At 69.6% G+C, this 49,225-nt stretch carries 41 protein-coding genes and 1 pseudogene; 23 read left to right on the top strand and 19 right to left on the bottom strand.

Annotated elements, in window-relative coordinates:
- Window positions 1-123 precede the first annotated feature (123 nt).
- The 5 genes and pseudogenes from G3N62_RS15875 to fahA all read left to right on the top strand — a co-directional run.
- Window positions 124-369, top strand: a pseudogene (locus G3N62_RS15875) (FAD-dependent oxidoreductase); the annotation flags it as partial.
- A gap of 27 nt (window positions 370-396) precedes the next feature.
- Window positions 397-627 carry a DUF2783 domain-containing protein gene (locus G3N62_RS15870; RefSeq protein ID WP_124669261.1) on the top strand — a complete coding sequence of 77 codons (231 nt, stop codon included), beginning with the start codon at window positions 397-399 and terminating at the stop codon, window positions 625-627.
- Window positions 624-1,985 (top strand): MFS transporter, encoded by a 1,362-nt coding sequence (locus G3N62_RS15865; protein WP_124607844.1) that lies wholly within the window; start codon window positions 624-626, stop codon window positions 1,983-1,985. Before G3N62_RS15870 ends, G3N62_RS15865 begins: the two co-directional genes overlap by 4 nt.
- A 15-nt stretch (window positions 1,986-2,000) precedes the next feature.
- Window positions 2,001-3,335: a homogentisate 1,2-dioxygenase gene (hmgA, locus tag G3N62_RS15860; protein WP_059557283.1), complete on the top strand. Its 1,335-nt coding sequence runs from the start codon at window positions 2,001-2,003 to the stop codon at window positions 3,333-3,335.
- Window positions 3,332-4,636, top strand: a complete 1,305-nt coding sequence (gene fahA, locus G3N62_RS15855) for a fumarylacetoacetase (protein WP_034187226.1) — start codon at window positions 3,332-3,334, stop codon at window positions 4,634-4,636. Before hmgA ends, fahA begins: the two co-directional genes overlap by 4 nt.
- Window positions 4,637-4,700: 64 nt before the next feature.
- Here the strand turns inward: fahA and G3N62_RS15850 are convergent, their stop codons facing one another.
- From G3N62_RS15850 to G3N62_RS15830, 5 genes are all read right to left on the bottom strand, one after another.
- A complete protein-coding gene (locus G3N62_RS15850; protein ID WP_049033121.1) occupies window positions 4,701-5,861 on the bottom strand; it encodes an MFS transporter in 1,161 nt (386 codons plus the stop codon).
- Between the two features lie 93 nt (window positions 5,862-5,954).
- Entirely contained in the window at window positions 5,955-7,124 is a 1,170-nt protein-coding gene (locus G3N62_RS15845) for an MFS transporter (RefSeq protein ID WP_124669260.1), read from the bottom strand.
- 243 nt (window positions 7,125-7,367) lie between these two features.
- A complete protein-coding gene (bluB, locus tag G3N62_RS15840) occupies window positions 7,368-8,117 on the bottom strand; it encodes a 5,6-dimethylbenzimidazole synthase (protein WP_059557278.1) in 750 nt (249 codons plus the stop codon).
- A gap of 111 nt (window positions 8,118-8,228) precedes the next feature.
- Window positions 8,229-9,227, bottom strand: a complete 999-nt coding sequence (locus G3N62_RS15835) for a 2-hydroxyacid dehydrogenase (protein ID WP_069706548.1) — start codon at window positions 9,225-9,227, stop codon at window positions 8,229-8,231.
- Between the two features lie 30 nt (window positions 9,228-9,257).
- Window positions 9,258-10,241, bottom strand: coding sequence for a LysR family transcriptional regulator (locus G3N62_RS15830; RefSeq protein WP_034187231.1), 984 nt, complete (start codon window positions 10,239-10,241; stop codon window positions 9,258-9,260).
- A gap of 753 nt (window positions 10,242-10,994) precedes the next feature.
- Between G3N62_RS15830 and G3N62_RS15825 the strand changes: the two genes are divergently transcribed.
- Window positions 10,995-12,206, top strand: coding sequence for an alanine--glyoxylate aminotransferase family protein (locus tag G3N62_RS15825; RefSeq protein WP_034187452.1), 1,212 nt, complete (start codon window positions 10,995-10,997; stop codon window positions 12,204-12,206).
- A gap of 27 nt (window positions 12,207-12,233) precedes the next feature.
- Here G3N62_RS15825 and G3N62_RS15820 read toward each other — a convergent pair whose 3' ends face one another.
- Complete coding sequence (locus G3N62_RS15820) at window positions 12,234-13,169, bottom strand: AraC family transcriptional regulator (protein WP_034187232.1); 936 nt, start codon at window positions 13,167-13,169, stop codon at window positions 12,234-12,236.
- A gap of 134 nt (window positions 13,170-13,303) precedes the next feature.
- Here G3N62_RS15820 and G3N62_RS15815 point away from each other — a divergent pair, with 134 nt between their 5' ends.
- Window positions 13,304-14,194, top strand: a complete 891-nt coding sequence (locus tag G3N62_RS15815; RefSeq protein WP_034187233.1) for an EamA family transporter — start codon at window positions 13,304-13,306, stop codon at window positions 14,192-14,194.
- Between the two features lie 108 nt (window positions 14,195-14,302).
- Here G3N62_RS15815 and G3N62_RS15810 read toward each other — a convergent pair whose 3' ends face one another.
- The gene (locus G3N62_RS15810) at window positions 14,303-15,517 is read right to left on the bottom strand and encodes an MFS transporter (RefSeq protein WP_034187234.1); all 1,215 of its coding nucleotides are present in this window, start codon (window positions 15,515-15,517) and stop codon (window positions 14,303-14,305) included.
- A gap of 338 nt (window positions 15,518-15,855) precedes the next feature.
- Between G3N62_RS15810 and xdhA the strand changes: the two genes are divergently transcribed.
- The 4 genes from xdhA to G3N62_RS15790 all read left to right on the top strand — a co-directional run bounded on the left by xdhA (window position 15,856) and on the right by G3N62_RS15790 (window position 20,896).
- Window positions 15,856-17,400, top strand: coding sequence for a xanthine dehydrogenase small subunit (gene xdhA / locus G3N62_RS15805; protein ID WP_124669259.1), 1,545 nt, complete (start codon window positions 15,856-15,858; stop codon window positions 17,398-17,400).
- 18 nt (window positions 17,401-17,418) lie between these two features.
- Window positions 17,419-19,782, top strand: coding sequence for a xanthine dehydrogenase molybdopterin binding subunit (xdhB, locus tag G3N62_RS15800; protein ID WP_034187236.1), 2,364 nt, complete (start codon window positions 17,419-17,421; stop codon window positions 19,780-19,782).
- A 1-nt stretch (window position 19,783) separates the two neighbouring features.
- The gene (gene xdhC / locus G3N62_RS15795) at window positions 19,784-20,401 is read left to right on the top strand and encodes a xanthine dehydrogenase accessory protein XdhC (protein WP_034187237.1); all 618 of its coding nucleotides are present in this window, start codon (window positions 19,784-19,786) and stop codon (window positions 20,399-20,401) included.
- A 93-nt stretch (window positions 20,402-20,494) separates the two neighbouring features.
- Window positions 20,495-20,896, top strand: coding sequence for a nuclear transport factor 2 family protein (locus G3N62_RS15790; protein WP_034187238.1), 402 nt, complete (start codon window positions 20,495-20,497; stop codon window positions 20,894-20,896).
- Window positions 20,897-20,907: 11 nt separating this feature from the next.
- On the opposite strand, the gene G3N62_RS15785 is transcribed toward G3N62_RS15790, so the two are convergent.
- The 3 genes from G3N62_RS15785 to G3N62_RS15775 all read right to left on the bottom strand — a co-directional run bounded on the left by G3N62_RS15785 (window position 20,908) and on the right by G3N62_RS15775 (window position 24,070).
- Entirely contained in the window at window positions 20,908-21,855 is a 948-nt protein-coding gene (locus G3N62_RS15785; RefSeq protein WP_124669258.1) for a LysR family transcriptional regulator, read from the bottom strand.
- Between the two features lie 69 nt (window positions 21,856-21,924).
- Window positions 21,925-22,563: a DsbA family protein gene (locus G3N62_RS15780; protein WP_034187240.1), complete on the bottom strand. Its 639-nt coding sequence runs from the start codon at window positions 22,561-22,563 to the stop codon at window positions 21,925-21,927.
- Between the two features lie 94 nt (window positions 22,564-22,657).
- Complete coding sequence (locus G3N62_RS15775; RefSeq protein WP_124669257.1) at window positions 22,658-24,070, bottom strand: TAXI family TRAP transporter solute-binding subunit; 1,413 nt, start codon at window positions 24,068-24,070, stop codon at window positions 22,658-22,660.
- A 438-nt stretch (window positions 24,071-24,508) separates the two neighbouring features.
- On the opposite strand from G3N62_RS15775, the gene G3N62_RS15770 reads away from it, so the two are divergent.
- From G3N62_RS15770 to G3N62_RS15760, 3 genes are all read left to right on the top strand, one after another.
- A complete protein-coding gene (locus tag G3N62_RS15770; RefSeq protein WP_034187242.1) occupies window positions 24,509-24,874 on the top strand; it encodes a BON domain-containing protein in 366 nt (121 codons plus the stop codon).
- Window positions 24,875-25,012: 138 nt separating this feature from the next.
- Window positions 25,013-27,103, top strand: coding sequence for a D-(-)-3-hydroxybutyrate oligomer hydrolase (locus tag G3N62_RS15765; protein ID WP_206141254.1), 2,091 nt, complete (start codon window positions 25,013-25,015; stop codon window positions 27,101-27,103).
- A gap of 612 nt (window positions 27,104-27,715) precedes the next feature.
- The gene (locus tag G3N62_RS15760; protein ID WP_049029236.1) at window positions 27,716-29,551 is read left to right on the top strand and encodes a peptidase S1; all 1,836 of its coding nucleotides are present in this window, start codon (window positions 27,716-27,718) and stop codon (window positions 29,549-29,551) included.
- 158 nt (window positions 29,552-29,709) lie between these two features.
- Here the strand turns inward: G3N62_RS15760 and G3N62_RS15755 are convergent, their stop codons facing one another.
- From G3N62_RS15755 to G3N62_RS15735, 5 genes are all read right to left on the bottom strand, one after another.
- Entirely contained in the window at window positions 29,710-30,498 is a 789-nt protein-coding gene (locus tag G3N62_RS15755; RefSeq protein WP_034187453.1) for a sulfite exporter TauE/SafE family protein, read from the bottom strand.
- A 292-nt stretch (window positions 30,499-30,790) separates the two neighbouring features.
- Window positions 30,791-32,230, bottom strand: coding sequence for a DHA2 family efflux MFS transporter permease subunit (locus G3N62_RS15750; RefSeq protein ID WP_124669255.1), 1,440 nt, complete (start codon window positions 32,228-32,230; stop codon window positions 30,791-30,793).
- A 138-nt stretch (window positions 32,231-32,368) separates the two neighbouring features.
- Window positions 32,369-33,100: a DsbA family oxidoreductase gene (locus G3N62_RS15745; RefSeq protein WP_069706555.1), complete on the bottom strand. Its 732-nt coding sequence runs from the start codon at window positions 33,098-33,100 to the stop codon at window positions 32,369-32,371.
- A 182-nt stretch (window positions 33,101-33,282) separates the two neighbouring features.
- The gene (locus tag G3N62_RS15740; protein WP_124607835.1) at window positions 33,283-34,077 is read right to left on the bottom strand and encodes a PAS domain-containing protein; all 795 of its coding nucleotides are present in this window, start codon (window positions 34,075-34,077) and stop codon (window positions 33,283-33,285) included.
- Complete coding sequence (locus G3N62_RS15735) at window positions 34,074-35,036, bottom strand: ornithine cyclodeaminase family protein (protein ID WP_124669254.1); 963 nt, start codon at window positions 35,034-35,036, stop codon at window positions 34,074-34,076. Before G3N62_RS15735 ends, G3N62_RS15740 begins: the two co-directional genes overlap by 4 nt.
- A 380-nt stretch (window positions 35,037-35,416) precedes the next feature.
- On the opposite strand from G3N62_RS15735, the gene G3N62_RS15730 reads away from it, so the two are divergent.
- The 9 genes from G3N62_RS15730 (at window position 35,417) to G3N62_RS15690 (ending at window position 44,082) form a co-directional block, all read left to right on the top strand.
- A complete protein-coding gene (locus G3N62_RS15730; RefSeq protein ID WP_034187454.1) occupies window positions 35,417-36,196 on the top strand; it encodes an ABC transporter substrate-binding protein in 780 nt (259 codons plus the stop codon).
- 67 nt (window positions 36,197-36,263) lie between these two features.
- Complete coding sequence (locus G3N62_RS15725) at window positions 36,264-37,508, top strand: FAD-binding oxidoreductase (RefSeq protein WP_124669253.1); 1,245 nt, start codon at window positions 36,264-36,266, stop codon at window positions 37,506-37,508.
- 534 nt (window positions 37,509-38,042) lie between these two features.
- Window positions 38,043-40,472 carry a hypothetical protein gene (locus G3N62_RS15720; protein ID WP_124669252.1) on the top strand — a complete coding sequence of 810 codons (2,430 nt, stop codon included), beginning with the start codon at window positions 38,043-38,045 and terminating at the stop codon, window positions 40,470-40,472.
- A gap of 284 nt (window positions 40,473-40,756) precedes the next feature.
- A complete protein-coding gene (locus G3N62_RS15715) occupies window positions 40,757-41,116 on the top strand; it encodes a hypothetical protein (RefSeq protein WP_034187251.1) in 360 nt (119 codons plus the stop codon).
- Window positions 41,117-41,149: 33 nt separating this feature from the next.
- Window positions 41,150-41,665 carry a sigma-70 family RNA polymerase sigma factor gene (locus tag G3N62_RS15710; protein ID WP_049032111.1) on the top strand — a complete coding sequence of 172 codons (516 nt, stop codon included), beginning with the start codon at window positions 41,150-41,152 and terminating at the stop codon, window positions 41,663-41,665.
- On the top strand, window positions 41,662-42,444 hold the full coding sequence (locus G3N62_RS15705; RefSeq protein ID WP_059557249.1) for an anti-sigma factor: 783 nt from the start codon (window positions 41,662-41,664) through the stop codon (window positions 42,442-42,444). Before G3N62_RS15710 ends, G3N62_RS15705 begins: the two co-directional genes overlap by 4 nt.
- A gap of 26 nt (window positions 42,445-42,470) precedes the next feature.
- Window positions 42,471-42,893 (top strand): quinol oxidase, encoded by a 423-nt coding sequence (locus tag G3N62_RS15700; protein WP_034187455.1) that lies wholly within the window; start codon window positions 42,471-42,473, stop codon window positions 42,891-42,893.
- Window positions 42,890-43,522: a membrane protein gene (locus tag G3N62_RS15695; protein ID WP_034187254.1), complete on the top strand. Its 633-nt coding sequence runs from the start codon at window positions 42,890-42,892 to the stop codon at window positions 43,520-43,522. Before G3N62_RS15700 ends, G3N62_RS15695 begins: the two co-directional genes overlap by 4 nt.
- 44 nt (window positions 43,523-43,566) lie before the next feature.
- Complete coding sequence (locus G3N62_RS15690) at window positions 43,567-44,082, top strand: SRPBCC family protein (RefSeq protein WP_124669251.1); 516 nt, start codon at window positions 43,567-43,569, stop codon at window positions 44,080-44,082.
- 28 nt (window positions 44,083-44,110) lie between these two features.
- Here the strand turns inward: G3N62_RS15690 and G3N62_RS15685 are convergent, their stop codons facing one another.
- From G3N62_RS15685 to efeB, 4 genes are all read right to left on the bottom strand, one after another.
- Complete coding sequence (locus tag G3N62_RS15685) at window positions 44,111-45,160, bottom strand: ABC transporter ATP-binding protein (RefSeq protein WP_124669250.1); 1,050 nt, start codon at window positions 45,158-45,160, stop codon at window positions 44,111-44,113.
- A 27-nt stretch (window positions 45,161-45,187) separates the two neighbouring features.
- The gene (locus G3N62_RS15680) at window positions 45,188-46,774 is read right to left on the bottom strand and encodes an iron ABC transporter permease (protein WP_260449311.1); all 1,587 of its coding nucleotides are present in this window, start codon (window positions 46,772-46,774) and stop codon (window positions 45,188-45,190) included.
- Window positions 46,775-46,788: 14 nt separating this feature from the next.
- Entirely contained in the window at window positions 46,789-47,823 is a 1,035-nt protein-coding gene (locus G3N62_RS15675) for an iron ABC transporter substrate-binding protein (RefSeq protein ID WP_124669248.1), read from the bottom strand.
- Between the two features lie 61 nt (window positions 47,824-47,884).
- Window positions 47,885-49,096, bottom strand: coding sequence for an iron uptake transporter deferrochelatase/peroxidase subunit (gene efeB / locus G3N62_RS15670; protein WP_241013117.1), 1,212 nt, complete (start codon window positions 49,094-49,096; stop codon window positions 47,885-47,887).
- Window positions 49,097-49,225 lie beyond the last annotated feature (129 nt).

The raw sequence follows: 49,225 nt of genomic DNA, 5'->3' as shown, positions 1-49,225 counted from the left end.
GGCGGGCCTCGCGGGCCGATGCGGCGGAGATTTTCGCGCGCGGCGGCGAGCCGTGCGCAGCGCATGCGACGTTGACGTGCGTCAGGTCCGGCAAAGCATCATCGGGCGACAATCGGCCGCGCCGCGAAGGCCGTCGACGGCCTCGCGCTGCCGGTGCGGCCCGTGCTCGTCGTGCCGGCCGGTCATGCGCGGCCGGCGGCCGGCGTCGACGTCGTGGAGGACGTCGACGGGCTCGCCGCGCAACGCTACGACGCGCAGCCGGGCACCTTCTACCTGCTGCGTCCCGATCAGCACGTCTGCGCGCGCACGCGCACGCTCGACCGTCAGGCGATCGCCGACGCGCTGGCGCGCGCGACCTGCGCACGCTGAATACGATAAAGACACCGGAGACCCGTCATGCCTTCATTCGACACCCGCCCGCGCCTGACCGACCCCGACGCGTTCTATGAAGCGCTGATCGACATGCATCGCGACTTGTCCGACAGCGACAGCCAGCTCGTCAACGCGAAGCTGATCCTGCTGCTCGCGAACCAGATCGGCGATGCCGACGTGTTGCGCGAAGCGATGGCGCTCGCGCGCCAGGGCGTGACGCCGCCCGTGCACCCGGCCGCCGAGGTGGCGCAATGAGCGCGGCGCCGGCCGACGCGCGCGTGCTCGAAGTCGAGCGCGTGATCGACGAGACCCATCGCCCGGGCTTTCACTGGATGCTGCTCGCGTTGTGCGGGCTGTGCCTCGTGATCGACGGTTTCGATGCGCAGGCGATGGGCTACGTGGCGCCGAGCGTGATCGCCGAATGGGGCGTGCCGAAGCAGGCGCTCGGCCCGGTGTTCAGCGCGAGCCTGTTCGGGATGCTGCTCGGCGCGCTCGGGCTGTCGGTGCTGGCCGACCGGATCGGGCGCCGCCCGGTGCTGATCGGCTCGACGCTGTTCTTCGCGGTGACGATGCTCGCGACGCCGTTTGCGGGTTCGATCCCGGTGCTGATGGCGCTGCGCTTCGTGACCGGGCTCGGCCTCGGCTGCATCATGCCGAACGCAATGGCGCTGGTCGGCGAGTTCAGCCCGGCCGCGCATCGCGTGAAGCGGATGATGATCGTGTCGTGCGGCTTCACGCTCGGTGCGGCGCTCGGCGGCTTCATCAGCGCCGCGCTGATTCCGGCGTTCGGCTGGCGTTCGGTGTTCTTCGTCGGCGGCGCGGTGCCGCTCGTGCTGACGATCGCGATGCTCGCGCGGCTGCCCGAGTCGCTGCAGTTCCTGGTGCTGAAAGGGCGCGTCGCGCAGGCGCGCGGCTGGCTCGCCCGATTCGCGCCGCAGGCCGGCATCGACGCGAACACGCGGCTCATCGTGCGCGAGCGCGCGGCGAGCGGCGCACCGGTCGCCGAACTGTTCAGCCACGGCCGCCTGCCGGTCACGCTGCTGCTGTGGGCGATCAGCTTCATGAACCTGATCGATCTGTATTTCCTGTCGAACTGGCTGCCGACCGTGATGCGCGACGCCGGTTATTCGCCGGGCACCGCGGTGATCGTCGGCACGGTGCTGCAGACAGGCGGCGTGATCGGCACGCTGTCGCTCGGCTGGTTCATCGAACGTCACGGCTTCGTGCGCGTGCTGTTCGTGTGCTTCGCCTGCGCGGCCGTGTCGGTGGGGCTGATCGGCTCGGTCGCGCACGCGCTGCCGTGGCTGCTGGTCGTCGTGTTCGCGGGCGGGTTCTGCGTGGTCGGCGGGCAGCCGGCCGTGAACGCGCTCGCGGGCCAGTATTACCCGACGTCGCTGCGCTCGACGGGCATCGGCTGGAGCCTCGGCATCGGCCGGATCGGCTCGGTGCTCGGGCCGCTCGTCGGCGGACAACTGATTGCGCTCAACTGGTCGAACGGCGCGCTGTTCCACGCGGCCGCGGTGCCCGTGCTGTGCTCGGCGCTGTTCGTCCTCGGGCTCGCGGGCGTAACGCGGCGCAACGGCGTGCAGGCGCCGACCGCCGCCACGAATTGAGGGAGAAAGGAAACGATGACGCTTGACCTGTCGAAACCGGCGAACGCCGGCTACCTGAGCGGTTTCGGGAACGAATTCGCCACCGAGGCACTGCCCGGCGCGTTGCCGCACGGCCGCAACTCGCCGCAGCGCGCGCCGTACGGGCTGTATGCGGAGCAACTGTCGGGCACCGCGTTTACCGCGCCGCGCGGCCACAACCGCCGTTCGTGGCTGTACCGCATCCGCCCGGCGGCCGTGCACCGGCCGTTCGAGCCGTACGCGGGCCCGCAGCGGCTCGTGGCGGAATTCGGCGATTCGGCCGACGTGCCGCCGACGCCGCCGAACCAGTTGCGCTGGGATCCGCTGCCGATGCCGGTCGAGCCGACCGATTTCGTCGACGGGCTCGTGACGATGGCCGGCAACGGCTCGGCCGCCGCGATGAACGGTTGCGCGATCCACCTGTACGCGGCGAACCGCTCGATGCGGGACCGCTTCTTCTACAGCGCGGACGGCGAGCTGCTGATCGTGCCGCAGCAGGGGCGGCTGCATATCGCGACCGAATTCGGCCGGGTCGACGTCGAGCCGTTCGAGATCGCGGTGATCCCGCGCGGCGTGCGTTTTTCCGTCGCGCTGCCGGACGGCGACGCGCGCGGCTATATCTGCGAGAACTTCGGCGCGCAACTGCGCCTGCCGGATCTCGGCCCGATCGGCTCGAACGGGCTCGCGAACCCGCGCGACTTCCTGACGCCGCAAGCCGCGTACGAAGACCGCGAAGGGGCGTTCGAACTGATCGCGAAGCTGAACGGCCGCCTGTGGCGCGCGGACATCGGCCATTCGCCGCTCGACGTCGTCGCGTGGCACGGCAACTACGCGCCGTACAAGTACGATCTGCGCCTGTTCAACACGATCGGCTCGATCAGCTTCGACCATCCCGATCCGTCGATCTTCCTCGTGCTGCAGGCGCAAAGCGACACGCCGGGCGTCGACACGATCGACTTCGTGATCTTCCCGCCGCGCTGGCTCGCGGCCGAGGATACGTTCCGCCCGCCCTGGTTCCACCGCAACGTCGCGAGCGAGTTCATGGGACTCGTGCACGGCGCGTACGACGCGAAGGCCGAAGGCTTCGTGCCGGGCGGCGCGAGCCTGCACAACTGCATGTCGGGCCACGGGCCCGACGCGGACACGTTCGAGAAGGCGTCCGCGAGCGACACGACGAAACCGCACAAGGTCGACGCGACGATGGCGTTCATGTTCGAAACCCGCACGCTGATCCGGCCGACGCGTTACGCGCTCGACACCGCGCAACTGCAGGCCGACTACTTCGAATGCTGGCAAGGCATCAAGAAACACTTCAATCCGGAGCAACGATGAGCGACACCCAAGACTGGCGCGCGACGCTCGACCCGGCTCGCAAGAGCTGGCTCGACACCGCGAACGATCCCGCCTGCGATTTCCCGATCCAGAACCTGCCGTTCGGGATCTTCAGCGATGCGCAGCAGCCGGCGCGTCGCGCGGGCGTGGCGCTCGGCGACCAGATCGTCGATCTCGCGGCGCTCGCGCGCGCGGGCCTCGTGACGCTGCCGGCCGGCGCCGACGCGTTCGCCGCGCCGACGCTCAATGCGTTCATCGCGCTCGGCCGCGACGCCTGGCGCGGCGTGCGCGTGCAGCTGTCGGGCCTGTTCTCGCGCGACAACGCGACGCTGCGAGACGACGCGGCGCTGCGCGCGCAGGTGCTCGTCGCGCAGCGCGACGCGACGCTGCATCTGCCGGTCGAGATTCCCGGCTACACCGATTTCTATTCGTCGAAGGAGCATGCGACCAACGTCGGCTCGATGTTCCGCGATCCGAAGAATGCATTGCTGCCGAACTGGTCGGAGATGCCGATCGGCTACAACGGCCGTGCGTCGTCGGTGGTCGTGAGCGGCACGCCGGTGCGGCGGCCGAACGGGCAACTGAAGCTGCCCGACCAGGAACGCCCGGTGTTCGGTGCCTGCCGCAAGCTCGACATCGAGCTGGAGACGGGCTTCATCGTCGGCCAGGGCAACGCGCTCGGCGAGCCGATCGCGTGCGAGGATGCGGAAGCGCATATCTTCGGGATGGTGCTGCTGAACGACTGGAGCGCGCGCGACATCCAGCAGTGGGAATACGTGCCGCTCGGTCCGTTCAACTCGAAGGGGTTCGCGACGACGATCTCGCCGTGGATCGTCACGCTCGACGCGCTCGAACCGTTCCGCACCGCGCAGCCCGAACAGTCGCCGCAGCCGCTCGCGTATCTGCGGCACGCGGGCCGGCATGCGTTCGACATCGCGCTCGAAGTGACGCTGCGTGCCGAAGGCGCGGCCGACGCGACGTCGATCTGCCGCACCAACTTCAAGCACATGTACTGGACGATGGCGCAGCAGCTCGCGCATCACACGGTCGCGGGCTGCAACACGCGCGTGGGCGACCTGATGGGCTCGGGCACGATCAGCGGGCCGACCAAGGATTCGTTCGGCAGCCTGCTCGAACTGACGTGGAACGGCAAGGAGCCGGTCGCGCTGAACGGCGGCGGCAGCCGGACGTACCTCGAGGACGGCGACGAGCTCACGCTCGCCGGGTGGTGCCAGGGCGACGGTTATCGCGTCGGCTTCGGCACGTGCGCCGGGAAGATCCTGCCGGCGCGCCACGCATAACGCGTCGCACGGCAAGACCGAACGGCCCGCATCGTGCGGGCCGTTGTCGTTTCGTCGATGCGGATCAGACCGCGCGTTGCAACGCGGCGCGGCGTTCCCACAGCGCGGCCGCGACGAACGCCGCGACGCAGGCGAGCAGCACGCCGACCAGCGCGTGGCTGCCCAGTTGCTCCATCAGCGCGCCGGCCACCAGCGGGCCGCCGAAGCTCGCGGCGCTCCACGATGCCGACACGAGCGAGCTCGCGGTGACGAGCGCCGCGCCGCGGAAGCGTTCGCCGCACGCGACGAGCGACAGCGTATAGATGCTGCCGGCCGCCGCGCCGAGCACGAACAGCAGCGGCCAGCACAGCCACGGATTCGCGATGACGAACGGCAGCAACGGCAGGCCGGCCAGCACGATCCAGCCGGCGCCGAGGTGTACGCGTTCGCGGCCGAGCCTGTCCGCGAGCCAGCCGATCGGAAACTGCATCGCGGTATCGCCGAACAGCATGATCGACGCGAGCAGCACGGCGGTCGCGCTCGCGACGCCGTGATCCATCGCATAGAGCGGCAGCAGCGACAGCGCGAGCGTGTCGAACAGCGCGAAGAAGCCGGTGCCGATGATCAGTGCGGGCATGCGCGGCAGCACGTCGAGCCAGCGGCCGTGCGCTGCGTGATGCGCGTCGTCGCCGGCGAGCGGGGCGCGCCGGATCGTCGCGAGCGTGGGCAGCGCGAGCAGGAACAGCGCGCCGCACAGCGCGAAGCGGATGCGCGTCGCGCCGGCGATCTGGCTCACGAGCACGGGGCCCGCCATCTGGAACAGCGTGAAATTGGTGGCGTAGATCGCGACGACGCGGCCGCGCGTCGCATCGTCGGCGAGCTGGTTGACCCACGCTTCGCCGATCGTGAACAGCAGCATCAGCGCGGCGCCGCACAGCACGCGCAGCGCGCCCCACACGATCAGGTTCGACGTGAACTGCATCAGCGCGGTGGCGGCCGCGAGCAGCACGACCGACACGACGATCGCGCGCCGCGAGCCGATATGCCGCGCGAGCGCGGTGACGAACGGGACGATCGCGAGGCCGCCGAGCGCCTGCGCGGCCGTCAGCATGCCGACGACGTTGGTGCCGTGCCCGGCTTCGGTCAGTGCGAGTGCGGTGAGCGGCAGCGTGGCGCCGGTGCCGAGGCCGACGACCGCGACGCTCAGGATCAGCGCGAGGAAATCGCGATTGAGAATGGCTTTCATCGGCCGGGATGCTACACCGCGGCCCTTGAAAGGTCCATGAAGGCCATCAGGATCGAATGGGGTTGTGTCCGCAACGATTGCGGCAGGGTTGCGTTATACGTAGTGGGTCGGCACCGCCACGGGGCGGCGTTCGAGCGATGCCGACCACAGCGTGAGCGCGAGCGCCGCGACGGCCATCGCGACCCCGACCCACGGCAGGTTCACGAGCGAGACGCCGGAGCCGATCGCCATCCCGCCGAGCCATGCGCCGGTCGCGTTGCCGAGGTTGAACGCCCCCTGGTTCAACGTCGACGCGAGATTCGGCGCGTCGCTCGCGCGATCGACGATCATGATCTGCAGCGGCGGCACGATCGCGAACGCGAGGATGCCCCACACGAAGATCGTCGCGAGCGCGGCGAACGGCACGTGCATCGTGCCCGCGAACAGCGCGAGGACGATGCCGATCAGCGTGAGCGTCGCGATCAGCGACGGCATCCGGCGCCAGTCGGCGAGCTTGCCGCCGAGCGTGCCGCCGACCGTCAGGCCGAGACCGAACAGCAGCAGCACGTAGGTGACCTGATGCGGCGAGAAGCCCGTCACGTCCTCGAGGATCGGCGTGATGTACGTGAACACGCTGAACAGGCTCGCGGATGCGAGCACGCTGATGCCGAGCACCATCAGCACCTGCGGGTGCTTCAGCACGCTGAATTCGCGCGTGATGCTGGTGTCGGGCATCGCGAGGTGCTTCGGCAGGCACACCGCGAGCGCGGCGGCCGCGACGATGCCGATGCCGGTGACGGCCCAGAACGTCGCGCGCCAGCCGAATGCCTGGCCGAGCGCGGTGCCGAGCGGCACGCCGAGCACGTTCGCGAGCGTGAGGCCGGTGAACATCAGCGCGATCGCCTGCGCGCGGCGGTTCGGCGCGACGAGGCTGCTCGCGACGACCGAGCCGATCCCGAAGAACGCGCCGTGGCAGAACGCGGTGACGACCCGCGCGGCCATCAGCACCGCATAGCCCGGCGCGATCGCGCAGAACAGGTTGCCGGCGATGAACAGCCCGATCAGGCCCATCAGCGCGCGCTTGCGCGGCATCTTCGCGGTGACGACCGCGAGGATCGGCGCGCCGATCGTCACGCCGAGCGCGTAGCCCGACACGAGCATCCCGGCGGCCGGAATCGACACACCGAGATCGCGCGCGACATTGGGCAGCAGCCCCATGATCACGAATTCGGTGGTACCGATTCCAAAGGCGGCGACGGCAAGGGCGAAAAGAGGCAAGGGCATCGCGGTAGGCTCGGGAAAAGCCGCCGCTCATGCCGGGCGCGGGATGCGCGGGACAGGCGGACGGTAAGACGGTCGACAGCCGCGATTCTACTTCAGTGAAAACCCCTACGCTCGGGGCCAAAACGGTTGTTGCCGGCGTGCGACGGGGCGCGATGCCGAAAGCTCACAGTGTGGGATCGGGCGGCGATTTTCCGCGTCGGGCCGTATCGGGGCCAGAGCGTAGGCAATTGCGAGGCGCCGCCGTCACGCGATGCGTTCGGGCGCGCCGCCGGGGAGGGCATCGGACGTGTTCGTCACGTCGGCATCCGATTCCGCATTCACGGGAGACGAGGCTGCGCGGGCGCCGTCGATGGCAGCCGGGTCGTCCCAGCCGTTCTCGAACAGGCATGCCTCGATCGGCATTCGCGCGGCCCAGCGCTCCTGTTCGAGCATCGGTTTCGCGTAGAACGCGTCGACGTGCCCGATGCACAGCACGGCGATCGGCTTCGCGCCGTCGGGCATGCGCAGCAGCATGCGCAGCGCATCGACGTCGAACAGCGATACCCAGCCCATCCCGAGCCCTTCCGCGCGTGCCGCGAGCCACATGTTCTGGATCGCGCATGCGGCGGATGCCAGATCCATCTCCGGCAGCGTGCGGCGGCCGAACACGTGGCGCTCGCGGCCGTCGGCGAGCGCCACGACCAGCAGCTCGCCGCATTCGCGCACGCCCTCGACCTTCAGCCGCATGAATGCGTCCTGGCGTTCGCCGAGCGCATCGGCGGTCGCGCGCCGCTCGGCCTCGACCAGCGCGTGGATCGCGGTGCGCAGCGCGGGATCGGTGATGCGGATGAAGCGCCAGGGCTGCATGAAGCCGACGCTCGGCGCATGGTGCGCCGCGCGCAGCAAGCGCGCGAGCACGGCTGGATCGACGGGCGCCGGCGTGAAGTGGCGCATGTCGCGCCGTTCGAAAATGGCGCGGTAGACCGCGGCGATGTCGGAGTCGTCGAAACGCATGAGCGGCAGGAGCAGGGAAGGACGTCGGCGCAACGATAGCAGACCGCGCACGTGCCGCGTTACGTCAGTCGAAACAAAAGGCGGGATTGTTGAGGGGGTGCGTGCGATGCGTCAGCGATTCGCGCTCACGACGTTTGCGGGCGTGCCCGCGTGCCACGCCTCGATGTTCAGCAGCGTCGTATGCGCGATCTCGGCCAGCGCCTCGCGCGTGAAGAACGCCTGGTGCGACGTGACGATCACGTTCGGGAACGTCAGCAGGCGCGCGAGCACGTCGTCCTGCAGCGGCAGGTCGGAGTGATCCTCGAAGAACAGCCCGCTTTCCTCTTCGTACACGTCGAGCCCGAGGTGGCCGAGCTGGCCGCTCTTGAGCGCGTCGACGAGCGCCTGTGCATCGACGAGGCCGCCGCGGCCGGTGTTGATCAGCATCGCGCCGTGCTTCATGCGCGCGAGCGTCTGCCCGTTGATCAGATGGTGCGTCGACGGCAGCAGCGGGCAGTGCAGGCTGACGATATCGGCGTGGCGCAGCAGCTCGTCGAGCTCGACGTAGCGCGCGCCGAACGCGATCAGCTCGTCGTTGTACGGCGGCACGGAGTGCGCGAGCACGTGCATTCCGAAGCCCATCATGATCTTCGCGAACACGCTGCCGATGATGCCGGTGCCGATCACGCCGACGGTCTTGCCGTGCAGGTCGAAGCCGAGCAGGCCGTTCAGCGAGAAGTCGCCCTCGCGGGTGCGCGCGACCGCGCGCGGCAGCCGGCGATTGAGCGCGAGGATCAGCGCGACCGCGTGCTCGGCAACCGCATGCGGCGAATACGCGGGCACGCGCACGACCGTGATGCCGAGCCGCGCGGCGGCCGCGAGGTCGACATGATTGAAACCGGCCGAGCGCAGCGCGATCAGCCGCGTGCCGCCGTCGGCGAGCCGTTCGAGCACGGCCGCGTCGACGGTGTCGTTGACGAACGGGCACACGACTTCATAGCCGTGCGCGAGGATCGCGGTTTCCGCGTCGAGGTGCGACGGCTGGAAATGCAGCCGATAGCCGAACTGCCGGTTGGCGGCGGTAAACGAATCGTCGTCGTACTGCCGGCTGCTGAACAGGATCATGCGCACGCTGCACCTCCGATGGCTGACGCGCGCAGTTTACTGCAGCCCCGTGACGATGTCGGGCCGCTCGGGCCCGCGCGGCGGCCGCAGGAAGCCGTAGTCCGTCCGGTCGCGGGGCGTCGGTGCGCTGAAGTGGTCGAGCGCGTGCTCGACGAAGCTGCGCGTGCGGGCCGGCACGTACTGGCGGTTCGGGTAGACGAGCGACAGTTGCGTGTCGGGATCGTCGATCCGGTAGCCGGCCAGCAGGCGCACGAGGGTGCCGCTGTTGAGCGCGTCGGCGACGCACGGCTCGGGCAGCACCGCGATGCCCGCGCCGGCCACGGCGGCGGCCTGCACCAGCGCGAGCTGGTTGACCGTGCATGCCGGGCGCACCGTGACCGAATGCGCGACGCCGTCGTGGCCGACCAGTTGCCACGATGGCGCATGCTGGTGCGGCGCGAGCGTGACCCAGTCGTGGCCCGGCAGGTCGTCGGGCGCGCGCGGCTCGCCGCGCCGGTCGAGATAGGCCGGCGCCGCGCATGCGACGAACGGGTTCGGCGCGAGCGCATGGCCGATCAGCGACGGATTGCCGTCGAACCGGTTGCCCGTGACGATGCCGACGTCGTAACCCGAATCGAGTACGTCGAGCGGCCCCTCGGCGACGGTCAGCTGTACGCGCAGCTCGGGGTAGCGGAGCCGGAAGCTGCTGACGAGCGGCGTCAGCGCCAGCGGCGACAGCAGCCCCGACGCCACGACGCGCAGCGTGCCGGCCGGCTCGCGCACGGCATGCGTGACGGACGACTCGAGGTGGTCGAATTCCTCGAGCAGCGCGCGGCAGCCGTCGAGGTAGCGCACGCCGGCCTCGGTGAGCGACAGGTTGCGCGTGGTGCGGTGGATCAGCCGTGTGTTCAGATGGCCCTCGAGCATCGCGATCGAACGCGTGACGAGTGCATTGGACACGCCGAGATGGTGCGCCGCGCGCCGGAAGCTTTGCTGCTCGGCGACGCAGACGAATACACGCATGGTCTGAATCTGGTTCATGGCTTGCGTATTTCTGGCCCGGTTGATTGATTATGGTTGTGATTTTTCGCCATGCGACCTCGAAAGCCCATCGCACGACCCCAGTTCTCCCTCGTATCGAAAAATCGTTTTTTTCGATTCCGCAGACGATTGTTCAATACTGAACCTATATTCGTCAACCTGAGAAAATGGGCGGGTTGCGGAAAATCGAAATCACGGGTAACGGTTAAACGTTGCAATGCAGCATTTGCGTACCGCGCAAAACTGACGCGGTATTGGAATATGCGCCAACGTGGCGAATATTATCTATGTTAATCAATGACTTGTTGGGTGATAAGGTAGCCTGATTTCGTTAATTTGCGGAGTCGTTCCCCAATACATGCTGCAGTAATGGATGTTTTCCGGGTGGAGGCGATATTGCATGCCGCATTCCGGGCGGCGGTTTTTATCGGGCAGCCGGTCTATTTCGACTGACGCGAAAGTCGTCGCATGCCACTGGTATCGGCGAATCGCGGCGTTATTGACGAAGAAAATCACGCGAGGCGGAAGCCGAATGGAACCGTTTCACGACCGGCCCGCCATCCCTTTTCAATCGGGATGGCCATCGCGCGACACGCACGCGGCCGGCTGGCCCGGTCAGGCGACCGGGCCACCGTCGCGCTGTCCGGCCGCGCGTGCCTCTTGCGCGAGGCCGCGGAACGCGGAATGATCGATCAGTTCGCCATGCCGTGCGGCGAGCGTCCGAGCATGTCCTTTCCTCACCTCTTGCCAGCCATGTCCATCGATTACTCGCCGATTCCCTGCCCCGTCGTCGTGCCGCTCGACGCGATCCTGCCCGAAGAACCGCTGCTGATGATGGGGGCCGGCCCGGTTCCGATTCCGGCCGCCGTCGCGAAGGCGAACACGATCGTGATCAACCACCTCGGCGCGACGATGGCGAAGATCATCGAGCAGGTGAAGGAGATGGCGCGCTACGTGTTCCAGACCCGCACGAAGTGGGTGCTCGGCGTCGCGGGCCCCGGTTCGGCGGCGATGGAGATGGCGATCTCGAACCTCGCGTGGCGCGGCACGCGCGTGCTGTCGATCCGCAACGGCTTCTTCAGCGCGCGGATGGCCGAGATGGCCACGCGCGTCGGCGCCGACGTCGCGACGCTCGAGGTGGCCGACCGTGCGGTCGCGAGCCTCGACGAGATCGCGGATGCGATCGCGCGCGAGCGGCCCGAGATCGTCACGATCGTGCAGGGCGAGACGTCGAACACGGTATGGAACCGCGACCTGCGCGAAATCGCGGCGCTCGCGAAGGCGGCCGGCGCGCTGGTCGTCGTCGACGCGGTGTGCACGTTGTCGACGATGCCGCTCGAGATGGACGCGTGGGGCATCGACGCGGTGATCACCGGCGGCCAGAAGGGGCTGTCGTCGATCCCGGGCGTGTCGCTGATCGCCTTCTCCGACGCCGCGTGGGAGCGCATGAAGCATCGCCCCGAGCCGAACGCGCACTGGTGCCTCGACATGGCGCTCGCGGAGAACTTCTGGCACAACGCCGGCTATCACTACACGGCGCCCGTGTCCGGCGTGCTGGCGCTGCACGAGGCGCTGCGGCTCGTCTGCGCGGAGACGCTCGAAAGCCGCTTTGCACGCCATCTGCGCTGCTCGCTCGCGCTGCAGGCGGGGGTCGAGTCGATGGGGCTCAGGCTCTACGCGCCGAAGGACTGCCGGCTCAATTCGGTGGTCGGGATCGAGACGCCGGAAGGGCTGACGCCCGGCATGGTCTGCGGCCATATCTCGAAGCAGTATCAGGTCGAGATCTCGGGCTCGTTCGGGTTGCCGATCGTACGGATCGGGCAGATGGGCGAGCAATGCCGCGAACACAACCTGTTCCGCACGCTGCATGCGTTCGGCCGCACGATGGTCGACCTGAAGGTGCCGGTCGACCTGCCGGCCGGTGTCGCGGCGCTCGAGCAGGAACTGTCCCGGCGCGGCGCGTAAGCGGGAAAGCGTGAAAACGGGCCGCGCTCAGCGGCCCTGCATCGCGCGCCGGTACGTATTCGGCGTCGTGCCGTGCGCGTCGCGAAAGCGGTGGCTGAAGTGGCCGGCGTTCGCGTAGCCGCAGTCGGCCGCGACCTGCGCGAGCGGCAATGCCGTCGTGCGCAGCAGCTCGCGCGCCCGTGCGAGGCGCTGCTCGGCCACCCACGCGTGCGGCGCGCGGCCGAACGACAGCCGGAACATCCGCGAGAAGTGGTATTCGGACAGCGCGGCGACCTCGGCCAGTTCGCCGAGCGTCAGCGGTTGCGTGAGATACGTGTCGATGTAGTCGCGCACGCGGCGGCGCACGGCCGGCGCGAGCCCGCCGCGGAACGTCGTGTCGGTGCGCGTCGTGCTCTGCCCGCGCAGCAGCAGGCTCAGCACCTCGTGCGCGGTCTCGTTCACGCGCAGCCGCTCGTCGGCGTCGTCCCAGCCGTCGAGCGCGAGCGAGCGCAGCAGCGCGGCGACGCGCGCATCCTCGAAATAGGTGCGATCGGCGAGCTTCAGCTCGCGCGGCTCGCGGTCGAGTTCGCGGATCGCGCGCTGCGTGAAGTGCTCGGGCAGGAAATACAGGTGGACGAAGTGCATCTCGCCGCGCACCCACCAGCGCGATTCATGGTCGCCCGGCAGCGCGCACAGCAGGCTCGGCGCGCCGTAGCGCGGCACGCGCTGGCGCTCGGTCCGGTAGCCGCCGTCGAGGTAGCACGACAGCGTGTGGTGGCCGGGCTGTTCGTAGACCGTCTCGCTTTCGTCGGTGATCCGCGTCCATTCGGCGATCGCGAGGTGGTCGCCGAGCCACGCGAAGCGCTCGAGCGTCGCGTTCGCCTCGGCGAGGGTGCGGCAGACCGACTGCAGGCCGAACGGCAGATCGCCGCCGGCCAGGGCGGCGGCGTGGTCGACGGGTGGGGCGGAGAGGGAGAGGCTCATGATGGGCCGAGTATAAGCGGGCGCGCGGCAGCGCGTGCGGCGTCCCGAAAAAGACCGCAATTCCGGACAATCGTCCCACCCCGCGCGGCGGCATAGTCGGGATCCCGATTCACCCGATTTTCCGGATTGCCGCCATGAACCTGTCGCTTTATTTCGTCACCGTGCTGATCTGGGGCACCACCTGGATCGCGATCAAGTGGCAGCTCGGCTCGGTGCCGCCGCCCGTGTCGATCGCATGGCGCTTCTGGCTCGCGGCCGTCGTGCTGTTCGCGCTGCTGCGCGTGATGCGCCGGCCGGTGCGCCCGCCGCGCGACGCGTGGCGTTTCCTCGTCGCGCAGGGTTTCGCGCTGTTCTGCGTGAACTTCCTGTGCTTCTACTATGCGGAGCAGGTCGTGCCGAGCGGCCTCGTCGCGGTGATCTTCTCGACCGCGCCGCTCTTGAATTCGATCAACGGCCGGCTGTTCATGGGCCGCCCGCTGCGGCCGTCGGCGATCGCCGGCGCGTTGCTCGGGCTGACCGGCATCGCGTGCCTGTTCTGGCAGCAGATGGCCGGCCATCTCGACGATCATGCGACCTGGACGGGGCTCGCGATCGCGTTCGCGGGCACGATGTGCTTCTCGATCGGCAACCTGCTGTCGAGCCGGATGCAGTCGATGGGGCTGCACCCGCTCGTGACCAACGGCTGGGCGATGCTGATCGGCGCGGCGATCCTGACCGTCGGCAGCGTGGCGGCCGGGATGCCGTTCACGCTCGATACGAGCCCGCGCTATCTGGGGGCGCTCGTCTACCTGGCCGTGCCGGGCTCGGTGATCGGTTTCACCGCGTACCTGACGCTCGTCGGCCGGATCGGGCCGGAACGCGCCGCGTACTGCACGGTGCTGTTCCCGATCGTCGCGCTGGCCGTGTCGACGGTGTTCGAGGGTTACCAGTGGTCGCCGCTCGCGGTGATCGGGCTGCTGCTCGTGGTGGCCGGCAATCTCGTCGCGTTCGACCTGACGCGCCGGCTGTTCTTGCGGACGGCCTGAGCGTCGCGGTCGCCGACGAATAAAAAACGCCTGCGCGATGCAGGCGTTTTTCTTGAGGCGCCGGCGGCGCGACGGGCGCGACCGGCTGCCGTCCGACGCACGACATGGTCAGGCCGCGGCGCCGCTCCCCGCCACGCGCCCCTGCCGCTGGTACAGCATCATCGACAGGGCGACGCCCGCGGCGGCGGCCACCGCCGCGAACAGGAACACCTGCGGATAGCCGAACGCGCCCGCGACATAGCCCGCGAGGGGGCCCGTGATGCCGAGCGACAGGTCGAGGAACACCGAATACGCGGACAGCGCCGCGCCGCGGCTCGCGGGCGGCACGAGCGCGACGGCCTCGACGCCGAGCGCCGGGAAGATCAGCGCGAAGCCGAAACCCGTCAGCGCGGCGCCGACGAGCGCGATGTGCGGCACCGGCGCGAGCCACAGCAGCAGCAGGCCCGAACATTCGAAGGCGAACGACACGATCGCGACGCGGAAGCCGCCGTAGGTCTTGATCGTGTTCGCGAACAGCAGCCGCGCGCCGATGAACAGCGTGCCGAACACGGTCAGCGACAGCGCGGCGTTCGGCCAGTGGCGCGCCGCGTAGTACAGCGTGACGAAGGTCGCGATCGAGCCGAAGCCGGCCGAACCGAGCGCCAGGCCGAGGCCGTGCGGCAGCACGCGCGTGAACACGCTCGCATACGACATCCGCTCGCCGTGCACGAGCGGCACCGGGGCGATCAGGCGCGCGAGGTAGAAGCCGCTCGCGGCCAGCGCGATCACGATCACGCCGATCAGCGCCGGGTTCAGCGTATTCGCGATCGCGACGCCGACCGGCGCGCCGAGCGCGAGCGCGCCGTAGGTCGCGATGCCGTTCCACGAGATCACCTTCGCGTTGTGCGCGACGCCGACGCGGCCGATGCCCCACAGGATCGCGCCGGTGCCGCACAGGCTTTCGCCGACGCCGAGCACGAGCCGGCTTGCGACCAGCAGCACGAGGCTCGCGACCGGCCAGCGCGCGAGCAGCAGCGCGACGAGCAGCAGCACGCCCGACGCGCCGCAGCCGATCAGCCCGCGCAGCACCGTCTGCTTCGGGCCGAGCGTATCGGCCAGGCGCCCGGCGAGCGGCCGCGACGCGAGCGTCGCGAAGTACTGGACGCTGATCGCGCCGCCCGCGACGATCGCGGAAAAGCCGAGGTCGCCATGGACGAAGCCCGGCAGCACCGCGAGCGGCAGGCCGATGGTCAGATAGCAGATGAACGTGAAGCAAACGACGGACACGATTTGCAGCGTGACCGCGAACCCGCTGCGCGGCGGTGTGGCGGAATCGGAGGACATGGGGTCGGAACGAATGAACGAAGCAGACGGAAGACGGCGAAAAAGGGAATCGGGATTTTCCCATGGAACCGGTTTTCCCGCAGGTACCATTTAGTTCATCGCGACCTGTTTTCGGCGATGGCGGATGGCTGCGGGGGCGTCGGGCACGGGCGCGGAGTACCGTGCGGAAAGGGCCGCGGGCGGCCCCGGCGCTCATATCGCGGCAGTTATATGGGCCCCATGCGTGATGGGCTATGGGTTGCGAAATTTGATGGTGATAGCGTGCAAACTGTCAGAAAAACGTCGGTCGGGCGCTCCGCGCAGGCCGCCTTGCCCCCCAATTGAAGAACCATCGAGACATGAGTGAGCCGATCCGCTTCTACCATCGTCACGCGATCCGCGAAGTCAGCGGCGCGGACGTCACCCGCACCGTGCTGCAGTACCTGCGCGAGGACGCGCATTGCACCGGCACCAAGGAAGGCTGCGCGGAAGGCGACTGCGGCGCGTGCACGGTCGTCGTCGGCGAGCTGACCGATGCCGGCGCGGTCGAGTTCAAGGCCGTCAACGCCTGCATCCAGTTCCTGCCGACGCTCGACGGCAAGGCGCTGCTCACGGTCGAGGACCTGCGCCAGCCGGACGGTGCGCTGCATCCGGTGCAGCAGGCGATGGTCGACTGCCACGGTTCGCAATGCGGGTTCTGCACGCCCGGCTTCGTGATGTCGATGTGGGCGCTGTACGAGAAGCATGGCCACGAAGGCTGTGCCGGCGCGTGCACGAAGGCGAAGGACGTGCCGACGCGCACCGAGATCGCCGATGCGCTGACCGGCAACCTGTGCCGCTGCACCGGCTATCGCCCGATCGTCGATGCGGCCGTGCAGATGTTCGATGCGCCGGCGCCGTCGGCACCGGTCGACACGGCCGCGCTGGCCCGCACGCTCGCGTCGCTCAAGCGCGACGACACGTTCGACTACACGACGAGCGACGGCGCGCGCTTCGCGGCGCCGCGCACGCTCGACGCGCTGGCCGCGCTGAAGGCCGAGCGTCCCGACGCGCGCATCCTCGCGGGCAGTACCGACATCGGCCTGTGGGTCACCAAGCAGATGCGCCGGCTCGACGACCTGATCTACGTCGGCCGGATCGCCGAGTTGCAGCGCCTCGCCGAACGCGGCGACTGGATCGAGATCGGCGCGGGCGTGACGGTCGAGAAGGCCTATGCGGCACTGGCCGGCACGTACCCGGAACTGACCGAGATGTGGAAGCGCTTCGCGTCGCTGCCGATCCGCAACGCGGGCACGATCGGCGGCAACGTCGCGAACGGCTCGCCGATCGGCGATTCGATGCCGGGCCTGATCGCGCTCGGCGCGCGCGTCGTGCTGCGCGGCGGCGACACGGTGCGCGAGCTGCCGCTCGAAGCGCTGTACACGGGGTACCAGCAGAAGGACATGGCGCCGCACGAATTCGTCGTCGGCCTGAAGGTGCCGACCCGCACCGGCGCCCGCGAGAAGCTGCAGTTCCGCACGTACAAGCTGTCGAAGCGGTTCGACTCCGACATCTCGGCCGTGTGCGCGGCCTTCGCGTTCATCGCGGACGGCGACACGATCCGCGAGCCGCGCATCGCGTTCGGCGGGATGGCCGCGACGCCGAAGCGGGCGACCCACACCGAAGCCGTGCTCGACGGCGCGCAATGGCACGAAGCCACCGCGCAGGCCGCGATGCAGGCGCTCGAGCGCGACTACCAGCCGCTGTCCGACATGCGCGCGACGAGCACGTACCGCCTCGATACCGCGAAGAACCTGATGTACCGATTCTGGCTGGAGACGCGCCCGCACGACCCGCTGCCGCCGCAAGCCCTGAATGTGCGTGAAGTGGCCGCCGAAGCTGGCGCCGGCGCGGCGCGCGTCTGAAGACGGAGAACCCCGACAATGAACCAGCAAGCAGAACCGTTCCTGAGCACCCTCGACCCGCAAGCCGACGCCGCGCAGGTCCACGTGTCGCGCGCGCACGAATCCGCGCACCTGCACGTCAGCGGACGCGCCACCTACACCGACGACATTCCGGTCGTCGCGGGCACGCTGCACGCGGCGCTCGGCCTGTCGGCGAAGCCGCACGCGAGGATCGTGTCGATGAACTTCGACGCGGTGCGCGCGACGCCGGGCGTGGTCGCCGTGTTCACGGCCGACGATATTCCCGGCGTCAACGATTGCGGCCCGATCATCCACGACGACCCGGTGCTCGCGAAGGGCATCGTGCAGTTCGTCGGCCAGCCGATGTTCATCGTCGTCGCGACGTCGCACGAAATCGCGCGGCTCGCCGCGCGCCGCGCGCAGGTCGACTACGAGGAGCTGCCGGCGATCCTGACCGCGCAGGAGGCGCGCGCGGCCGAAACCTACGTGATCCCGCCGCTGAAGCTCGCGCGCGGCGACGCGGCCGCGCGGCTCGCCGTCGCGCCGCACCGCGAGTCGGGCGAGATGCTGCTCGGCGGCCAGGAGCAGTTCTATCTCGAAGGCCAGATCGCCTACGCGGTGCCGAAGGACGACGACGGGATGCACGTGTACTGCTCGACGCAGCACCCGAGCGAGATGCAGCACCTCGTCGCGCATGTGCTCGGCGTCGCGTCGCACAACGTGCTCGTCGAATGCCGCCGGATGGGCGGCGGGTTCGGCGGCAAGGAATCGCAGTCGGGCCTGTTCGCGTGCTGCGCGGCGCTCGCCGCGTGGAAGCTGCTGTGCCCGGTGAAGCTGCGTCCGGACCGCGACGACGACATGATGATCACCGGCAAGCGGCACGACTTCCATTACCGCTTCGACGTCGGCTACGACGACGACGGCCGCATCGACGGCGTGGCGCTCGACATGACGTCGCGCTGCGGTTTCTCGGCCGACCTGTCGGGCCCGGTGATGACGCGCGCGGTATGCCACTTCGACAACGCGTACTGGCTCGGCGACGTCGCCATCGCCGGCTACTGCGGCAGGACCAACACGCAGTCGAACACCGCGTTCCGCGGCTTCGGCGGCCCGCAGGGCGCGTTCGCGATCGAGTACATCCTCGACGACGTCGCGCGTTCGCTCGGCCGCGATCCGCTCGACGTGCGCTACGCGAACCTGTACGGCAAGACCGAACGCAACGTGACGCCGTACGGGCAGACGGTCGAGGACAACGTGCTGCAGGAGCTGCTCGGCGAACTCGAGGCGACGAGCGACTACCGCGCACGGCGCGCGGGCGTGCGCGAATTCAACGCGCGCAACGCGGTGCTGAAGAAGGGCATCGCGATCACGCCGGTGAAGTTCGGCATCGCCTTCAACGTCACGCACTTCAACCAGGCCGGCGCGCTGGTGCACATCTACACCGACGGCTCGGTGCTGGTGAACCACGGCGGCACGGAGATGGGGCAGGGGCTCAACACGAAGGTCGCGCAGGTCGTCGCTCACGAGCTCGGCATCCGCTTCGGCCGGATCCGCGTGACGGCGACCGACACGAGCAAGGTCGCGAACACGTCCGCGACGGCCGCGTCGACGGGCTCCGACCTGAACGGCAAGGCCGCGCAGGATGCGGCGCGCCAGCTGCGCGAGCGGCTCGCGGTGTTCGCGGCGAAGCAGTTCGGCGACGGCAAGGTCGAGGCGGCCGACGTGACGTTCGGCAACGACGTCGTGTCGGTCGGCGGCCACGGCGTGCCGTTCGGCGAGGTGATCGCGAAGGCGTACCTCGCGCGCGTGCAGCTGTGGTCCGACGGCTTCTACGCGACGCCGAAGCTGTACTGGGACCAGTCGAAGCTGCAGGGCCGGCCGTTCTACTACTACTCGTATGGCGCGGCCGTGTCGGAAGTCGTGATCGACACGCTGACGGGCGAGATGCGCACGCTGCGCGTCGATGCGCTGCACGACGTGGGCGCGTCGCTGAACCCGGCGCTCGACGTCGGCCAGGTCGAAGGCGCGTTCATCCAGGGGATGGGCTGGCTCACGACCGAGGAGCTGTGGTGGAACAAGGGCGGCAAGCTGATGACGCACGCGCCGTCGACGTACAAGATCCCGACGGTGAACGACACGCCGCCCGAGTTCAACGTGCGGCTGTTCCGGAACCGCAACATCGAGGACAGCATCCACCGTTCGAAGGCCGTCGGCGAGCCGCCGCTGCTGCTGCCGTTCTCGGTGTTCTTCGCGGTGCGCGACGCGGTCGCGGCCGTGGGCGACTACCGGGTGAACCCGCCGCTCGACGCGCCGGCCACCGGCGAGTCGATCCTGCGCGCGATCACGGCAGTGCGTGCGGCCCGCGCCACGCAGGCAGGCTGACATGAACGGCCCCGCACGTTCGCTTCGCACCGCGCCGGCCCCGGCGTTCGCGCAGGGCACCGGCCAGCGCAACCGCGCGAGCGGCGCGCCGGCGCCGATGCACATCGTGCTGTTCGGCGCCGGGCACGTCGGTCACGCGCTCGTCACGCTGCTCGGCGCGCTGCCGTGCGTCGTGCAGTGGGTCGACACGCGCGACGAGCTGTTCCCGGACGAATGTCCGCCGAACGTGCAGCCGGAGCCGACCGACACGCCGGAGGCCGTCGTCGACGCGGCGCCGCCGGGCGCGTACTTCCTCGTGATGACGCACAACCACGCGCTCGACTTCTCGCTCGCCGCGCGGATCATGCGGCGGCGCGACTACGCGTACTTCGGGATGATCGGCTCGCGCACCAAGCGCGTGAAGTTCGAGCGCCGGCTCGCCGCGCGCGGTGTCGATCCGGCGCGGCTCGTGGAGATGGTGTGCCCGATCGGCGTCGCGGGTATCGTCGACAAGGCGCCGGGCGCGATCGCGGTGGCCGTGTGCGCGGAGCTGCTGCAGGCGCGCTCGGGCATGCCGGTGGCCGATGCGAAGGCGCTGGCGGCCGGCCGCGCATGCGACGAGGTGTCCTGCTCGCGGTAGCACCGCGCGGCCGGCGCAGGGCCGCGCGTTTTTGCATACACTGCACGGCAACGCGCGGCATCGGGCTGCGCATCCCGTCACCGTGCACATGCCATGTCCGATCACCCGATCTATCTCGACGCGCTCGATGCGAGCGTCGCCGCCATCGAGCGCTGGCTGTCCGGCATCGACACCGCGCCCGCGGCGCTCGACGCGCTGCTCGCCGCGTTTTCCCCCGGCTTCACGATGATCCTGACCGATGGCCGCGTGGTCGACCGTGACGGCACGCGCGCGCTGTTCGCGAAGCTCGTCGGCGCGAAGCCGGGGCTGCGCATCACGCTGTCGGAGATCCGCGTGCTCGCGGCCGACGCATCGCATGCGGTGATCACCTATCTCGAAGCGCAGCACGCGGCGGCGGGCGCGCTGCCTGCGCGCCGCGCGACGGCCGTGTTCGAGCGCGACGCGGCGGGCGTCGTGCGCTGGACCCATCTGCAGGAAACCTTCTGCACGGCCTGAGCGGCCGCGTATCAGCGCTTGCGCGTGCGGGCGACCGTCAATTCGTCGGACACGCTCTGCATCAGCGCGCCCAGCCACGCGATGTCGGTCGGCCGGTCGGGCTGCGGATGCGTGAGCAGGTAGCTCTTGATGCGCTGGAACGGCACGGGCGGCGTGACGACGACGAGCGGCAGCAACTGCGCATAGTGCGTCGCGAAGCGGCGCGTCGTCGTGAAGATCAGGTCCGACTGCAGCAGTACCTGCGGCACGATCCCGAAGTACGGCAGCGTCGTCACGATGCGCCGCGTGAGGCGCGCACGAGCGAGGCCGATCTCGATCGCGTTGCGCTTGTCGCCGGTGTACGGCGTCGGCGCGACGTGCGCGGCCGACGCATACGCTTCGCGCGTGAGCGGCACGTGCGCGAGCGGATGCGTATCGCGCATCAGGCATACGATCGTGTCGGAGAAGAGATCCTGGCGCACGAACCGCGGGTCGGGCTTCGGCCAGTTGCCGATCACGAGGTCGAGCGCGCCCGATTCGAGCGCGCCCGCGTGGTCGAGCGCGGGATTCAGCGAGTCGATTTCCAGATGCGCATGCGGCGCCGCGTCGCGAAAGCGCTCGATCAGCGTCGGCATGAAGAAATCGTTCAGGTAGTCGGGCGCCGCGACGCGGAACGTGCGCCGCGCGGACGACGGATCGAAGTCGCCGTGCGGCGTCGCGATGAAGTCGACCTCGCGCAGCGCGCGCGACGCGGCCTCGAGCAGCGATGCGCCGTATTCGGTCGGCACCATGCCGGATTTGCCGCGCACGAGGATCGGGTCGTTCAGCGTCTCGCGCAGCTTGCGCAGCGCGGTGCTGATCGCGGGCTGGGTCTGGTTCAGCCGCAGCGCGGCCTGCGTGACGCTGCGCTCGAGCAGCAGCGTGCGCAACACGCGCACGAGCCAGATATCGAGCGAGGCGGTACGGTCGTCGTCTTCCATCGGATGGGGGTGATTCGGGTGACGCGTAACCTTACCGCAGCCGCGCGTTGGCGTGCGTGATACCGGCCATCACGCGCGACCCTTCGGCAGCGCACTGATCCGCTTGACCTCGCGCGATTCGAGCCAGTTCGGCGTGCGTGCGCAGTACAGCACCATCGGCAGCGCATCCTCGCCCCAGAACAACTGCTTGTTCATCCAGAACGTCGGCACGCCGAACACGCCGAGCGCGATCGCATCGGCGTTGTTGCGGGCCAGTTGCGCGCTCGTTTCCTCGAATTCGATCAGCGCATCGCCATGGCCGACGCCGACGCGCTCGCACAGCGCCGCGAAGCCTTCCGGCGTCGACGGATCGTTGCCCTCGCGCCAGATGAAGCGGAACATTTCCAGCACGGTCGCGATGTCGGCGCGCAGCGCGATCGCGAGGCGCAGCAGCTTGTCGGAATCGAACGGGTGCGCGGGCGGCATCTTGAAGCGAATGCCGAGCTGTTCCGCGCGGAACAGCGCGTGACGGTACGTGAACACGCGCTTGGCCGGCACGTCGGCGCTCGGGCGCTGCCCCCAGTGGCGCTGCAGGTCGAGCAGCGAGACGGCGACGGGTTCGAACGGCACGTCCGGCCATTTGTCGTGCTGCTCGAGCAGCAGATACGAGAACGGCGACACGAAGTCGAAGAACCAGGCAGGTTGGGCGGTATCGAGGCCGGTTGTCATGTCGTTCTCCAGAGGGTGGGGCGTGCGGCGCCTGGCGGCGGCCTCCATGTTACGCGGCGGCACGCGCATGCAGCAATGATCGCGGATCGTCCGCTCACGCGGAACCGGGAGTCGCCCGGGGGGCGCCGTCGGCCGGCGGCGGCGCGGCTTCGGCGCGTGCCGGCGTGTCGGGGTCGTGCGACGTGAGCCGCTCGCGCACGAAGCCGATGTGCTCGCGCAGCACGTAGAACTGCCCGGCGTACGCGAGCGGCATCTTCATCCGGTTCACGGCTTCCTCGATGTCGTCCAGTTGGTCGAGCAGCTGGACGCGTTCCTCGGCGGTGTGCTCGCCGAGCGCGCTGCGCTCGAGCGCGATCAGCGCGCCGTACCAGCGGTAGATGCGCGAGCGCACGCGCCAGCCGTACAGCGACGGCACGAGCCGCAGCCCGGGGATCAGGACGACGATCAGCGGCACGACCACCACCAGCAGCCGGTCGACCAGGCTCGCGACCCAGAACGGCAGCCGCCGGTACAGGAAGGTCTTGCCCGACTTGTAGTAGCGCGCGGCGTCGTCGGACAGCGGGAATCCGCGCGTGACGGACGACGGGAACTCGCCCGCGTGCTGCAGGATCGTCGCGTGGCCGTGCACCTCGCGCGCGGCCTCGATCAGCAGGTCCGACAGCGCGGGGTGCAGCGAATCGCGCGCGACGAGTTCGATCGTCGGTGCAACCGTGTGGATGTCGGCCGGCGGCAGGTTGCGGCCGAGATCGTAGACGCCCATCGGCAGCGTGATCGCGGTCAGGTAAGGAAAGCGCCGTGCATACGCCTCGGCCTGCGTGAACGAGTACACGTGCACGCCCGGCGCACGGAACAGTTTCGCCATCACCGGGATCTGCGTCGAGTCGCCGGACAGGAACGCCGCGTCGATCTTGCCGTCGAGCAGCGCGGTTGCCGCGTCCTCGCCGGCGGTCGGCAGCAGCTCGGTCGAGCCGCCCGGCACGATGCCGTTCATCTTCAGCAGCGCGAGGCTCAGCTCGCGCGCGCCGCTGCCTTCCGCGCCGAGCGCGAGCCGCTTGCCCTTGAAGTCGGACAGGCGCGCGACCACCGGGCCGCGGTACATGATCGCGAGCGGCACGTAACCGATGCTGCCGAGCGACACGAGGTGCTCGTCGCGCTCCTTCGGGCCGATGCCGCTCTGCACGAAACCGACGTCGACCGGCGCGTTCGGGTTGGACAGCCGCGCGAGGTTCTGCGCGGATCCTTCAGACGACTGGACGTCGAGCGTGACGCCGTTCTTCGCGAGGATCGTCTTGTACTTCTGCGCGGCGTTCCAGTACGTGCTGCCGGGCGGGCCGGACGAGATCACGAGCGTGGACGGCGGCGCCGGCTGGATCAGCCTGACGGCGAGCCAGACGGCCGCGGCGGCGAGCAGGACGGTCGGGCCGATCGACAGCGCGAGGTCGCGCCACGACACCGCGACGAAGCGGGCGAGGATGCGACGAGGCGGACGAGGGCGGGCAGGCTTCATGGGGTCGACGGATGACGCTGGCGTGACGCATCGATGACGGTCGGGCGATTGTCGCGGGCGATGCGGATGCTCGCGGCGATGGTACCCGGTTTCACCGTGCGTGCGCGAATCGGGCAGCCCGGCGCGGCGCGGCGGCGACAGCGGCGGGCGGCCCCGCGTCAAAAGCTTTGCGCTTCCGCGGGCGCTGGATTACATTGTGCGACGCAGCCGCGCCCGATTCGCGCGCGACCCGGCACGCAATGAGACCGGGCGCGTCCGGCCGGCGGCTGTCCGGCCCGGCCGGCCCGCTATCAGCGTGCGCCGGCCGCCGGCCCGTGTCGCCTCTCTCGTATCGCCGTGGAAAACACCGGCTGTCCCGCCCGTTCGCGCGCGGGCCGGCTGTTTTTGGGGTATCCGGCCGTACTGTGCACGGCCGTTCCGGAGTGATAAGGAGATAGCATGAAGTCGATCGTGTTGAGAGCGTTGGGCGTTGCCGCCGTGGCGGCCTGCCTGTCGGGCAGCGTGTATGCGCAGTCGAGCGACGCAGCGGCAACGGAAGCGCCGGCGGCCGCGACGAGCGCGCCGAAGGCCGCCGCGAAAACCGCGAAGAAGGCCAACCGCAAGCTCGGCTACGCGGTGCGCAAGGCCATTTCGAAGGAACAGGGCGTGAACGTGTCGAACCTCGTCGTTCGTTCGAAGGGCGGCGCGATCACGCTGGAAGGCACGATGCCGGCCCAGGACCAGATCGACAAGGCCGAAGCCGCGGCGAAGGACGTGAAGGGCGTGACGTCGGTCACGAACAAGCTGACGGTTCAGCAGCAGTGATGCCGGGCGGCGGCGCGCGAGCGCCGCGCGCGCCCGTTTCCAGGCGGGCCCCGGCATGCCGGGGCCCGTTTGCGCTTCAGAGGCCGCGGGCCGCGCGCGACGCGGCGGCGGACCGATAACGAAATCGAGGGGGCGGCGATGACGAGACTCGGGTGGGGCAGGCGGATGGGGTGGGGCGCGGTGCTGGCAGCGCTCGCGATGCTCGGTGCGTGCAACGGCGACGATACGGCCGAGCGCAATCGGCTGCCCGGCTTCGTGTCCGGCAGCGTGCGCACGACGGCCTACGACGGCGCGAGCGACGACCTGCTGACGGCCGGCCTCGGCAAGACGGGGCTGGCGGCGGCGAGTGCGCCCGGCTTCGCGAATCCGGCGCGGCCGACGAGCGCCGAGTTGCGCCGCCTCGCGATCTGGTCGAACTACCGTGCGCTCGTCGACATGAGCGTGAACGGCGGTTACGGCCGCTTCTGGGGGCCGAACGTCGATCTCGACGGCAACGACACGCTCGGCGAAGGCAAGATCCCCGGCACCGAATACCTCGCGTACTCCGACGACGGCAGCGGCACCAGGAACGTGACGCTGCTCGTCCAGGTTCCCGCCCGCTTCGATCCCGCGCAGCCATGTATCGTCACCGCGACGTCGTCGGGCTCGCGCGGCGTGTACGGCGCGATCTCCGCGGCCGGCGAGTGGGCGCTCAAGCGCGGCTGCGCGGTGGCCTACAACGACAAGGGCGGCGGCAACGGCGCGCACGAGCTCGGTACCGATACCGTCACGCTGATCGACGGCACGCTCGCCAACGCGGTGCTGGCCGGCACCGCGAGCCTGTTCACCGCGAACGTGACGAGCGGCGATCTCGCCGCGTTCAACAACCGCTTTCCGAACCGCTACGCGTTCAAGCATGCGCATTCGCAGCAGAATCCCGAGCAGGACTGGGGACGCGTGACGTTGCAGTCGGTCGAGTTCGCGTATTGGGCGATCAACGAGCAGTTCGGGCCGCTGATCGACGGTTCGCATCACGGCGTGCGCTATCGCGCGGGCGACATCACGACGATCGCCGCGTCGGTCAGCAACGGCGGCGGCGCGTCGCTCGCGGCGGCCGAGCAGGACAGCCGCGGCTGGATCACCGCGGTCGTGGTCGGCGAGCCGCAGATCAACGTGCGGATGTCGCCGAATGCGGTCGTGCGCACGGGCGGCCAGCCGGTGCCGTCGTTCGGCCGGCCGCTGGCCGACTACGCGACGCTCGCGAACCTGCTGCAGCCGTGCGCGGCCGCGTCGGCGTCGCTCGCCGGCGCGTCGTACCTGAGCGCGCTGCCGGCCGCGACCACGCAGTCGATCCGCACCCAGCGCTGCGCGACGCTCGCCGCGGCCGGGCTCGTGTCGGGCGCCGACACGCAGAGCCAGGCGGCCGACGCGCTCGCGCAGCTCCATGCGGCCGGTTATCTGGCCGATTCCGACCTGCTGCAGGCGCCGATGTGGGATTCGCAGGCGATTCCGGCGATCGCGGTCACCTACGCGAATGCGTACACGCGCTCGCGCGTCACCGACAACCTGTGCAACTTCAGCTTCGCGACGACCGATCCGGCGACGGGCGCGGTCGCGGCGCCGGCTGCCTCGCCGATGCCGGCCGTGTTCGGCGTCGGCAACGGCGTGCCGCCGACGGCCGGCATCAACCTCGTGTTCAACAACGGCGCGGGTGTCGACCACCGGCTCGCGACGCCCGATGCGAGCTTCGCGGGCGCGCTGTGCCTGCGCCAGCTGTGGACGAACGGGATGCTCGGGATGCCCGCGAACGTCGATGCGGTACGCGTGAACGCGAACCTGCACGGCAAGCCGGCGATCATCGTGCAGGGCCGCAGCGACGCGCTCGTGCCGGTGAACCACGCGTCGCGCGCATACGTCGCGCAGAACGGCATCAGCGAAGCCGGGCGCAGCCAGCTCGTGTTCTACGAGGTGACGAACGGCCAGCACTTCGACGCGTTCCTGCCGGTTGCGGGCTTCGACACGCGCTTCGTGCCGGTCCACTACTACAACCTGCAGGCGCTGAACCTGATGTGGCAGCACCTGAAGAACGGCGCGCCGCTGCCGCCGTCGCAGGTGATCCGCACGGTGCCGCGCGGCGGCAGCCCGGGCGCCGCGCCGGCGCTGACGAGCGCGAACCTGCCGCCGATCTCGGCCGCGCCGGGCGCGAACGCGATCACGACCGGCGCCGGCGCGATCGACGTGCCGCTCTGACGGCCGCCGCCGCGCCGCCCCCGCCAGGCCGGACAGTCGTCCGGCTTTTTTCTTTTCGTCGTCTGGAATCGGTCCCGTATAGCCTTTTATCGGATTGGCGAGCGCCGTAACAAATTGTTACTTTACGGCGGAAAATCCGGAACCTATTATGCGCCGGTATTTTCACTTAATTTAATAAATTCCAGATACGAGAATATTCCTTTCCGTTTGGTTAATCGATCCTTTCGATTTTGTTAAATCGGCTCGGACTGCGCTTGGTCGCCGTTTGGCGATTAATCTGCATCCCGCCGAGGGGGTTCGTTCGTCTATCTGAAGCGAAGGTGCCTTGCCGGGCATGCTTTGCGGGGGGTCTTATTGCCGTCGATCTTGTGCAAATGCGGATTGGCGGAATGAATCCGAATTGCTGCGGATTATTGAATTGTCGTTTGCAATGGAATTGCTTCCATTGTGCAGTCGCAAAAAATGGGTGGGGTAAATCATGCCGGTCGATATTCGTCGACCCGGTAAAAAACTCGGAGTGCGTCGCATAACGAATGCATTCCCGGTGCGGAGCGCCGGCGCAAATGATCCTTTGCGGCCGGCGGTATTTATCGTTCTGTTCGAGAGGCAATAATGACGACACGGAAGTCCTTGAAAGACGGTTTCGCGCTATTCGGAACGACCTTGAGCGTGCCGCTCGCCGCCGCAGCGGCCGCGGCGCTGCTCGTCACGGGGTGCGGCGGCGACGACGGGCCGAGCCCGACTGCTTCGGCCGCCGCGGCGGCCGCGACGTCCAGCGGCAGCACGCAGGCCAACACCAATGCGACGGCCGCCGCCGCGGCCGACCAGCCGTACGTCGACACCGACGTGTACGGCACCGGGCCGAACGACGCGGTCACGGATTCGACCGAAGGCGCGGCGGTCGTGCACCGCCAGGTCACGATCGGCGGCAAGACGATCAAGTACACGGCCACCACCGGCCACCTGACGACGATCGATCCGGTCACGTCGGCGCCGAACGCGAAGATGTTCTACGTCGCGTACACGCAGGACAACCCGGATCCGTCGAAGCCGCGCCCGGTCACGTTCTTCTACAACGGCGGCCCCGGCTCGTCGTCGGTCTACCTGCTGCTCGGCTCGTACGGGCCGAAGCGCCTGCAGTCGTCGTTCCCGAACTTCACGCCGCCCGCGCCGTACAAGCTGCTCGACAACCCGGACAGCCTGCTCGACCGCACCGACCTCGTGTTCATCAACCCGGTCGGCACCGGATATTCGACGGCGATCGCCCCGGCGAAGAACAAGGATTTCTGGGGCACCGACCAGGACGCCCACTCGATCGACCGCTTCATCCAGCGCTACCTGACCAAGTACTCGCGCTGGAATTCGCCGAAGTTCCTGTACGGCGAGTCGTACGGCACCGCGCGCAGCGCGGTCGTGTCATGGGTGCTGCACGAGGACGGCATCGACCTGAACGGGATCACGCTGCAGTCGTCGATCCTCGACTATGCGAACGCGCTGTCCGCGCCGGGCACGTTCCCGACGCTCGCGGCCGATGCGTTCTACTGGAAGAAGACGACGCTCAACCCGACGCCGACCGATCTCGACGCGTACATGATCCAGGCCCGCAACTACGCGGACAACACGCTCGCGCCGCTCGCGCAGAAGCCGAACCCGCAGGACGGCGGCTTCGTCAACGTGCGGCTGAACCTGAACCTGCAGACCGCGCAGCAGATGGGCGCGTACATCGGCACGGATCCGACGTCGCTGATCCAGACGTTCGGCAACCCGGCCGCGCTCGGCAACGTGCCGTCGTCGGACGACAACCCGCCGTACACGTTCTTCCTGACGCTCGTGCCGGGCACGCAGATCGGCCAGTACGACGGCCGCGCGAACTTCACGGGCAAGGGCATCGCGCCGTACATCCTGCCGAACTCGGGCAGCAACGATCCGTCGATCACGAACGTCGGCGGCGCGTACACGGTGCTGTGGAACAGCTACATCAACACCGACCTCAAGTACACGTCGACGTCGTCGTTCGTGGACCTGAACGACCAGGTCTTCAACAACTGGGACTTCAGCCACATCGACCCGACCGGCGCGAACAAGGGCGGCGGCAATACGCTGTACACGGCCGGGGACCTCGCGTCGACGATGAGCGTGAACCCGGACCTGAAGGTGCTGTCGGCGAACGGCTATTTCGACGCCGTCACGCCGTTCCACCAGACGGAGCTGACGCTCGCGCAGATGCCGCTCGATCCGACGCTCAAGGCGCAGAACCTGACGATCAAGAACTACCCGTCGGGCCACATGATCTACCTGAACGACGCGTCGCGGACCGCGCTGAAGGGCGATCTCGCCAACTTCTACGACGGCATCCTCGCGAACCGTACCGCACTGCAGCGCGTGCTGAAACTGCAGGCGCGCACGCAGCAGCTCAAGCAGCAGAAACTGCAGCAGCAGGGGCAGTAAGCGGCGCGAGCGGCACGTCGCCGCCCCGGATGGACGACAGCCCGATCGGCGCAGGCCGGTCGGGCTGTTTTTTCCTGGGTCGCGGCGGATGAGCGGCGTATCGGAGGCGCCCGCCGGGAAAAGGCGCAACCGCGAGGGAAGGGCGACGCCGGAACCGCTTACGCGAGCACGAGCCTGACGCCGACCGCGACGAGCGTCGCGGCGAGCAGGTTGCGCAGCAGCCGCTCGGGCGCGCGCGCCGACAGCAGGCTGCCGATCACGATGCCCGGCAGCGAGCCGAGCAGCAGCGACAGCAGCATCGACCAGTCGACCGAGCCGAGCAGCCAGTGGCCCATGCCGGCGACCAGCGTGAGCGGTACCGCGTGCGCGATGTCGGAACCGACGATGCGGGTCGTCGCGAGCAGCGGATACAGCAGCAGGAGCACGGTGACGCCGATCGCGCCGGCGCCGACCGACGTCATCGACACGAGCACGCCGAGCACGGCGCCCGTCAGCACGGTCGACCACAGCGTGCGCGCGGGGCTCGGCGCGAGCGGGTTGCGCGCGGCGAACGCGGTGAGTTGCGGCCGGAAGATCAGCGCGATCGACGTGAGCAGCAGCGCGATGCCGAGCACGAGCTGGATCATCCGCGCGGTGCCGGGCGCATTCATCCCGTGCGTATGCAGCCACCACAACGTGATGGCCGCGGCCGGCACGCTGCCCACCGCGAGCCGGCCGGTGATGCGCCAGTCGATCGACCCTTTCAGGCCGTGGACGAGCGTGCCGGTGGCCTTGGTCGCGGCCGCGTACAGCAGATCGGTGCCGACCGCCGTCGCGGGGTGCACGCCGAACAGCAGCACGAGGATCGGCGTCATCAACGAACCGCCGCCGACGCCCGTCAAGCCGACGAGAATGCCGACGAACAGGCCGGACAGGGAGTACAGCAGATCGATATGGGGAAGCGACATCGGAAGCAGGCGGTTATGCGGCGTTCTGCGGCGGCGCGTGGCTGCGGCGCGCGCATCAAAGTCCGCCATTGTCGCAAATGTGGCGCGTCGGCGTACGACTGCGTTAAAAATAGGCCGGGAAAGCCCGCGCGACGGGCGGGCGGACGGCGGGGGCGCGGTCGTTCGGACGGGCGGTGCGGCCGATCGTGTGCGATCGCGCCAAACGCATGACGAATCCGGCGCGTGCCGCGCCCGGCATGCGTAAAAAAGGGCGCGACAGTGCGCGCCCCGGTTCGATGGCGGCGGCCGCCGCTCAGTGCATCGCGGGGCCGGTGCCTTCGACGGCTTCCTGCCGCCGGATGCGCAGCGCGAAGCCGATCAGCGCGGCCACGGCGGCGAACACCGCGCCGAATGCGAATGCCGCGTGGTAGCCGCCGTTCAGCGCGGCGAGCGGCGCGGCCTGCGCGGCCGCGAGCACATCGGTGCGGGCGGCCGCGAGGCTCGCGAGCACCGCGAGGCCGAGCGCGCCGCCCATCATGAACGCGGTATTGACGATCCCCGACGCCAGCCCCGAATCGGCCGGATCGACGTCGCTCATCGCGGCGAGCAGCATCGGGTTGAACGCGACGCCCGCGCCGATGCCGAGCAGCGTCATGCCGGGCAGCACGTGCAACACGAAGCCGCCGTCGACCGGCGCGCGCGAGAACAGCGCGAGGCCGCAGGCCGCGATCAGCAGGCCGGCCGCGATCGGGCCACGGATCCCGAAGCGCATCACGATCCGCGCCGACAGCCCGAGCGAGAACGCGGCCATGATCAGGTTCGCCGGTAGGAACGCGAGCCCGACCTGCAGCGGCCCGTATTGCAGCACGCGCTGCATGTACAGCGCCGACAGGAAGAACCACGCGAACATCGCGGCCGCCCACAGCACGGCGATCACGTTCGCGAGCGCGACGTTGCGCGCGGCGAACAGCGAGAGCGGCATCAGCGGATGCGCGCTGCGCGCCTCGATCGCGATGAACAGCGCGAGCAGCACGGCGGCCGAGCCGATCAGCGCGACGGTCTGCGTCGACAGCCAGCCGGCCTCGTTGCCGCCGACGATCCCGTAGACGGCCAGCATCAGGGAAGCGGTCACGGTGATCGCGCCCGCGACGTCGAGCCGCGCGGCGCCGGCCGGCGCGCGCCTGCGCGGCAGCAGCGCCGCGCTCATCGCATAAACCGCGATGCCGATCGGCAGGTTCACGAGGAAGATCCAGTGCCACGACAGCGAACTCGTCAGCAGCCCGCCGAGCAGCACGCCGATGCTGCCGCCGCCCGCGCAGACGAAGCCGTAGACGCCCATCGCGCGTGCGCGCTCGCCGGGCTCGGTGAAGAGATTCATGATCAGCGACAGCGAGACGGCCGACACCACCGCGCCGCCGAGCCCTTGCACCGCGCGCGCGGCGATCAGCATCGTCTGCGATTGCGCGAGGCCGCATGCGAGCGACGCGAGCGTGAACGCGACGAGGCCCGCGAGAAACATGCGCCGCTGGCCGTACAGGTCGCCGAGCCGGCCGCCGAGCAGCAGGCAGCCGCCGAACGTCAGCAGGTACGCGTTGACGACCCACACGAGGGCCGTTTCGGTGAAATGGAGGTCGGTGCTGATCGACGGCAGCGCAACGTTCACGATCGTGCTGTCGAGCACGATCATCAGCACGCCGAGACAGAGAACGATCAGCGCGTACCAGCGTTTCTCGCCGTGGATCCCGTGAGTCATGGGCTTGCAGCCTTCTGACAGTTATTTGAAGGGATGCATTGTAGACGTCATCGGTGCGCGCTTCCTGCCGGTTTGTGGCAGGAGCGTCGCGTAGTGGCACGCATCCGCGGACGGGCGGGCCGGACGCATCGACGCGCGTTACGCGCGCGCCGGCAGTGCGCAGCCGTCGGGGCCGCAGGCGGCCGCGTCGGCGCCGTCGAGTTCGACGATGCCGTCGCGCCACGCCTGGTCGAGCGCCTGCGCGAAGGCGTCGGCCGGCTGCGCGCCCGACACCGCGTAGCGGCCGCCGAACACGAACAGCGGCACGCCGCGCCCGCCGATCTGCGCGGCGCGCGCGATGTCGGCTTCGACTTCGTCGCGGTACGCATCGCTGCGCAGCACGGCTTCGACGGCCGCGCGTTCGAGCCCCGCCTCGACCGCGAATTCGGTCAGCGCCGCGTGATCGAACAGCGAGCCGTGTTCGCAGAAATACGCGCGGTACAGCCGTTCGGTCAGTGCGTGCGCGCGGCCCGTCGCTTCCGCGAGCTTCACGAGCCGGTGGCCGTCGAGCGTATCGCCGACGAGCGTGCCGGGCAGGTCGTAGCGCAGTCCGACGCTCGCGGCCGCATCGGTCACCTGACGCAGCATCTGGTCGACCTGCGCGGGCGACATCCGGTATTTGCCCGCGAGCATGACCTCGACCGGCTCGACCGGCTGGCCGGGCATCAGCCGGTACGCGCGCAGCACGACGTCGACGCGATCGGCGTGCGCGAACGCGGCGAGCGCCTCGTCGAAGCGGCGCTTGCCGATCCAGCACCACGGGCAGATCAGGTCGGACCAGATTTCGACGGTCAGGGTCGGGCGGGCAGTCGGGGCGGGAGCAGTCGTCATGGGCGGTTCCGGGCGGCAATGAAATGTAACCGTGATTGTATCATTTCGTGCTTCGACACCGCCGGTCGCGCGAAGCTTCGTGTGGAGCGGGGGCGCGCCCGGCGTACCACGAAGCATAGACAGGGAAACGGCATCCCGATAGCGATGACCGAGGCGGCCGTCGTGCGCCCGCCGCAGGGCGCTTACGCGTCGCCCTGCGTTTCCTTCAGGTGCTTGAGGTGCTTGTAGACCGTCGCGCGCCCCATCCCGAGGACGTTCGCGACGTAGTTGGCCGCGCTCTTGCCGCGGAACGCGCCTTCCGCGTACAGCGCCTCGACGAGCTCGCGCCGGTGCTCGCGCGTGAGCCCGTTCAGCCCGACCTGCCGCTCGCGCAGCCAGCCGTGCAGGAACGTGTTGATGCGCTCCTGCCAGTCGTCGCGGAACAGCTCGTCGGGCTGAGCGACGACGCCCGCGCCCTTGATGAACAGGTCGAGCGTCGCGCGCACCTCGTCGAACACCGCGATGTTGAAGTTGATGCACATCATCCCGGCCGGGCGGCCTTCGTCGTCGAACAGCACGTTGCTGACGCAGCGCATCCGCCGGCCGTCCCAGTTCAGCTTCTCGTACGGGCCGATCACGCGTTCGCGCGCGGAATGATCGATTTCCTCGAGCGCGGAATCGTCGCCGACCTCGCGCTTGGACAGGTTGTTCGCGAGATACAGCACGGTCTGGTCGTGCAGGTCGTGGATCACGACTTCCGCGTACGGGAAGAACAGCGCGGCGATACCGTCGGCGATCGGCGCATAGCGGGTGAGCAGCAGGTCTTTGACGGGGGATTTCTTCTTGCGCATCGGTGTCGCCATCTCGGGTGGGCGGGGGCCGGGCAGCGCATCGGGCCGGCGCACGGGCATACCGGTGGCCGGCATGCCCGTGCGCCCGCGCGCGGCCGCCGCGGCGGTTGCGCCATTGTATCGGCCCCGCGCGCGCGCGCCGCTCATGCGTGCGTCAGGTGCGTGTACAGCGCGTGCGCGATCGCGATGTCCTCGAGCCCGAGGCCGATCGAGCGGAAGAACGCGTGACGCGTGCGCGACGGCGCCGCGCAGGTGCCGGTGACGAGCGCGGGCAGGTCGCCGACGATCCGCCCGGCATCCCAGCCGTGATCGGCCGTCGCGATCTGCATTTCGCCGGCGCTGGCGGGCGTCGTGTGCCGGTAGTCGCAGTAGACGTCCATGTCGGGCAGCCAGGCGGGCGGGATTTCGTGCGCGCGCGCGACGTTCGTGCTGATCGACGTGACGAGCGCCGGGCGCGTGAGCATCCCGTCGCCGAGCACGGGCGTGCCCGACGACGTGCACAGCATCACCACGTCCGCGTCGCGCACGCAGGCTGCGACGCTCGCCGCCGCACGGGCGCGCGGGTCGAGTTCGGCGAGCGTGGCCTGCAGCGCCGCGTTGCCGGCCAGCGCCGGCGAGTACACGCGAATCGTCTCCCAGTCGCGCAGCGCCGCCGTGTGCCGCAGATGCGCGAGACCGACCGCGCCCGCGCCGACGATCGCGAGACGGCGTGCGTCGCGCGGCGCGAGGCAGTCGACCGCCAGCGCCGTCGTGCCGGCCGTGCGTTCGACCGTCAGCAACCCCGCGTCGCACCACATCAGCGGCTGGCCGGTCTGCATCGACATCAGCGCGGTCCAGGCCGTGACGATCGGTTTGCCGCCCGTCACGACGTACGGCGACAACTTCGCGCCGAACACCTGCGCATCGGCGAGCGCGCCGAGATACGTGATGAAGTCGCCGGCCTGGTCGGGAAACAGCGTGAGCGTTTGCGGCGGCTGCACCGCGCGCGCCGCGGCGAGCGACGCGAACATGCGGCGCAACGTGCCGAGCACGTCGAGCGACGGCAGGGCCGCGCGCACCGCGGCTTCGTCGACGGTCAGTGGCGGGGTCGGGGCGGTTTGCGTCATGGGGACATCTCCGGTCGGGGCCGGACAGGACGGTCTCGAAAGACGGTGTCCGGCGGTGTTCGTGATGGACGAAAAGTCTAATATAGACAAACAAGATCTGGAGAATTTTTCTTTTCGAGACCGTGTTTCGCCGTGGTTCTCCGGGAAAACATAGGTAAATCAGCGGTGTTCGTCGTGGCGGGCACAAGCGGGATGTCACGCGACGACGCACGATCATCGTATCCCCTATAGTCTATAGTAGACGTTGAGTCTATATTTCGGCTGCGGGACACGGCACATCGTGTTGCGGCGGCCGCCTGCATCGAATGCCGATCCGGCGCCTGTCCGACGGCGTCGTGCGACCGATCTTCCTCGCCTCAATCCGGAACAGAAGGACCGTCATGAACTGGAAGCTTTCCCTTTGCGCCGCTGCGGCGCTCGCGTGCGCGGCCGTCACGGCCCATGCGGAACAGACCACGCTGCGTTTCGGCATCGAAGCCGCCTATCCGCCGTTCGAGAGCAAGACGCCGGCCGGCCAGCTGCAGGGGTTCGACGTCGACCTCGGCAACGCGGTGTGCGCGAAGCTGAACGTGAAATGCGTGTGGGTCGAGAACGCGTTCGACGGGCTGATCCCGGCGCTGCAGGCGCGCAAGTTCGATGCGATCAATTCGGCGATGAACATCACCGCGAAGCGCAAGCAGAGCATCGATTTCACGCCGCCGATCTACGTGGTGCCGATCGTGATGGTCGCGAAGCGCGGCTCGCCGCTGCGGCCCGACGTCGCGAGCCTGCGCGGCAAGCACGTCGGCGTGCTGCAGGGTTCGTCGCAGGAGGATTTCCTGAAGGCGCACTGGGCCAATGCGGGCGTGGCCGTGGTGTCGTACCAGGATCAGGACCAGATCTACGCCGATCTCGTCGCGGGGCGGCTCGACGCGGCCGTCCAGGAAGCGCAGACCGCGCAGGACGGGTTCCTCGACAAGCCGGCCGGCCGCGACTACCAGATCGTCGGCGACGCGCTGAAGGATCCGGCGACGCTCGGCGAAGGCACGGGCTTCGGGATGCGCAAGGGCGACAAGGCGCTGCAGGCGAAGATCGTCGGCGCGCTCGATGCGCTGAAGAAGGACGGTACGCTGAGCGCGCTGTCGCAGAAGTACTTCAAGCGCGACATCATCGCGAAATAAGCACCGCCGCGCGCCGGCCGCGGTGCCGGCGCGCGGCGCATCGAATCTCGACGCAGGACGGGGAACCATGGATTTCGACGTCATCGTTCTGGGGGCCGGCATCGTCGGCGTGTCGTCGGCGCTGCACCTGCAGGATCGCGGGCTGCGCGTCGCGCTCGTCGATCGGCGCGCGCCCGGCGAGGAAACCAGCCACGGCAATGCCGGGCTGATCGAACGCTCGTCGGTCGTGCCGTACGCGTTTCCGCGCCGGCTCGGCACGCTGCTGCGCTACGCGCGCAACCGTTCGGTCGATCTGTACTGGGACTACCGCGCGCTGCCCGCTTATGCGGGCTGGCTCGCGCGGTTCTGGCGCGAATCGTCGCCGCAGCGGCTCGCGGCCGCCGCACGCGACCTGCTGCCGCTCGTCGCGGCGAGCGTCGTCGAGCACGACGCGCTGCTCGCGCGTACCGATGCCCAGCCGCTCGTGCACGACGGCGGGTGGATCGAGGCGTTCCGCTCGCCCGCGCTGTTCGATGCCGAAGCGCGCGCGCAGCAACGCGTGGCTGCCGCGCACGGCCTGCGGATGGCCGTGCTCGACGCGGGTGCGCTGCGCGAGCGCGAGCCCGGCATCGGCGACGCATTCTGCGGCGCCTTCCACTGGCAGGACCCGAAGACCGTGTCGAGCCCGGGCGGACTGACCAAGGCCTATGCGCGGCTGTTCGAGCGCGACGGCGGCACGTTCGCGCTCGGCGACGCGAGGACGCTCGCGCAGGTGGACGGCGGCTGGCGGGTCGGGTCCGAACACGGGCCGATTTCGGCACGTTCGGCCGTGGTCGCGCTCGGACCGTGGTCCGATCATGTGTTCGCGCCGCTCGGCTACCGCATTCCGCTGCGCGCGAAGCGCGGCTATCACATGCATTACCGGCCGACGCGCACGCCGCTGAACGTGCCCGTGTGCGATACCGAGGAAGGATTCGTCGTCGCGCCGATGGAGGGCGGCCGCCTGCGGCTCACGACCGGCGTCGAGATCGCGCTGCGCGGTGCGCCGCCGACCGGCGTGCAGCTCGCGCGCGCCGAACCGCTGGCGCGCGACGCGTTCGGCATCGGCGAGCGGCTCGATCCCGAGCCGTGGCTCGGGATGCGGCCGTGCACGCCCGACATGCGGCCGGTGATCGGGCCCGCGCCGCGCCATCGCCATCTGTGGTTCGCGTTCGGTCATTGCCACCACGGGCTCACGCTCGGCCCCGCGACCGGGCGCCTGCTCGCCGAAATGATGACCGGCGCGCCGACCTACATCGATCCCCGTCCATACCGGCCCGCGCGCTTCGGTTGACCGGCGACGCTACGCGGCGAAGCGGCGCCTGCCGCCGCCGTGCGTCGCGTCACGCGCGCCGATCGCGAGAGGGCATTCACAGTATTTCATTCTGCTGTCCGGGTAATCGAGAGCCGCGTGATCGAAAATGATCTGCGTAATCGTCAAGAAAGAAAATCGCGAATCAAAAATTAGTAAATCAGCGATTTATCAATGCATTTTCATATCGGTGAAATGCGTAATGGGCAGCCGTCCATGACGGTATCGGGCACCATCGCGACCGGCTGTTCCGGCGCCGCGCGGAATGTACCGGAACACGTTACTGCGGGGCTCGCAAACGTTACGTTACATCCACGCCCCGTCCGCCTTTTTCATCAGACGATTGATGCCTGTCAATCCCTGGGCAACCCCTGAATTTCGTCTGAAATCGATTAAAAAATCGTTATTTCCAGTCAATAGGCTGACGAATCCATCCTTTTTTTGAATTGGCACGCTTCGTGCAATCCGTCCCCATGCTTTATCAACGTAGTGCCAACCGAGATAGGGAAAATAACGATGAGACACAATCTTAAATTGACGGGTGTGGCGCTGTCGGTCGCGACGGTGTTCGGGGTACTGGCTTCGGGTTCCGCAGTGGCGGGTGCCCTCGATTCGCTGCCGATCCCGCAAGTGATCGTCAACCCGCCGACGAACAGCGTGTCGGTCGGGCTGGTCGCCACGGGCACGTCGCCGCTGGGCTCGGTCACCGTGACGGCGGGCGGGTCGGGCGCGATCCAGACGTCGCTCGGCGATCCGGGACAAGTGCTGTCGGGAGCCGTGGGGGCGGTGACGGGCGCACTCGGCGGCGGCACGGTGCAGCCGCTCGCACCGGTCCAGGGTGTGTTGAACCAGGTGACGGGGGCGCTGAATGGCGGCAACCCGGCAAGCGCGCTGACCGGTGCGTTGAATACGGCGACGGGGACGCTGAGCAATGCGGTTGGCACCGTAACGGGCGCATTGGGTAATGTCGGCGGCGGTTCGAATCCGCTGGCGCCGGTTCAAGGTGTGGTGAATCAGGTCACGGGTGCACTCGGTGGCGGGAACCCGGCTGGCGCGCTGACCGGTGCGCTCGGCACGGTGACGGGCGCACTGGGCGGTATCGGCGGCGGGTCGAGCCCGCTGGCGCCGGTGCAAGGTGTGGTGAATCAAGTCACGGGCGCGTTGGGTGGCGGCAACCCGGCCGGGGCGCTGACGGGCGCACTCGGCACGGTGACGGGTGCACTGGGTGGTATCGGCGGCGGTTCGAACCCGCTGGCGCCGGTGCAGGGTGTGGTGAACGGGCTTACGGGGTCGATTGGTGGCGGCGATCCGGCGGGCGCACTCACGGGTGTCGTCAACACGGTGACGGGGGCGCTAGGTAATCTCGGCAGCGGCTCGAACCCGCTGGCGCCGGTGCAAGGCGTCGTGAACGGTGTCACGGGCGTACTCGGTAGCGGGAACCCGGCAGGTGCCTTGACCGGCGCACTTGGTACGGTCACGGGGGCACTGGGCGGAATCGGCGGCGGCACGAATCCGCTGGCGCCCGTTCAAGGTGTGGTGAATCAGGTGACGGGCGTGCTCGGTAGCGGCAATCCCGCCGGCGCGCTGACCGGTGCCCTCGGTACGGTCACTGGCGCGTTGGGCGGAATCGGCGGCGGCACGAATCCGCTGGCGCCCGTTCAAGGTGCGGTGAATCAGGTGACGGGCGCGCTCGGCGGCGGCAACCCGGCTGGCGCGCTGACCGGCGCCCTCGGTACGGTCACGGGCGCACTGGGCGGCATCGGCGGCGGCACGAATCCGATTACCCCGATCCAGAACATCGTCAACCAGGTCACGGGTACGCTTGGCGGCGGCAATCCGGCCGGCACGCTGAGCAACGCGGTCAACACGATCACGGGCTCGCTCGGTAACCTCGGCGCCGCCGGGAGCCCGCTGGCACCGGTGCAAGGCGTCGTGACGCAACTCGCGGGCACGCTCGGCAACGGCAATCCGGCCGGCGAGCTGACGAACGCGCTGAACGCCGTGACGGGTGCGCTCGGCGGCGCGAATCCGCTGGCGCCGGTGCAGGGCGTCGTGAACCAGGTCGTCGGCACGCTGTCGGGTGCGGGCGGCGGCAGCCCGATCGCGCCGATCACGAACCTCGTCAACGGCCTGCAGAACGCGCTGCCGGGTGGCAATCCGGCCGGTGCGCTGACCGGCGCACTGGGTTCGGTCACGGGCGCCCTCGGCAACCTCGGCGGCGCGAACCCGCTGGCGCCGGTGCAAGGTGTCGTCAACCAGGTCGTCGGCACGCTCGGCGGGAGCAATCCGGCCGGCACGTTGAGCAACGCGGTCGGGACGGCCACGGGCGCCCTCGGCAACGCAGTCGGCTCGGTTGCGGGTGCGCTCGGCGCGCTGGGCGGCACGAACCCGCTGGCGCCGGTACAGGGTGTCGTCAACCAGGTCGTCGGGACGCTCGGCAACCTCGGCGGCACGAACCCGCTGGCGCCGGTGCAAGGCGTCGTGAACCAGGTCGTCGGCGCGTTGTCGGGCGCGGCGGGCAGCAGCCCGATCGCCCCGATCACGAACCTCGTGAACGGCCTGACGGGCGGCGGCAACCCGGCCGGCGCACTGACCGGTGCACTCGGCTCGGTGACGGGCGCACTCGTGAACGGCCCGGCAGCCCTCGGCCAGGCGGCCGGTGCGCTGTCGGGCGCGGCCGGTTCGACGGCAGCGGCGGGCGGCAGCCTGCTCGGCTCGGGCGCGAACGCGGCCGGCGGCACGGCGGGTGCAGTCGGCTCGCTGCTGACGACGGGCGCCAACGCGACGGCGACGGTCGTCAATGCGGTCGGCACGTCGGTGGGTACGGCGCTCGGTTCCGCGCCGGGCCTGTCGGTGACGCCGCATTCGGGCAATAGCGCGCCGAACAACCCGCTCGCACCGGTGACGTCGCTGCTCCAGTCGCTGACCGGCGCACTGCCGAAGTAAGGGCCGGATCCGCACGGCGGCGCCGCATGGCCGCCGTGCGCCGCGCTCGCGCAACGCGGCATGACAGCGATGTCATGCCGCGTTGTCTTTTCGGGCCTCCCGCTGTCTTGCGTCGCATGAGCAACCGCCGCCGACTATTTCAACGCGGCATGGAATAACCGGTTCCCGCCGTCCGTTTACCTACCGAGTTCCGGCCCGGCCCGCCGGCGGGATAATGGTCGCAACGAAACCGATCGTCCCGTCCGGCGGCGCCGTGCCGCCAGGCCCTGCCAAGGAGAACGGGAATGAAACGGATGCTCTTTGCCGCCGCGCTGACGGCGGCGATCGTGCGGCCGGCGGCCGCGGAACCGCCTCAGGTGAGCGACGGGAAACTGGTCGACGAGGCACACATGACGCTGTACGTGTTCGATCGCGATGCGCCCGGCAAGAGCGCGTGCGACAGCGCGTGTGCGGCCAACTGGCCGCCCGCGATCGCGGACGCGTACGACAAGGCATCGGGCGCACTGAGTCTCGTCGCGCGGGACGATGGCAAGAAGCAATGGGCGTACCGCGGCCGCCCGCTGTATCGCTGGAAGATGGACCGCAAGGCGGGCGACGCGGGCGGCGACGGGATCGGCGGCATGTGGCACGTCGCGCACCCGTGACCGCGCGGCGATGCGGATGCGCAAGGCTTCCTGATGAGCTACGAATCGGATCTGCTGGTGTGGCTGCCGCATCTCACGCGCTATGCGCGTGCGCTGACGGGCGACCGCGCGTGGGCGGACGATCTCGTGCAGGACACGCTCGAGCGTGCGCTGAACCGGCCGCCGCGCGACGGCGGCAACCTGCGCGCGTGGCTGCTGACGCTGTTGCGGCACCGTTTCATCGACCAGTTGCGCGCGCGGCACGAGATCGCGGTCGACGATGCGACCGCGCCGTGGCAGACGATGGCCGCGCCGGCCGGCGAGATCGGCGGCTTGGTGCTGCGCGACGTGCAGCGCGCGTTGTACCGGTTGCCGGTCGAGCAGCGCGAGGTGCTGCTGCTGGTCGCGCTTGAAGAATTGAGCTATCGCGACGCCGCGCAGGTACTCGGCGTACCGGTGGGCACGGTGATGTCGCGGCTCGCGCGGGCGCGCGCGCAGATGCGCGCACTGCTGTCGGACGAGCCGTCGGCGCACGGCACGGCCGCGTTACGGGTGATCGGGAAAACATGATGGACGATCCGCACAAGCCTTCGAACGGGCGGGACGAGGACGCGTCAGCGCAACTGCTGTCCGCGTTGCTGGACGGCGAGCTGTCCGGGAGCGAGCGGCGCGAGATGCTCGAGCGCCTGCAGTCCGATCCGGAGGAGGCCGAACGATTCGCGCATTACCGCGCGCAGCGCGACGCGCTGAAGGCGCTGTTCCCGCTGCCGGGCGCGGCCCCCGCGCTGTTCGTGCAGCGTCGCGCGCCGCGCCGTCGTGCCTTCGCGTATGCGTTCGCGGGGCTGGCCGCCGGGCTGCTGATCGGCGTTGCGCTGCCTGCGGGCTGGCTGGCGATCGGCCGCGACCCGGCGTTCGCCGCGCGCGCCGATGTCGCGTATGCCGTGTACGCAGCCGATCGCGACCATCCGGTCGAGGTCGGCGCGGGCGATCCCGCGCATCTCGCCGCGTGGTTGTCGGCGCGCGTCGGACGGCCCGTGCGCGCCCCGTCGCTCGACGAATACGGCTACGTGCTGCTGGGCGGCCGGTTGCTCCCCGGCGATGGCGGGCCGGCCGCGCAGTTCATGTACCAGCGCGCGGACGGCGCACGCGTGACGCTTTACGTGACCGCCTACGATGCGCGGCATCTCGCGCCGCAGTCGATGTCGGCCGACGGCCGCTACACGTATTTCTGGTCGGATCGCGGCATGGGTTATGCGTTGTCCGGCCGCGGCGACGAACGGCGCCTGCGCGCGCTCGCGATCGAGGCGTGCGGCGCGCTCGGCGGCCCGACCGACGCGTGGAAGAGCTGACGCGTACCACCGGCAGGGAGCAGGCGATGAAGACGACGATGACGAAGGTGCTCGTGGCGGCGGCGCTCGCCGCGGGTGCGACCCTCGCGCGGGCGGACGGCGACGCGCCCGTGCGCGTGCCGGTCGACGCCGACGGCGTGCAGCGGGTCGCCATCGTCGGCGGCAGCTATTTCTTCCGGCCGAACCATGTGATCGTGCGCGCGCACGTGCCGGTCGAGCTGACCGTGTCGGCGGAGCCGGGCGTCGTGCCGCACAGCTTCGAGATCGCTGCGCCGCCGCAAGCAGGCATGGCGGTGCGCACCGAGCTCGGCACGACGCCGAAGACGTTCCGCTTCACGCCGGCGCAGCCGGGCCGGTTCGCCTACTATTGCACGCATCGGCTGCTGTTTTTCAGGAGCCATCGCGAGCGCGGAATGGAAGGCGTGCTCGATGTCGAGGCGGCGCCGTGATCGCCGCGTTGCTGGCCGCGAGCCTGATAGGAGCGAGCATGACAGCCGACCCCGTGACCGTCGCCCAGGCGCATTTCGACCACGTCCGCTCGTATCGCGCGACGATCCGCTCGTCGGCGCGCGGTGGCGAACACACCGAAATCCGCTACGCCTACCTGAAACCGGGCTTCGTCCGGATGGATTTCGTGTCGCCGCATCGCGGCGCGGTGCTCGCGTACGATCCCGGCGACGGCAAGGTGCGGCTGCGCCCGTTCGGCGCGCACGCGCCGCCCGCGCTGACGCTGTCGCCGTCCAATCCGCTCGTGCGCGACCGCAGCGGCCACCGGGTCGACCGGTCGGACGTCGGCGAACTGCTGCGCAACGTGCATGCGCTGCAGCAGGGCGGCGCGACGGTGACCGAAGGCGAGGAGGCCGTCGGCGGCCGGACCGCGCTGCGCGTGTCGGTCACCGGCGCACCCGCGCACGCGGTCGACGGCGTGCATCGCTACCGGCTGTGGCTGGACGCCGGGGACGGCTTTCCGCTGAAGGTCGTCAGCTTCGCCGACGGCGACGACGTGCCGCTCGAAACCGTGACGCTCGACGACGTCGAAATCGACGTCGCGTTCCCCGAGCGTTTCTTCGCACCTTGACCGACGAGTGGGCGCGTGTCCGCGACGGACATGCCGGAGGCTGCATGGCGGAATACCGGTTCTCGACGACCTGGCGCGTGGACGCGCCGCTCGCGGCGGTCTGGGACGCGATCTACCAGGTCGACCGCTGGCCCGACTGGTGGAAGGGCGCCGTGCGCACCGTCGAGATCGAGCATGGCGACGCGCGCGGCGTCGGGGCGCTGCACCGGTATACGTGGAAGGGCGCGTTGCCGTACCGGCTGACGTTCGACATGCGCGTGCGGCGCGTCGAGCGGCCGCATGCGCTCGAAGGCCGCGCAAGCGGCGCGATCGAAGGCGACGGGCGTTGGTCGTTCGCCGGCGACGGCGCGCACGCCGTCGTGCGCTACGACTGGCACATTCGCACGCAGGTGCGCTGGATGAACTGGCTCGAGCCGCTCGCGCGCCCGCTGTTCCGCTGGAATCACGACGTCGTGATGCGCGAAGGCGCGAAGGGGCTCGCGCGATTGCTGGGGGCGGCCGTCGAGACGGATGGCCGGACCTTCCGGCCGCTGTCCGGCGCAGGCTGCGCCGATGCGTAGCAGCGCGTGAGGACGCGCGTCGCGTCGGTCAGCGCGCGTACGCCATCACCGCGCCGTCCACCGCCAGCGCGATGCGTTCGCCGACGGCCGGGCACCGGTGTCCCGGCACGCGGATACGCACGAGCACGTCGCGATCGGCATCGAGGCGTGCGAGCACGTCGGCATCCTGGCCCGCGAACTGCGCGGCTTCGACGCGCGCCGTCCGACCGCGCGCCGCGCCGGCCTGCGCGACCGGCACGATGCCGATCTGCTCGGGACGCAGCATCGCGTCGGCCGGCCCGTCGGGCAGCAGGGCGACGAGCGGCAGCTCGCCGAGCGCACAGGCGATGCGCGCATCGCGCACGTGACCCGCGAGCAGCACGGCCTGCCCGACGAACGACGCGACGTCGCGCGTGACGGGCTGCCGGTACAGCATCTGCGGCGCGGCCGTCTGCACGAGCCTGCCTTGCCACATCACCGCGACTTCGTCGCCGAGCGTCATCGCCTCGGGCTGGTCGTGCGTGACGAGCACCGACGTCGCGCCGGCCGCGGCAAGCGCGTCGGCCACCGCGCTGCGCGTTTCATGGCGAAGCGACGTGTCGAGCGCGGAGAACGGTTCGTCGAGGATCACGAGCGAGGGCTCGGGCGCCAGCGCGCGCGCGAGGGCCACGCGCTGCTGCTGGCCGCCGGACAGCTGCTGCGGCGCGCGGCTCGCATACGACGCCGGCAGCCCGACCATCTCGAGCAGTTCGTCGACGCGGTGATGGCGGCGCCGTGCCGCGCGCGGCAGCCCGAACGCGATGTTGTCGGCCACCGACAGGTGCGGAAACAGCGCGCCTTCCTGCGGCACGTAGCCGATCCGGCGCCGTTCGGGCGGCAGGTGCACGTCGGGGGCGGCCACGCGGCGTCCGTCGATCTCGACGGTGCCGCGCTCGGCGCGCTCGAAGCCGCACAGCACGCGCAGCAGCGTCGTCTTGCCGCTGCCGGACGGGCCCAGCAGCGCGAGGCGCGAGCCGCGCCGTACCGTGAGATCGATGTCGTGCAGGACGGTATGCGATCCGAACGATTTCGACAGGCCGTGGATGCGTAGTTCGCTCATGGGCGGTTTCGGGAAAAAGGGCGATGCTCAGTCGCGCACCGACGCGCGGCCGAGCAGCAGGAACAGCAGTCCCGATGCGCCGAGCGACAGCGCGACGAGCAGCGCCGCGTACGGTGCCGCGGCCGCGAACGCGAGCGTCGCCGTATCGCTCCATACCTGCGTGGCGAGCGTGCGTGTGCCGATCGGCGACAGCAGCAGCGTCGCGTTGAGTTCGGTGACGACCGAGATGAACACCATCGTCGCGGCCGCACCGAGGCCGGGTGCCGCGAGCGGCAGCACCACGCGCGTGAGCGTTGCGCGCCAGCCGAGGCCGAGCGAGCGTGCGGTTTCCTCGAGCCGGACCTGCACGTGCGACAGCGCCGCGCGCACGCTCACGACCGCGAGCGGCAGGAACAGGATCGCGTACGCGGCGACGAGCGCCGGCGCGCTCTGGTAGAGCGGCTGCAGCAGCCGCACCGTGATCGACACGATCGCGAGCGCGACGACGATGCCCGGCACGCCCTGCACGGTCATCGCCGTGCGCTCGAGGAGCGTCGCGACGCGGCCCGGATAACGGACCAGCAGGAACGCGAGCGGCAGCGCGAGCAGCGTGGTAACGGCTGCCGCCATCAGGCCGTAGCTGGACGATGCGAGCGTGGCTTGCCACAGCAGTTCGGGCGACACGTCGGCCGGCGTGACGGCGGCAGCCCCTTGTTGCGTGAGCCAGTAGCCGATCATCGCGAGCGGCACGCCGAGCGTCGCGGCCGCGAGCGCGGCGAATGCGACGGTGACGGGGCCGCGCCACCGGCCGAGCGGATAACGCATCGCGACGCGGCGTGCGGCGCGGTGCGTATGACCGTAGCGCGCGTGGCCTCGAGCGCGCGCCTCGATCGCGAGGCACAGCAGGCACAGCGCGATCAGCACGCAGCCGAGCAGCGATGCGCCGCCGCCGTCGAACGCGGTGCGGTACTCGGCATAGATCTCGGTCGTGAACGTGCGAAAGCGCAGCAGCTGGAACGCACCGAATTCGGACAGCACGCCGAGCGCGACGAGCAGCATCCCGCCGCACAGCGCGGGGCGCAATTGCGGCAGCACGACGCGAAAGAACGTCTGCCACGGCGGGCAGCCGAGCGTGCGCGCGCTTTCTTCGAGCGCGGGGTCGAGCTCGCGCAGCGCGGCGGCCACCGGCAGGTAGACGAGCGGGAAGTACGCGGACGTCAGCACGATCAGCGCGCCGGCGAAGTCCTGCAGGTCGAGGCTCAGCGACACCCACGCGTAGCTCGTGATGAACGGCGGCACCGCGAGCGGGGCCGCGGCGAGCGCGGTCCACAGCGGCCGCGCGGGCAGGTCGGTGCGCTCGATGAACCACGCGGCCGCGGTGCCGAGCAGTGCACATGCGAGCGTCGCGGCGCATGCGATCGACAGCGTGTTGACGAGCAGTTCGCCGACGAGCGGGCGCCACAGCAGCGCGATCGCATCGTCGACGCCGAAGGTGGCCGCGCGGTACAGCGTGAAGGCGAGCGGCAGCAGGATCGCGAGCGGCCCGCACGCGGCCGCGGCGACGAGCGCGCGCGACGGGCGCCGACGCGTCGCGGGGCGCGCTGCGTCGCGCGCGATGCGCGCCGTGCGGGACACGGCGTCGCTCACGGTCAGAGCAGGCCGGCCTGGCGCAGCAGCTTGCCGGCCTGGCTGTCGTCGCCGAGCTGTTCGAACGTCAGTGCCGGCGGGCTCAGTTCGTTGAACGGCTTCAGGATCGGATCGGGGGCGACGCCCGGATGCAGCGGATACTCGAAGCTGACGTGGCCGTTCGCCATCAGCTTCTGCGCGCGCTCGCCGACAAGATACGCGACGAACTTCTGCGCATCGGCCTGGTGCTTCGATGCCTTCATCACGGCGGCGCCCGACACGTTCACGGCTGCGCCGACGTCATGGTTGCCGAAGTGGTGGATCGCACTTTTCGTCGACTTGTCGCCGAGCTCCGCGTGCAGGCGGTCCCAGTAGTAGTTGTTGATGATGCCGGTTTGCACGCCGCCGCGGTTGACGGCCGCCGTCACGCCTTCGTCGTCGTCGAAGATCTGCGCGTTGGCCTTCAGGCCCTTCAGCCATTGCAGCGTCGCGGCTTCGCCGTGCAGCGCGAGCACCGCGCTCACGAGCGGCAGGAAGTCCGCATCGCTCGGCGCGACGCCGACCTTGCCCTTCCATTCCGGCTTCGCGAGATCGAGCAGCGACGCGGGCAGTTGCTGTGGCTGGAGTTTCGCGGTGTTGTAGACGAGCACGTTCTCGCGCGCGAGCACGCCGACCCAGTTGCCGTCGGCCGGGTTGAAGCGGGCGGGGACCGCCTGCAGCGCCGCGCTGTCGGTCTTCGCGAGCAGGCCCTTGCGGTCGAGCAGCACGAGTTCCGGCGAGTTCTCGGTGAAGTACACGTCGGCCGGCGTGCGGTCGCCTTCCGCGACGATCTGCGCGGCGAGCGCGGGGCCTTCGCCCGAGCGCACCTTCACGGTGATGCCGCTTTGTGCCTCGAAGTCCTTGACGAGCTGGTTGACGACCTGCTCGTGCTGCGCGTTGTACAGCGTGAGCGTCGCGGCGTGCGCGCGCGTGGCGTGCAGCGCGCCGGTCAGCATCAGCGCGGCGGCGGCCGCGGCGATCAGGTGCCGCAGCGGGCGGCTAACGGGAAAAGTGTTCATGTCGTCGTCGTGAGTTGCATCCGGGCGGGCCGGGGAAATGGGGCGTGGCGTCGCGATGCCGTTACGCTTCGAACAGCGCGGCGCCGATGTACGAACCGGGTTGCGCGCCCGGCGGACACGCGAAGATCGCGCTGCCGACGTGCGTGGTGAACTGGTTCATGATGTCCAGCTTCGCGAGCTTCTCGTTGATCGGGATGAAGCCGCGGCGCGGGTCGCGCTGGTGCGCGACGAACATCAGTCCCGCGTCGTACTCGGTCTGCTGGCGCCACGGCGGCCAGCGCTCGATGTAGAAGTTCGTGCTGTCGTTGTACGAATACGCGCGGCGCAGGATCTGCGCGCCGTTGTTCACCTGCGGCGATGCGAGACGCGCATGCGCGTTGTCGGGGATCACCGGATTGCCGTCCTTGTCGACCGCGTCGAGGTCGAGCGCCTCGAACTCGTGCTGGCCGCCGATCGGTGCGCCGCTGTATTTCTTGCGGCCGAACACCTGTTCCTGGAAGCCGAGCTCGGTGTTGTCCCAGTGTTCGAGCGTGATGCGGATGCGGCGCACGACCGTGTAGGTGCCGCCGTTCATCCACGCCGGGCCTTCGTTGCCGGCCCACACGAATTCGTTCATCGCGGCCGGATCGTCGCGCGACGGGTTCATCGTGCCGTCCTTGAAGCCCATCAGGTTGCGCGGCGTCTCGCCCGGCTTGCCGGACGTGAAGCCGGCCTGGCCCCAGCGCATCTGCACGGCCTTGCCGCCGAGGCGCACGAGCTGGCGCACCGCGTGAAACGCCACCTGCGCGTCGTTCGCGCACGCCTGGATGAACAGGTCGCCGCCGGTCTTCTCCGGAATCAGCTGGTCGCCGTTGAAGCGCGGCAGGTCGACGAGCGCGGCCGGTCGCTGCTTCGCGAGGCCGTAGCGGTCCTTGCCCGCGACCGCGAACAGGCCGGGCCCGAAGCCGAACGTGATCGTCAGCCGCGACGCGCCGATGCCGAGCGCGTCGCCCGAGTCGGCCGGCGCGACGTCGTCGCCGCCGGTCGCCGGCAGCGGCTGCGCGGGGTCGCCGCGCGTGAGGCGTGCGGCCGCGTCGGTCCAGATCTTCAGCAGCGCGATAACGTCCGCGCGTTGGGTCGTGGTGAGGTCGAGCGCCGCGAAATATGCGTTGCGCTGCTGCGGCGTCGTGATGCCGCCCTGGTGCTTGCCGTAGAACGGCTCGATGTCGTCGTCGTGCGCGTGCGCGCCCGGTGCGACCGCGGGCGCCGCGGCGGCCGCGCGTGCGGCCGGCATCGTGCCCGCCGCGCGAGAGCGGAAGAGCGTGGGTGGGGTGAAGAGTGTGAGGGGCAGGGGTGATGTTGGTGTCCGCCGCACAGGTTAAAATAAAACAATAACACATAGCGATCTGGTCGCCATGATAGA

Source organism: Burkholderia sp. Tr-20355 (assembly GCF_017104685.1).
Taxonomy (GTDB): Bacteria; Pseudomonadota; Gammaproteobacteria; order Burkholderiales; family Burkholderiaceae; genus Burkholderia; species Burkholderia seminalis.
This window is presented reverse-complemented; position numbering and strand designations above follow the sequence as displayed.

Excerpts from the sequence above, each read along its gene's own strand:
- G3N62_RS15750 (WP_124669255.1), bottom strand. The coding sequence starts at position 32,230 with ATGACTCACGGGATCCACGGCGAGAAACGCTGGTACGCGCTGATCGTT.
- G3N62_RS15760 (WP_049029236.1), top strand. The coding sequence starts at position 27,716 with ATGACGACACGGAAGTCCTTGAAAGACGGTTTCGCGCTATTCGGAACG.
- xdhB (WP_034187236.1), top strand. The coding sequence starts at position 17,419 with ATGAACCAGCAAGCAGAACCGTTCCTGAGCACCCTCGACCCGCAAGCC.
- G3N62_RS15825 (WP_034187452.1), top strand. The coding sequence starts at position 10,995 with ATGTCCATCGATTACTCGCCGATTCCCTGCCCCGTCGTCGTGCCGCTC.
- G3N62_RS15870 (WP_124669261.1), top strand. The coding sequence starts at position 397 with ATGCCTTCATTCGACACCCGCCCGCGCCTGACCGACCCCGACGCGTTC.
- G3N62_RS15735 (WP_124669254.1), bottom strand. The coding sequence starts at position 35,036 with ATGACGCAAACCGCCCCGACCCCGCCACTGACCGTCGACGAAGCCGCG.
- G3N62_RS15755 (WP_034187453.1), bottom strand. The coding sequence starts at position 30,498 with ATGTCGCTTCCCCATATCGATCTGCTGTACTCCCTGTCCGGCCTGTTC.
- G3N62_RS15770 (WP_034187242.1), top strand. The coding sequence starts at position 24,509 with ATGAAGTCGATCGTGTTGAGAGCGTTGGGCGTTGCCGCCGTGGCGGCC.
- G3N62_RS15830 (WP_034187231.1), bottom strand. The coding sequence starts at position 10,241 with ATGAACCAGATTCAGACCATGCGTGTATTCGTCTGCGTCGCCGAGCAG.
- xdhC (WP_034187237.1), top strand. The coding sequence starts at position 19,784 with ATGAACGGCCCCGCACGTTCGCTTCGCACCGCGCCGGCCCCGGCGTTC.
- G3N62_RS15780 (WP_034187240.1), bottom strand. The coding sequence starts at position 22,563 with ATGACAACCGGCCTCGATACCGCCCAACCTGCCTGGTTCTTCGACTTC.
- G3N62_RS15820 (WP_034187232.1), bottom strand. The coding sequence starts at position 13,169 with ATGAGCCTCTCCCTCTCCGCCCCACCCGTCGACCACGCCGCCGCCCTG.
- G3N62_RS15810 (WP_034187234.1), bottom strand. The coding sequence starts at position 15,517 with ATGTCCTCCGATTCCGCCACACCGCCGCGCAGCGGGTTCGCGGTCACG.
- G3N62_RS15845 (WP_124669260.1), bottom strand. The coding sequence starts at position 7,124 with ATGCCCTTGCCTCTTTTCGCCCTTGCCGTCGCCGCCTTTGGAATCGGT.
- G3N62_RS15865 (WP_124607844.1), top strand. The coding sequence starts at position 624 with ATGAGCGCGGCGCCGGCCGACGCGCGCGTGCTCGAAGTCGAGCGCGTG.
- hmgA (WP_059557283.1), top strand. The coding sequence starts at position 2,001 with ATGACGCTTGACCTGTCGAAACCGGCGAACGCCGGCTACCTGAGCGGT.
- G3N62_RS15765 (WP_206141254.1), top strand. The coding sequence starts at position 25,013 with ATGACGAGACTCGGGTGGGGCAGGCGGATGGGGTGGGGCGCGGTGCTG.
- G3N62_RS15675 (WP_124669248.1), bottom strand. The coding sequence starts at position 47,823 with ATGAACACTTTTCCCGTTAGCCGCCCGCTGCGGCACCTGATCGCCGCG.
- G3N62_RS15710 (WP_049032111.1), top strand. The coding sequence starts at position 41,150 with ATGAGCTACGAATCGGATCTGCTGGTGTGGCTGCCGCATCTCACGCGC.
- G3N62_RS15725 (WP_124669253.1), top strand. The coding sequence starts at position 36,264 with ATGGATTTCGACGTCATCGTTCTGGGGGCCGGCATCGTCGGCGTGTCG.
- G3N62_RS15720 (WP_124669252.1), top strand. The coding sequence starts at position 38,043 with ATGAGACACAATCTTAAATTGACGGGTGTGGCGCTGTCGGTCGCGACG.
- efeB (WP_241013117.1), bottom strand. The coding sequence starts at position 49,096 with ATGCCGGCCGCACGCGCGGCCGCCGCGGCGCCCGCGGTCGCACCGGGC.
- G3N62_RS15705 (WP_059557249.1), top strand. The coding sequence starts at position 41,662 with ATGATGGACGATCCGCACAAGCCTTCGAACGGGCGGGACGAGGACGCG.
- G3N62_RS15745 (WP_069706555.1), bottom strand. The coding sequence starts at position 33,100 with ATGACGACTGCTCCCGCCCCGACTGCCCGCCCGACCCTGACCGTCGAA.
- xdhA (WP_124669259.1), top strand. The coding sequence starts at position 15,856 with ATGAGTGAGCCGATCCGCTTCTACCATCGTCACGCGATCCGCGAAGTC.
- G3N62_RS15785 (WP_124669258.1), bottom strand. The coding sequence starts at position 21,855 with ATGGAAGACGACGACCGTACCGCCTCGCTCGATATCTGGCTCGTGCGC.
- G3N62_RS15740 (WP_124607835.1), bottom strand. The coding sequence starts at position 34,077 with ATGAGCGGCGCGCGCGCGCGGGGCCGATACAATGGCGCAACCGCCGCG.
- G3N62_RS15775 (WP_124669257.1), bottom strand. The coding sequence starts at position 24,070 with ATGAAGCCTGCCCGCCCTCGTCCGCCTCGTCGCATCCTCGCCCGCTTC.
- G3N62_RS15850 (WP_049033121.1), bottom strand. The coding sequence starts at position 5,861 with ATGAAAGCCATTCTCAATCGCGATTTCCTCGCGCTGATCCTGAGCGTC.
- G3N62_RS15700 (WP_034187455.1), top strand. The coding sequence starts at position 42,471 with ATGAAGACGACGATGACGAAGGTGCTCGTGGCGGCGGCGCTCGCCGCG.
- bluB (WP_059557278.1), bottom strand. The coding sequence starts at position 8,117 with ATGCGTTTCGACGACTCCGACATCGCCGCGGTCTACCGCGCCATTTTC.
- G3N62_RS15685 (WP_124669250.1), bottom strand. The coding sequence starts at position 45,160 with ATGAGCGAACTACGCATCCACGGCCTGTCGAAATCGTTCGGATCGCAT.
- G3N62_RS15815 (WP_034187233.1), top strand. The coding sequence starts at position 13,304 with ATGAACCTGTCGCTTTATTTCGTCACCGTGCTGATCTGGGGCACCACC.
- G3N62_RS15715 (WP_034187251.1), top strand. The coding sequence starts at position 40,757 with ATGAAACGGATGCTCTTTGCCGCCGCGCTGACGGCGGCGATCGTGCGG.
- G3N62_RS15690 (WP_124669251.1), top strand. The coding sequence starts at position 43,567 with ATGGCGGAATACCGGTTCTCGACGACCTGGCGCGTGGACGCGCCGCTC.
- fahA (WP_034187226.1), top strand. The coding sequence starts at position 3,332 with ATGAGCGACACCCAAGACTGGCGCGCGACGCTCGACCCGGCTCGCAAG.
- G3N62_RS15730 (WP_034187454.1), top strand. The coding sequence starts at position 35,417 with ATGAACTGGAAGCTTTCCCTTTGCGCCGCTGCGGCGCTCGCGTGCGCG.
- G3N62_RS15790 (WP_034187238.1), top strand. The coding sequence starts at position 20,495 with ATGTCCGATCACCCGATCTATCTCGACGCGCTCGATGCGAGCGTCGCC.